Here is a 55,842-nt window from a genome sequence, read left to right as displayed (position 1 = left end):
CACGCCCGGCTCCACCGCGTTACCGTCCTCGCACTCTGACGCACACGCTCTCTGGAACCATCGCCGCAGAACGAGAGCAGGTCCGCGCACAGCGCGTGGCACCACGGAGGGGCGGCACCGGATCCGGCCGACCGGCGGATCCCGTACGCCCTCCGGAGGACACACCCATGAACATCGGCCTCGGCCTCCCCGTCGACGACCCCGCCCAGCTGCTCACCTGGGCCCGGCGCGCCGACGCGGGCCCCTTCAGCACCCTCGGCCTGCTCGACCGTCTCGTCTACAACAACCCCGAACCCCTCGTCACCCTCGCGGCCCTCGCCGGCGCCACGTCCCGCATCCGCGTCCAGACCGAGGTGCTCATCGCACCCCTGTACAACACCGCCCTGCTCGCCAAGCAGACCGCGACCCTCGACCGCCTCTCGGGCGGCCGCTTCACCCTCGGCATCGGCGTCGGTGGCCGCGAGGACGACTGCCTGGCGGCCGGTATCGACCTCCACCGCCGAGGCCGCCGCCTCGACGAACAGATGACCCTGCTGCGCCGCACCTGGTCCGGTGAGCCGTACGGCGAAGGCGTCGGCCCCATCGGCCCCGCCCCCACCACCCCCGGCGGCCCGGAGGTCCTGTTCGGCGGCTTCGCCCCCGCCGCCCTCGAACGGGTCGGCCGCTTCGGCGACGGCTTCCTCGGCGCCGCCCTGCCGCCCTCCTTCATGTCCAAGCTGTTCCGCGACGCCGAAACGGCCTGGCAGAAGCACGACCGCCCAGGCCGCCCACGCCTGGTCGCTCAGGCGAACGTCGCCCTCGGGCCCGAGAGCACCCTGGACCGGGCCCGCGGCAACCTCCGCGACTACTACGCCTTCAGCGACCACGTCGCGTACATGGAGAGCGGCATGCTCACCACCCCCCGGCAGATCCGCGAGGCGACCGACGCCTACGTCGGCATCGGCGCCGACGAGGTGATGCTCTACTGCTGGGCCTCGGACCCCGACCAGATCGACCGCCTCGCCGACCTGCTGTTCTGACGTAGTCCGCTGCCACGGCTTCGAGGTCCAGAACCCGGGACCGGACCTCGAAGCCGTCGCTCGGATGGTGGACGCCGCACCGGAGCCGTTCACCCCGGCCGGTAGGCTGGCCGACAGGCCGTGACTGGCGCGCTGGGATGGGACGGACCATCGGGGAGCGGCCTGTGAGTGACCAAGTGCCGTGCGCCTGGGCCGAACCGTGATCCGTGACCGCCACAAGCCACGCAGCCCGGAGGCCGCCATGTCAGAGCAGCAGCCCCTGTCCACCCAGTCCACGGCCTTCCGCGCCGCCCTCGACGTGATCCGCGCCGTCGAGCCGCGCGTCGCCGACGCCATCGGCCAGGAGGTCCAGGACCAGCGCGAGATGCTCAAGCTGATCGCCTCCGAGAACTACGCCTCCCCGGCCACCCTCCTCGCGATGGGCAACTGGTTCAGCGACAAGTACGCCGAGGGCACCATCGGCCGCCGCTTCTACGCCGGCTGCCGCAACGTCGACACCGTCGAGTCCCTGGCCGCCGAGCACGCGCGGGAACTCTTCGGCGCCCGTCACGCCTACGTCCAGCCGCACTCCGGCATCGACGCCAACCTCGTCGCCTTCTGGTCCGTCCTCGCCCAGCGCGTCGAGGTCCCCGCTCTGGAGAAGGCCGGCGTCCGCCAGGTCAACGACCTCTCCGACGCCGACTGGGCCGAGCTCCGCCAGGCCTTCGGCAACCAGCGCATGCTCGGCATGTCCCTGGACGCCGGCGGCCACCTCACCCACGGCTTCCGCCCGAACATCTCCGGCAAGATGTTCGATCAGCGCTCCTACGGCACCGACCCCGTCACCGGCCTCGTCGACTACGAGGCCCTGCGCGCCTCGGCCCGCGAGTTCAAGCCGCTGATCATCGTCGCCGGGTACTCCGCCTACCCGCGCCTGGTGAACTTCCGGATCATGCGCGAGATCGCCGACGAGGTCGGCGCCACGCTCATGGTCGACATGGCCCACTTCGCCGGTCTCGTCGCCGGCAAGGTCCTCACCGGCGACTTCGACCCGGTCCCGCACGCCCAGATCGTCACCACCACCACCCACAAGTCCCTGCGCGGCCCGCGCGGCGGCATGGTGCTGTGCGACGACTCCCTGAAGGACCAGGTCGACCGCGGCTGCCCGATGGTCCTCGGCGGCCCGCTCCCGCACGTCATGGCCGCCAAGGCCGTCGCCCTCGCAGAGGCCCGTCAGCCCTCCTTCCAGGACTACGCCCAGCGCATCGTCGACAACTCCCGTGCCCTGGCCGCGGGCCTGATGCGCCGCGGCGCCACCCTGGTCACCGGCGGCACCGACAACCACCTCAACCTGATCGACGTCGCCTCCTCCTACGGACTCACCGGCCGCCAGGCCGAGGCAGCCCTGCTGGAGTCCGGCATCGTCACCAACCGCAACGCCATCCCGGCCGACCCCAACGGCGCCTGGTACACCTCGGGCATCCGCATCGGCACCCCCGCCCTGACCACCCGTGGCCTCGGCACCGCCGAGATGGACGAGGTGGCCGGCCTCATCGACCGCGTCCTCACCACCACGGAGTCCGGCACCACCAAGTCGGGCGCGCCCTCCAAGGCCCAGCACATCCTCGACCCGAAGGTCGCGGACGAGATCTCCCACCGGGCCACCGACCTCGTGGCGGGCTTCCCGCTGTACCCCGAGGTCGACCTCGGCTGAACCCGGCTCCGGCGATGGCGGGCGGCACGTCACGCTCTTGAGTTGTCAAGGACCGATGGCTTCTAGAGATCGATGAGTTCCTGTCGCGGCCCCTCGCGCGGCGGTCCGGCTCCCGGCCGGGCCGCCGCGCGGCGTATCAGCCGCGTGCCGCCCGCCCCGGCCGCGAACCCCAGGGCCAGCCCCGGCAGCACCCACCAGGCGCCCTCCACCGGGTCCCCGGGCCCGTCGGCACCCTCGACCTCACCGCCGCCCAACAGCCCCGTCCGGTCCAGCCGGTCGAAGACCGCTCGTGGCGCCCGATGCCAGCGGATGTCGTCGTCCTGCTGCTCCGGCGCCGGATCCGTGCGGACCCAGGGTGTGCCGTCGCCGGCCAGGAACAGCTGGTCCTGCCGTTCCACGGCCACATCACCACCCGGCGCCGAGCTCGTCTGCGGCCAGCCACCGACACCCGTCAGCCCCCACACGACCGTGATCCGCACCGACGGATACCGGCCCTCCTCCCAGGCGTCCGACACCTGCTCCGTGCCGGTGGACATCGGCTGGAACAGCTGCCACAGACGAGTGAAATCAGGCTCGCCGGAACGCAGGGCCTTCGTCCGGCCCGAGCCGCCGGAGACGACCATCGCCAGGTCGGGTCTGTCGAGGCCCGCTTCCCGCATCGGCTGCGTCGCCGCGTCGGCCGTCGGCGCCCCGAACACGGTCACCGCCACCGCCACCGGGGCGAGCACCGCCAACGCCCTGCGCGGCCCGAACCGCAGCCCTGTGTCCCTCCTCGGCACTGCCATCCCCCTCGATCGACTCGGCCTGCTGTCACAAGCTCCCGGTCACCCCCCTTCGTCACACATCGCGCAGTTCCTGCCGGGGACCCGGCTCCCGGCGCGGACGGCCCCACGGCCTCCGCAGCGCGAACGACCGCACTGCCAGGGCCAGTACGGCTCCGGCAGCCAGCCCCGGAAGCGCCCACCACCACCCGGCACCGTCATCCGTCGTGGCGGAGATGCCGAGGGGAGTCGGTGTCCCCGCCGCCTCCGTTTCCACCGCCCCCGCAGGACTCCCCGACTCCTGCACGGGCGTCGGGAAGACGGCATCACCCCCGCCGTAGATCTTGCCCATCACGCCCAAGTCCTTGAGCAGGACGCGTATATGGGCCGGGTCCTTGGGCTGGTACCAGTGGCTGTTCACCGGCTCCAGCAGGGTGTCCGCGCGTATCCACACCTGGTCCGAACCGGCCAGTGGGTAGACCTGGTGCAGCCGCCACGGTGAGATGTCGTGCAGCATCCATGTGACGTTGATCTGCCGGGCGGTGGCCAGAGTCGCCTCGGGCGGCTTGGTCCGGGTGCTCGCACCCGGAGAGTCGAGCAGCTGCTGCAACTCTCCGAACTCCTGGTCGGAGAAGTAGAGCGATGCGGTCTCCCCGCTCTCCGGCGAGACCACGAGCACGCTCGTAGGTCCACCGGCCGACGCGAAGGGCGCATTCCACACCGTCAGAGCGAGCGCCGCCGCCAACGCGCCCAACTGTGCTGCCAGTTCACGGCATCGGTTCCTTCGGCCGGTCCTGATCCCCTTCATGTCAACCCCCAGCAGACGATCCCCGTGCGGCCAGTCCGCGAGCCGCGTGTCACTTCTGGTACACCGCCCGGCCCGACGGGGTTCCCACCCCACGCGCACTATTTCGAGGACTTCTCCGCGCCCGGATTCGTCTGCTTGCCGACAGACTTCGCGATTTCCAGCGCGCGGACCTTCGACGCCACGCCCTCCAGCCGCAGCGTCACATCCGGCAGGTCCAGGACATCTGACCCGTGCATCCACAGCAGCGTCGGCCCGGCGGTCCTCTCCTTGCGGGTGTGGCGGGAACCACCGGCGTCCACCAGCCAGAAGCTGAGCAGGTGGGGTCGCGGGAACCACAGAGCCGTGTCATGGGCACCGCCCGGGTCCGAGGAGTCCCCGCTCAGCGAGAGCCACTCCGGCTGCTCCCGCACGGTCTTGGCGAAGCCGATGTCCAACCGGGCCGGATACTCGTCCAGCCTGATGGTCTCCTCCTTCTCCCGCCAGCACAGGCTCACCAGGAACCGCCCCTGCGGCTCGGCCGTCACCGTCACCACGTCCGGAGTGCCGAGCGCCGCCGGCACCAGCGGCTCGAACCCCGCCCGCCGCTCGGCCTGCGTGAGCGACACCGAGCGTCCGCAGCCGGGCACCTCGGCCCCCGGCGAGGGCACCGCCGACGGGTCGTACCGCACCTCGACCCCGCCGAAGTCGAACCAGTCCAGGACCGCCGCCCGCACCGGAGGCGTGAGCGCGAGGACCGCCAGCAGCCCGCACAGCGTCACGGTCAGCGAACGCCACCGCACCCGCGTCCACCGCCGCACCGCCCGCAGCCGGTCGGCGCGCCCCGGCGCCCGGGTCACCGGGACCGGCAGCCGCTCGGCGAGTATCTGCTCCAGCACCCGCTCCACCATCGACTCGGACCCGCCCGCACCCGGCGCGTCCAGTGAACGCCCGAGCGCCCGCAGCTCCTCGGGCAGCCGGGACGCACGCGCAGGCGTGCCGTCGGCGCCCTCACCGCCGTAGGACTCACTCACGCTCATCACCCCCTTCCCGAGGCTCGAAATCCGGCAGCAGTTTCTCCAGCCTGCGCAGCGCGCGGTTCAGCCGGGACTTCACCGTCCCCCGCGGCCAGCCCAGGGCCTGAGCCGTCTCGGACTCGTCCATCTCCAGCAGATAGCGGTAGGTGACGACCAGCCGGTGCTCCTCGCTCAGCTTCTCCAGCGCCGACTCCAGCGCGGCACGGCGCTCTATCTCCACGGCCGCCACCGCAGGGTCCGCCGATTCGGGTATCAGCGGCTCGGCCTCCGCGAAGGCCGCCTCACGGCCGGCGAGCGTGCGCTGGCGCGCCGCCGTCCGCACTGTGTTCCTCGTCTCATTGGCCACGATCGACAAGAACCACGGCCTGAACGCCGAGCTCTCCTTGAAGCGGCCCAGCGCGCAGTACGCCTTGACGAACGCCTGCTGCACCACGTCCTCCGCGTCCGCACCCGCCCCGAGCGCGGCGGCCGCCCTCAGCGCGATGCCCGTATGGGCTCGCACCAGTTCCGCGTACGCCTCCGGATCTCCGGCGCGTACGCGTGCGATCACCGCGGCCTCATCGACGATGCGGCCCCCCTCCCGCGTCCTCACACGATTGGTACACCGCCCGGACCGAATCGGTTCCCACCCGTGGCGCATCTGTTTCCGGCTGGTTCCGGATCGGCCCCCGACACCTGAGAGAATGGTGAGCATGGCCTCTGACCGCCCACCTGTCGCCCACGACCGCCCTCAAGCGGGGCGCTCCGCGCCGCTGTCCGCATTCCGGGTGCTCTCCGGGATCCAGCCCACCGCAGGCTCGTTCCACCTCGGCAACTACCTCGGCGCCGTCCGCCAGTGGGTGGCTCTGCAGGAGTCCCACGACGCGTTCTACATGGTCGTCGACCTGCACGCGATCACGATTCCGCAGGACCCGAAGGAGCTCACGGCCAACACCCGCCTGGCCGCCGCCCAGCTCCTCGCCGCGGGCCTCGACCCGGAGCGCTGCACGCTCTTCGTCCAGAGCCATGTCCCCGAGCACGCCCAGCTCGCCTGGGTCATGAACTGCCTCACCGGTTTCGGCGAGGCCTCCCGCATGACCCAGTTCAAGGACAAGTCCTCCCGGCAGGGCGCCGACAGCGCGAGCGTCGGCCTGTTCACCTACCCGGTCCTCCAGGTCGCCGATATCCTGCTCTACCAGGCCAACGAGGTCCCGGTCGGCGAGGACCAGCGCCAGCACATCGAGCTGACCCGCGACCTCGCCGAGCGTTTCAACAGCCGCTTCGGCGCGACCTTCACGATCCCCAAGCCGTACATCCTCAAGGAGACGGCGAAGATCTACGACCTCCAGGACCCGACGGTCAAGATGAGCAAGTCGGCGTCCACGCCGAAGGGCCTCATCAACCTCCTGGACGAGCCCAGGGCCACCGCCAAGAAGGTCAAGAGCGCGGTCACGGACACCGACACCGTCATCCGCTACGACACCGAGAACAAGCCCGGCGTCAGCAACCTGCTCACCATCTACTCGACCCTCACCGGCGCGAGCATCCCGGAGCTGGAGCAGCAGTACGAGGGCAAGCTCTACGGTGCGCTCAAGACGGACCTCGCCGAGATCGTCGTCGACTTCGTGACGCCCTTCCGGGAGCGCACCCAGCAGTACCTGGACGACCCGGAGACGCTGGACTCGATCCTCGCCAAGGGCGCCGAGAAGGCCCGCGCGGTCGCCGCGGAAACCCTCGCCCACGCCTACGAGAGGGTCGGCTTCCTGCCCGCCAAGCACTGAGCAGGACACCGGCCGACCGCCCACCGGGCACGAGGCGCACCACCGCACACCAGCACCACCGGGCAGAGCGCTGCACATCACTACGCCTACGCCTGCCCACAGCACAGCCGTGGCCGTACAGTCGATAGCCGGACGGCTGGGAACGAACCCGACAGGACGACAGGGAAGAACAGGAGACGACGTGGGGACCGTAACGATCGGTGTCTCGATCGCGGTCCCGGAGCCTCACGGCAGCCTGCTCCAGGAGCGGCGCGCGGGCTTCGGCGACGCCGCGGCTCACGGAATCCCCACCCATGTCACCCTGCTGCCGCCCACCGTGGTCGAGGACACCGCGCTGCCCGCCATCGAGGCGCACCTCACCGAGGTCGCCACGGCGGGCCGGCCCTTCCCGATGAGGCTGTCCGGCACCGGCACCTTCCGGCCGCTGTCACCGGTCGTGTTCGTCCAGGTCGCCCAGGGCGCAGAGGCCTGCACCTGGCTGCAGAAGCAGGTGCGCGACGCCTCCGGCCCGGTGGCGCGGGAACTGCAGTTCCCGTACCACCCGCACGTCACGGTGGCGCACGGCATCGACGAGGCGGCCATGGACCGTGCCTTCGAGGAGCTCGCCTCCTTCGAGGCCGTGTGGCCGTGCACCGGATTCGCGCTCTACGAGCAGGGTCCCGACGGGGTGTGGCGCAAGCTGCGCGAGTTCCCCTTCGGCGGCCTGGTCGTTCCGTCCCAGGCGGGCCATGTCCAACGCGGTTCCCTGCCCACGGGCCAGCTGTAACCGCAGTTACAGCCGCTGTATCCGTCGTTACAGCGCCAGCCGCCGGAACAGTCCCCGCGGGACGTGCCGGACGGCCGACATCACCACCCGGAGCACCCCCGGCACCCAGACCGTCTCCGAACGCCGCCGCAGGCCCAGTTCGACGGCCGTCGCCACCGCCTCCGGAGTGGTCGCGAGGGGCCCTTCCGGCAGCCCGGCCGTCATCCTCGACCGCACGAAACCGGGGCGTACGACCATGACGTGCACGCCGGTGCCGTGGAGAGCGTCGCCGAGGCCCTGGGCGAAGGCGTCGAGGCCGGCCTTGCTGGAGCCGTAGATGAAGTTGGCGCGGCGGGCCCGCTCGCCGGCGACGGAGGACAGCACGACCAGCGAGCCGTGGCCCTGGGCCTGCAACGCGCGCGCGGAGACCAGGCCGGCCGAGACGGCGCCCGTGTAGTTGGTCTGCGCGACCCGCACCGCTGCGACCGGCTCCCGCTCGTCGTGGGCCTGGTCGCCGAGGATCCCGAAGGCCAGCAGCACCATGTCGATGTCGCCCTCCGCGAAGACCTTGCCGAGCACCGCCTCGTGGGACTCCGGGTCCAGCGCGTCGAAGGCGACGGTGCGGACCTCCGCCCCCAGGGCGCGCAGTTCCGTCGCGGCGGCCTCCAGGGCCGGGGAGGGGCGCCCCGCCAGCCACACCGCGCGGGTGCGGCGCACGACGAGGCGGCGGGCGGTGGCCAGCGCGATCTCGGACGTGCCGCCGAGGACGAGCAGGGACTGGGGGATACCGAAGGCGTCCTTCACGAAAGAGCTCCTTGAGACGGCCTGCCAGACGGCCTCGTACGGCCGGCTAGAGGGTGAGACGGCGGGACAGGTCCGAGGTGAACACCCCGCGTGGGTCGAGTTCCGCGCGCAGCGCCCGGAAGTCGTCGAGGCGCGGGTACATCGCGGCGAGCAGCTCCGGCCGCAGCCGGGAGTCCTTGGCGAGGTAGACCCGCCCGCCGGCCGCGGCCACCTCCTCGTCGAGTTCGTCGAGCAGGGTGCCGAGACCGGGCAGACCGGCGGGGATGTCCAGGGCCAGGGTCCAGCCGGGCACCGGGAAGGAGAGCCATCCCGGGTCGGCGTCCCCGAACTGCTTGAGGACGGCGAGGAAGGACGGGCAGCGGTGCGCGCACACGCGCCGCACGATCCGGTGCAGGGCCTCCTCCTGGCCGTGTCCGACGACGAACTGGTACTGCACGAAGCCGCCGCGGCCGTAGATCCGGTTCCAGTGGGGCACGCCGTCCAGGGGGTGGAAGAAGGAGGAGATCCGCTGGAGTCGGCGGGTACGCGCGCGGGGCGCCTTCCGGTACCAGAACTCGTTGAACAGCCTCACTGTCGTGCCGTTGAGGAGTCCCTCGGGCACGAAGTCGGGCGGTGCCGGGAACCGAGGGGTGCGGAAGGCCAACGGGTCTCTCCGCGCACGTGTGCCCGCGTCGGGCGTCCAGGGCCCCGGCGTCGCGCGCGTACCCGCGTCGGGCCGCCGCGGCCCCCGTGCCGCCCGTGTGCCCGACAGCCCCTGACTCTCCAGCGCCGCCAGCGGCGCGTGATCCCCTCGCGTCAGTACCGCCCGCCCTGTGGCCGCACCGCGGGCCAGCAGGTCGATCCAGGCGACCGAGTAGCGGTAGTCGTGATCGGTCGCGGTCAGACGGGCCATCAGGTCGTCGAGGTCACGCGCGCGTTCCGTGTCGACCGACATCAGGGAGGTCTCGACCGGCTGGAGTTGGACCGTCGCGGTGAGGATCATCCCGGTCAGGCCCATGCCGCCGGAGGTCGCGTCGAACAGGGGCGTGCCCCGGCGAACGGTGCGGATCCCACCGTCGGCGGTGAGGAGTTCGAAGGACAGCACATGGCGTGAGAAGGAACCGGCCACGTGGTGGTTCTTGCCGTGGATGTCCGCGCCGATCGCCCCGCCGACGGTGACATAGCGGGTGCCGGGCGTCACCGGCACGAACCAGCCGAGCGGCAGCAGCACCTCCATCAGCCGGTGCAGGGAGACGCCCGCGTCGCACAGCACGGTGCCGCCGTCGGCGTCGATCGCGTGGACGCGGTCCAGGCCGGTCATGTCGAACACCGCACCGCCGGCGTTCTGCGCCGCGTCCCCGTACGCCCGCCCCAGGCCCCGGGGGATGCCGCCGCGCGCCCCGCAGCCCCGGACGGCGGCCACGGCCTCCTCGTAGCTCCGCGGGCGGATCGGACGGGCCGCGGTGGGAGCGGTGCGGCCCCATCCCGTGACGGGAAAGGTGTCGGGGGACATGGCGGTGACCGTATCGCCGCTATGAGAGCGATCTGCTGTGAAACATTCCGACTCTCCCCGAAATGGGTGATTAATGGGATGTCGCTCAATATTGCCGGAGTTCCGGTCGTGGTGACGTGAACAGTGAGTCCCCATGGACGGCATGGACCACCACATTCTCTCGGCGCTGCGGGCGCACGGCGCCGACCCGCGCGTCGCCGGGGTAGCGCGGGCCCTGTCCCGGGCCGGCGAGCACGGGGCGCTGTGGCTCGCGGCGGGGCTCGCCGGGGCCGCCGTGGACGGCACGCGCCGGAGCGCCTGGTTGCGCGGTACGGCGCTCACCGCGGGCGCGCATCTCGTCAGCATGGGAGTGAAGAGGGTGGTACGGCGTCCGCGCCCGGCGCATGTGGAGCCCTTGGTGCGCACGGCGGGCCGGCACTCCTTCCCCAGTTCGCACGCGACCTCCGCTGCGGCCGCCGCCGTCGCCTACGGCACGCTGGGCGCGTATCCGGTCCCGCCGCTCGCCGCCGCGATGTGCGTCTCCCGCCTGGTCGTCGGCGTGCACCACCCCTCGGACGTCCTGGCGGGCGCGGCCCTGGGAGCACTCACCGCGCGCATCGGGTCGCGCTGGATGACCGGGGGCACCCTCGACAACCGGGAGCGCGCGTGACGGAAACAGCGCCCCTCGCCAACAGTGCGCGCCCTGCTGTCCTGGAACAACGCACGCCCCCGCGCCGCACCCCCTCACCCCGACCGCACACCCCCGGCGCCCTCCTCCGAGGGCTTGTGCGGACGGCCCGGCCCAAGCAGTGGGTCAAGAACGTCCTGGTGGCCGCCGCCCCCGCCGCCGCGGGCCGGCTCCTGGCCCCGCACGCCCTCACCCGGCTCGCCCTCGTCTTCGTCCTCTTCACCGTCTGCGCGGCCGCCGTCTACCTGATCAACGACGCGCGGGACGCCGATGCCGACCGCGCCCACCCCGTCAAGCGCCACCGCCCGGTCGCCGCCGGACAGGTCCCGGTCCCCGTCGCCTATGCCGTCGGCGGCATCCTGGGCGTCCTCGCGCCACTCCTCGCGGCCCGGCTGACCTCACCCGCGGTGGCGGCGCTCCTGACGGCGTACATCGGCATGCAACTGGCGTACTGCGTCAGCCTCAAGCACGTCCTCGTCGTCGACCTCGCCGTCGTCACGTCCGGCTTCCTGATGCGGGCGGCGGCGGGCGGGCTGGCGCTCGGCATCCCGCTCTCGCGCTGGTTCCTGATCACGACCGGGTTCGGCGCACTGTTCATGGTGTCGGCCAAGCGCTACTCCGAGGCCGTCCAGATGGCCGGGACAGCGGGCGCCACGCGCGCGTTGCTCACCGAGTACACGACCAGCTACCTGCGCTTCGTGTGGCAGCTCGCGGCCGGGGGCGCCGTGCTCGGCTACTGCCTGTGGGCCCTGGAGGGCGGCCACGGCCCGCACCCCGGCCTGCTGCCCTGGAGGCAGCTGTCCGTCGTCGCCTTCATCCTCGCGATCCTCAGATACGCCGTCTTCGCCGACCGCGGTACCGCTGGCGAGCCCGAGGACGTCGTCCTGCGCGACCGCGCCCTCGCCCTCATCGCGTTGACCTGGCTCGCCATGTACGGGCTGGCAGTGGCCAAGTGGTAGCGGGACACCGCGAACCCACCGGCAGGGCACACACCACCACCCGGATTTCCCGGGGTACCCGCACATCGGGCTTCCGCGCGGAGGGCAGGATCCGATCATGGACTGGCTGAAGAGACTCCCCGTCGTCGGGCCGCTCTGGGTGCGCCTGACGGCCACGCACGTGTGGCGGTCGTACGAACGGCTGGACCGGGTGAAGTGGACCCGGCTGGCCGCGGCGATGACGTTCACCAGTTTCGTCGCGCTGTTCCCGCTGCTCACCGTGGCCGCCGCAGCGGCCGCCGCCACGCTCAGCACGAAGCAGCAGAACGACCTCCAGGACAAGATCGCCGATCAGGTGCCCGGCATCTCCGAGCAGCTGAACATCGACGACCTGGTGCGGAACGCCGGGACCGTCGGTCTCATCGCCGCCGCCGCCCTGCTGTTCACCGGCATCGGCTGGGCCGGCTCGATGCGCGAGTGTCTGCGCGCGGTGTGGGAGCTGCCCGACGAGGACGAGAACGTGGTCCTGCGCAAGGGCAAGGACCTGGGCATCCTGATCGGGCTCGGCGGCGCCGTCCTGGCCACGCTCGCCATCTCCACCGTCGCCTCCGCGCTGGTTGACTGGATCGGCGGCGAACTCGGCCTCCAGGAGGGCGGCGCGGGCCGGATCCTGCTGCGCATCACCGCGTTCGCCATCGCCGTACTCGCCGACTTCCTGCTCCTGCTGTACGTCCTGACCCTGCTGCCCGGCGTCGAGCCGTCACGCCGCCGTCTGTTCGTCGCCGCGCTGACCGGCGCGATCGGCTTCGAGCTGCTGAAGCTGCTGCTGAGCGGCTACATGCAGGGCGTGGCGACGAAGAACATGTACGGCGCGTTCGGCGTCCCCGTGGCCCTGCTGCTGTGGATCAACTTCACGGCCAAGCTGGTGCTGTTCTGCGCCGCCTGGACGGCGACGGGGAGCAAGGAGCGGGAGGTCACGGACGGGACGAGCGACGACGCACCAGATCCGGCAGTGGCCAGCGGCGGTTGACCAGGAACGCGGCGCCCGCGAGCAGCACCAGCAGCCCGCCGGTGATCGCGAGGGCCGTCCCCATGCCGCGGGAGCCGCCGTCGGCCGTGGCGGAGGCGACCGGCCTGGCCGAAGCCCCGGAGTCCCCCGAGCCGCCGGAGCCGCCCCCTGCCTCGCCCGAGGCCTCCGGCTGGGCGCTGGACCGCGCGGCGCCCTTCGGCGGCACCAGCTCACCCACCGGCGCCACCTTGCCGGCCGCCTTGAAACCCCAGTCGAAGAGCTTCGCGGTCTCCTTGTAGACCTCGTTGTGCTCTTCCTTCGACGGGTTCATGACGGTGACGAGCAGCACCCTGCCGCCCCGCTCGGCGACGCCGGTGAAGGTGGCTCCGGCGTTGGTGGTGTTCCCGTTCTTCACACCTGCGATGCCCGGGTACTGCGCGATGTCGTAGTCGCCGCTCAGCAGCCGGTCGGTGTTCTGGATCTCGAAGGACTTGCGGACGGTCTTGCCCTTCTTGTCCTTCTTCGTCTCGCCAGGGAACTTCGCGGTGACCGTCGAGCAGTACTCGCGGAAGTCCTTCTTCTGCAGCCCGGAGCGGGCGAACAGGGTCAGGTCGTAGGCCGAGGAGACCTGGCCGGGGGCGTCGTAGCCGTCGGGGCTGACCACGTGCGTGTCGAGGGCCTGGAGCTCCTCGGCGTGCTCGTTCATCTCCGCGACGGTCTTGGCGACGCCCTTGTTCATCGCCGACAGGACATGGACGGCGTCGTTGCCGGAGCGAAGGAAGACGCCGAGCCACAGGTCGTGGACCGTGTACGTCTCGCCCTCCTTTATGCCGACCAGGCTGGAGCCGGCACCCATGCCCGCGAGGTCGGAGGGAACGACCTTGTGCTTCTCGGTCTTGGGGAACTTCGGCAGCACGGTGTCCGCGAAGAGCATCTTCATGGTGCTCGCCGGGGGCAGCCGCCAGTGCGCGTTGTGCGAGGCGAGCACATCGCCGGACTCGGCGTCCGTGACGATCCAGGACCGCGCGGTGATGTCCTTCGGCAGCACCGGGACCCCGCTCGCCAGATTCACCTGGGTACCGGCCTGGCCGAGCCGCGCGCCACCCACGCCCGACATCTTCGCCGGGGGAGTGGCCGAGGGGCTGGCGCTCGGTGTGGGACCGGGAGCAGCCAGGGCGACGGGCGCGGTCAGCGCGAGGGACGACAGGGCGGCGGCGGAGGTGACCAGCAGGGATCGCCCGGCGGTCTTCTTGGGAGCGGACACGCTCAGGAACGTACATGCCGCGGAGTGTGAAGTCCCACCGCCCTTCCCACCCCGGCCGCCGGACCGGACGGCGCTTGGCGATACTGGACCCATGAAGCTCAGCCGCCCCGTCTCCTGGTTCCTGCTCGTCTTCGGGGTGTGGAGCTGGATCATCTGGATCACTTTCGTCAAGAACCTCGTCGCGGACGCCAGCGGGCTCGCCTTTGATGACGCAGGCGACCCCACGGCGTACTTCTGGGTGCACCTGATGCTGGCTGTCGTCTCCTTCGTACTGGGGACGGTCGTCGGACTGATCGGGTTGCGTGGCATCCGCGCACTGCGCCGGAACTCACAGCCGACCCCGGAGAGTTAGCACTCCGTGGTCATCGTCTTCGCACTGCTCGCGCTCGCCGTCCTCGTGACGGCCAACTGGTACCTGTGGCGCCGCCTGTTCCGCGACACCACCGGCGGCCCCGGACGGGCCCGCCGGGTGGGCGCGGTGGTCATCGGCGGCGGCTGGGTGCTGGCGGTCGCCGCCCTGGCCGCGGAGCGCACCGGAGCCCCCTTCTGGCTCCAGCGTGTGCTCGCATGGCCGGGTTTCCTGTGGCTGGCGCTGTCGATCTACCTCCTCCTCGCGGTCGTGGCGGGAGAGGCCGTACGACCCCTGCTGCGCCGCTTCCTCGAACGCCGGGACAGGCGCCGCGCGCCGGCCGTGACCGCCGTGGCGCCTCCGGAGCGGGTACCGGCGGGAGCGCCGGCGCAGCCGCGGCAGGAAGCCGACGGGCACGCCGTGACCTCGCCGCAGGGGCCGACCGAGGCCGGACCGGCGCCCCAGGCGCCGCGCGAGCCCGCCGCCCCCTCCCGCCGCCTCTTCGTCTCCAGGGCCGTCGCGGGAGCCGCCGCCGCGGCCGCCGTCGGGACCGTCGGCTTCGGCACCTACGGCGTGCTGCGCGGCCCCGGGGTCAAGCGGGTCACCGTGCCGCTGGCCAAGCTCCCGCGCGCGGGACACGGCTACCGGATCGCGGTGGTCAGCGACATCCACCTGAGCCCGGTGCTCGGCCGGGGCTTCGCCCAGAAGGTCGTCGACACCATCAACTCCACCCAGCCCGACCTGATCGCGGTCGTCGGCGACCTGGTCGACGGCAGCGTGAAGGACCTGGGCCCGGCGGCGGCCCCCCTCGCCCGACTGAAGGCCCGGCACGGCTCGTACTTCGTGACCGGCAACCACGAGTACTTCTCCGGCGCCGAGCAGTGGGTCGAGGAGGTACGGCGGCTCGGTCTGCGCCCGCTGGAGAACGACCGTACGGAACTGGCCTGGTTCGACCTCGCCGGTGTCAACGACATCGCGGGCGAGAGCGAGGGCCAGGGCCCCGACTTCACCAAGGCCCTCGGCGACCGGGACACCACGCGTGCGTGCGTGCTCCTCGCCCACCAGCCCGTGCAGATCCACGACGCGGTCGACCACGGCGTCGACCTCCAGCTCTCCGGCCACACCCACGGCGGCCAGCTCTGGCCCGGCAACCTCCTAGCCGAGGCCGCCAACCCGACCGTCGCGGGCCTGGAACGCTACGGCGACACCCAGCTCTACGTGAGCCGCGGCGCCGGCGCCTGGGGCCCGCCCACGCGCGTGGGCGCCCCGTCGGACATCACGGTGATCGAACTGGCGTCGAAGCAGGCCTGAACGGCGGCCCGCGAGCCGTACGGCGGACTCTGTGGGAGTCCTGTGAAACAGGGCTGAAACTCCTTGCGGTAACGTCTTGCCCAACTCGACAAATCCCTCTTCCCCCAGGTGAAACACCTGTGCTTAGGTGACTCGCGCCACTAGGGGGTGGCATATGTGCTGGGACCCGCAGGGGTCCGGGGAGGGCTAACCGATGCGGTCGGTTCGCGTGCGGATTCTCGCGACGCTGCTTGTGCTGGGTGTCGTGGGAGTGGGCGGCTGGCAGCTGCTCCCGTCCGATCAGGGTTCGGGCAAGACGATCAAGGTGGGGACGACCGACGAGGTCACCTCGCTCGATCCGGCCGGCGCCTATGACGCCGGTTCGTGGGCGCTGTTCAACAACGTCTTCCAGTCGCTGCTGGCCTTCGTGCCGGGCAAGTCCACGCCCGTGCCCGACGCCGCCCAGAGCTGTGGCTTCGTGGGCAGCGATCTGCGCACCTACCGATGCGTGCTGCGCGAGGGGCTCACCTTCCCGAGCGGCCGTGAGATGACCGCCAAGGACGTCAAGTACTCCTTCGACCGGGTCAAGAAGATCAACTCCGATGTCGGTCCGGCCAGCCTGCTGGACACCCTCAAGTCGGTCGGCGCCAGCGGCCGTACGGTCACCTTCAAGCTGTCCTCGCCCGACGCGACGTTCCCGTTCAAGGTGGCCACGGGAGCCGGTGTCATCGTCGACAGCAACAAGTACCCGGCCAACTCCCTGCGCAAGGACGGCGGCGTCGACGGCACCGGCCCGTACGAGCTGACGACGTATACGAAGGCGAAGAAGGCGGTCCTCGCGCCCAACGGCAGCTACAAGGGCGCCAACGAGAGCGCCGGCCGCCCGGTCGAACTCGTCTACTACGGCGACTCGGCCAAGCTGAACGCGGCCTGGAAGGCCAAGCAGATCGACGTCGCCTACCGCCAGCTGCCGCCGGACGTGCTCGCCGGACTCAATGCGAGCGACCCCGGCCAGCGCGTCTCGGAGGCCGACAGTTCCGAGATCCGCAACCTCTACCTCAACACCCGCGCGGGCAGGCCGCTGCACGACACCAAGGTGCGCCAGGCCATGGCCTGGCTGATCAACCGGGAGCAGCTGGCCGCCTCGGTCTACGAGGGGACCGTCGACCCGCTCTACTCGCTGATCCCGACCGGCATCACCGGCCACACCACGTCGTTCTTCGACAGCTACCCGGAGCCGAGCGTCAAGAAGGCGCGCGCCCTGCTGGCCGAGGCCGGCGTGTCCACCCCGGTCAGCTTCACCTACGGCTACGGCCTGACCAGCGGTTCGGCCGCGGCGGAGGCCAAGCAGCTGAAGAAGCAGCTGGAGACGGGCGGCCTCTTCAAGGTGACGCTCAAGGGCTACGAGTGGACCGACTTCCAAAAGCGCTGGGCGACCGGGAAGCTGGACGCCTACGCGGTCGGCTGGGTGGCCGACTATCCCGACCCGGACACCTACGGTGCCCCGCTCGTCGGCACCGACGGCACCATGAACACCGGCTACAGCAGCAACGAGGTCGACGGTCTGATTCAGGACAGCCAGCGGTACGCCGATCGCGGCGACGCCGAGCAGGACTTCCGCCGCCTCCAGGCGGACATCGCCCGCGATGTCCCGGTCATCCCCCTGTGGCAGGCCAAGGACTACGTCGTGAGCAGCGAGGACGTCGTCGGCGGCCAGTACCTCTCGGACGGCACGGGAGTCTTCAGCCTGTGGCGCCTCGACTGGATCTGACGCCGACGCGATCGCGCCGTATCTGACGCGTTTTCATGGAACTGACATTCGCCCGAGTGACGCCGGGCAGCCACTCAACGCAGCACCATGTGACGGAGGTGTGCGTGGGGTGAGGAGCAAACGTGTTGAGACGCAACTCCTTCCGGCTGCCACGGCATCCGGCTTCCGTCGGTCTCGCCCGGCGCCGGGTCCGGGACCATCTGGCCGACTGGGGGCACGGACCGGACGATCCGGCCCTGGCCGACGCCGTGCTGCTGGTGTCGGAACTCGCCACCAACGTGGTGCGTCACGGGCCGCTCCTGGAGCGGGAGTTCGAGGTCGCGGTGACCGCACTCGCCGACGGCTCCTGCCTCATAGAGGTCTCCGACGAGGGCCGGCTCGAACCCCGGCTGCGGGTGGTCGGGGCGTGGGAGGAGACCGGCCGCGGCCTGCACCTGGTGGAGAACATCGCCACCGCGTGGGGGGTGTGGAGCCGAGGCCGGCACGGCAAGACCGTGTGGGCCCTGGTGATGACCGACTGAGCAGCCCTACGGGCGCGGTTACGGCCCCACGGCCGGCCGGGCCGGCAGGGTGACCGTCACCGCCAGTCCCTCACCCGGGGCCGTGCGGACCGCCACCTCGCCGCCGTGGGCCCGCACCACGCCCTGCACGATCGCCAGGCCCAGCCCGCTGCCCGCGCCGCCGCCGGCCCGGAAGAACCGGTCGAAGGCGCGTGCCGCGTCGTCCGCGGACAGCCCCGGCCCCTCGTCCGCGACACACAGCCGTACGACCCCGTCCTCGCGCTCCACCCCCAGCCGCACCGGCACGTCGGCGGGCGTGTGCGTGCGGACGTTGCCCACCAGGTTGCCCAGGACCTGTCTGAGGCCCGACTCGTCGGCCCGGACCAGCAAGGAGCCCTCGGCGGCGACCTCGACGGGCCGGTCGGGCTGCTGCACCCGCAGGTCATCCGCCGCGTCCCGCACCAGCCGGCTCAGGTCGACATTCCGCAGGCGCAGTTCGGGCTGCTGGTCGAGACGGGCGAGGATGAGCAGCTCGTCCACGAGCCGCCCCATGCGGTCGGTCTCCGCGAGCACCCGCCCCCAGGCCCGCCTGCGCTCCTCCTGGTCGCGCAGCATGCCCTTGTCGTACAGCTGGAGGTAGCCGCGTATCGCGGACAGCGGGGTGCGCAGTTCGTGCGAGGCGTCGGCGACGAAGCTGCGCAGCTGGGCCGCGCTGCGCTCGCGCGTGCGGTACGCCGACTCGACCTGGTGGAGCATGGAGTTGAGGGCGACCCGCAGCTGCTCGACCTCCAGGGTGGCCTCACGGCTGGAGGGGACACGCCGGGTCAGATCCCCCTCGGCGATCGCCGACGACGTCTCCACCATGTCCTCCAGCGGACGCATCCGGCGCCGGACGCTGAACATCGTCAGACAGGCCAGCAGCGCGAGCAGCAGGCTGCCGATCGCGAGGTCGAGCCGGACGGCCTTGGCGACGCCCTGGTGCAGGACGTCGGTGGGCGCCGCGATCAGTGCGTAGGTGCCGTCGCCGAGCCGGGTCGCCGTGGCGCGGTAGGCGGAGCCGTCCAGGGTGACGTCGTGCGGCTCGGAGTCGGCGGCCAGGGCGCGCGGGTCGCCGGCCGCCTGCGCGAGGTCCTGCTGGGACTCGGTCGGATCGAAGCCGAGGATCCCGATCGGCTCGCCCCGGATGTCGACGGCCGCGAACACGGTCTCCGCCGGGTGCTCACCACTCGATTCCTGCTGCGCCGGCATAAGCCGTTCGCGCACGAACCCCAGCATGCTCAGTGAGTCGATCTGCCGCAGGGTGAGCTGCGAACCGCCCAGGGAGTCCCGGGTCTTGATGAGCTGGGTGTCGATCTGGTCGAGCAGGTAGTACCGCATGCCCATCACACTCACGGCGGTCGCCGCGACGATGCCGACGGCGAGCAGCGCCACATTGGCCAGCGTCAGCTTGCCGCGCAGCGAGTGGACGCCGTGCCGGAGACGAGGCGGGCGGAGCTTCATGCGAGCCCGTATCCGACACCCCGCCGGGTCGTGATCACCGGCGGTCCCAGGGCGTCCAGCTTGCGCCGCAGATAGCTGATGTAGGTCTCGACGACGGTCGACTCGGGCGGGGTGTGCTCGTACTGCCAGACATGGCGCAGGAGTTGCTCCTTGGGCACGATCCGGCCGCCGTTGCGCACAAGGAAGCGCAGCAGGGCGTACTCGGTGGGGGTGAGCTGGACCGTGCGCCCGTCGCGGTGCACCGAGTACGTCGCCTCGTCCAGCTCCAGGTCGCCGTAGCGCAGCGGCGGGCGCTGCGGCAGGACGTCGGCCGGGCGGGTGCGGCGCAGCACCGCGGTGATCCGGGCGACGACCTCGTCGATGTTGAACGGCTTGGTGATGTAGTCGTCGCCGAAGCCGAGGGCGCCGACGATCTCGGCGGGGGAGTCCCGCGCGGTGAGGAAGACCAGGGCCAGATCGGATCTCCGGGCGCGCAGTTCGCGGCCGAGGGCGCGGCCGTCGCCGTCGGGAAGCATGACGTCGAGCAGGGCCACGTCCGGCCGGGTCCGCCCGGCGAGCGCGAGCGCCTCGCGGACGGTGCCCGCGACCATCACCTCGAACCGGTGGTAGCGCAGGGCGATGGCGAGCACGTCGGCGATGCTCTCCTCGTCCTCCACGACCAGCACGGTGCCCGGATTCGTGGTCTCTCCCCCGGCCAGGTCCTCAGCGATTCCCCCAGTCATGTCCCCAGTATCGACCGGACCACTGACAGCGGGGCCGGTCGCCGCTTTGGAGTTCCTTGAGAGTCATGGGCGTCCCATGTCCACGCGCGTGTGCCGCCGCCGATCCTGTTGCCAGGACCTGGGGGACCAACCGACCGACCTATTGAGGAGAGTTGAGCGTGGCGGCATTGGCACGCTGGTGCTACCGGCACCGGCTGGTGGTCCTGTTGCTGTGGGTGGGGGCGCTGTTCGGGCTCGGCGCGGCGGGTTCGTCCGCGGGCACGAACTACGCGGACGTCTTCTCGCTCCCCGACACGGACTCCAAGACGGCGTACGACCAGATGGAGAAGGCCTTCCCCGAGCGCGCGGGCGACACCGACACGGTGGTGTGGAAGGTCGAGCAGGGCTCGGTACGGGACGCGTCCGTACGCTCCCGGATCGAGCCCGCACTGAAGGAGATCGGCGCCATGAAGGGCGTCGGCGAGGTCACCGACCCGTACGGGGCACGGGGCGCGGCACAGATCAGCAAGGACGGGCGGATCGCGTACGCCCAGGTCACCTTCGCCGAACAGGCGAACGCCGTACCGAAGGACCTGGTGCAGGACGTCGTCGACGCGGCGGAGCACGCGCGCGGTGACGGCCTCCAGGTCGAACTGGGCGGGCAGGCCATCACGCGCGTGCAGGAGCCGCCCACCGGCACCGCCGAGATCGTCGGCATCCTCGCGGCGGCCGTCGTGCTGTTCCTGGCCTTCGGCTCGCTCTTCGCGATGCTGCTGCCGATCCTGGTCGCCCTGTTCGGCGTGGGCACCGGAATGTTCTCCACGACCCTGCTCAGCCATGTCACCAACGTGCCCGAACTCGCCTCCCTGCTCTCCACGCTGATCGGCCTGGGCGTCGGCATCGACTACGCCCTGTTCATCGTCACCCGGCACCGGCGGGGCATCGAGCGCGGCCTGGACCCCGAGGAGGCGGCGGTCGCCGCCCTGGACACCTCCGGGCGGGCCGTGCTGTTCGCGGGCGGCACGGTGTGCATCGCGCTCGCCGGCATGCTGGTGACCAACCTGCGCTTCCTGGACGGCGTCGTCATCGGCACCTCGCTGACCGTCGTCCTGAGCGTGCTCGCCGCCGTGACCCTGCTGCCCGCCCTGCTGGGCCTCCTGGGCCACCGGGTGCTCAGCCGCCGCCAGCGGCGCAAACTCGCCGCGAGCGGCGCCGAGACGGACCGTCCCAGCGGCCTCGCCGCCCGCTGGTCCGCGACCGTCGAACGCCGCCCGCGCGCGGTGGCGGTCCTCGCGGTCGCCGTGATGGCGCTGCTCGCCCTGCCGCTGCTGTCCCTGCGTCTGGGGACCGTCGACCAGGGCAACGACGAGGCCTCGTCGACCACCAGGAAGGCGTACGACCTGCTCGCCGAGGGCTTCGGCCCCGGCTTCAACGGACCCCTCCAGGTCGTCGTGACCGGCGACGCGGGCGAGTCGTTGGTCACGAGCATCCGGCAGACCCGGGGCGTGGCCCAGGTGGCCGCCGCGCCCCCTGCCAACGGCGTCACCGTCATCCAGGTCGTCCCGGCCACCTCTCCGCAGGCCAAGGAGACCGACGACCTCATCGACACCCTGCGCGACGAGGTGATCCCGGACGCGGGCGTCCAGGCCCACGTGGGCGGCGTCACGGCGGTCTCCAAGGACTTCGCGTCGGTGACGGCCGACCGGCTGCCGCTGTTCATCGCCACGATCATCGGCCTGGGCTTCCTGCTGCTCCTGATCGCGTTCCGCTCGGTGGTGGTCCCGCTGACGGCCGCCCTGATGAACCTGATCGCGGCGGCGGCCTCCTTCGGCGTCCTGGTCGCGATCTTCCAGTGGGGCTGGGGCCTGGACCTGCTCGGCCTCGGCAAGGAGGGTCCCATCGCGGCCTTCCTGCCGATCATCATGCTGTCGCTCCTGTTCGGCCTCTCCATGGACTACCAGGTGTTCCTGGTCAGCCGGATGCACGAGGAGTGGGTCCACACGAGGGACAACGCGCGCGCGGTGCGCGTCGGCCTGGCCGAGACCAGCCGCGTCATCAACAGTGCCGCCCTGATCATGGTCTGCGTCTTCCTGGCGTTCGTGCTCAGCGGCGACTACGGCGCCGCCATGGCCGGCGTGGGACTCGCCGCCGCGGTCGCCCTGGACGCCTTCATCCTGCGTACCGCCCTGGTGCCGGCCGCGATGCACCTGCTCGGTGACGCCAACTGGTGGCTGCCGCAGTGGCTGGACAGGCGGCTGCCGCACCTCGCGGTCGAGCCCAAGGAGGAGACGGCCGCGCCGACAGGGGCTTCCACGCAGACCGAGGCTCCCGCGCCGACCGGGGCTCCCGCGCCGACCGGGGCTCCCGCGCCGACCGGGGCTCCCGCGCCGACCGGGGCTCCCGCGCGGGGCGGCCCGGCATCGGCCGTCCACGGCTTCGTCCGTACGACGGAGGGGGAGCCGGTGGAGGGCGCGGCGCTGACGCTGCTGTCGGCCGGGGGCCGGCAACTGGACCGCGTGGTGTCGCTGGCCGACGGCTCGTACATCGTCTCGGTCCCGGCGCCGGGGACGTATCTGCTGGCGGCCACGGCCGCTTCGTACGCCTCCCGTGCCCGGCACGTCGTGGTGGGGCAGGGCCCCCTGGTGCACGACGTGGAGCTGGCCGACGGCGAGGTGGACGCCGTCAACTGACGTGGCTACGGCTTCCCGCCGGGGTCCGGCATCACCTTCGTCATCCCCGGCAGGAAGTCCGTGAACAGCTCGTGCACCTCCCGTACGAGCGGCCGCAGCACCCGGAACCGGGCCAGCGACACGCCCCGCGCGGTGAGCTTGGCGCCGCGCTCCGCGAGCCGGTAGCTGCGCTCGCGGCCCTCCGTGCGGTCGAAGATCCAGTACAGGACGAGCCCCATCTGGGAGAGCCACAGCAACTCGGGCAGGATGTCCCGCAGTTCCTCGGGAACCTTCGTCTTCGTCGCGCCCCGCAGTACCTCGCGGTGCACGGCGATCGCCTCCACGCGCGCGTGCTCCGACTCGGGCGAGAAGGGGCTGAGCGGGCTGTCCGGGTCGGCGGCGTTCTTGAAGAACTGCACCGCGAACTCGTGGTACGGCCGCGCGATGTCCAGCCAGACCTTCAGCACGCCGGCGAGCCGCGCCTCCAGGTCGCTCTCGCGGGCCAGGACGTCCCGGACCGCCACCCGGTGCTCGGCGGCGATCCGGTCGTAGAAGCCCTGGATCAGGTGCTCCTTGCCGGCGAAGTAGTAGTACGCGTTGCCGACGGAGACCCCGGCCTCCTGGGCGATGGCCCGCATGGTGGTCTTGTCGTACCCCCGCTCCTGGAACAGCCGCATGGCGGTCTCCAGGATCAGCGCGCGAGTCTGCTCGGACTTGCTCGTCTGCTCGGACTTGCTCGGGGTACTGCCCTCGTCGGGGCCGTCGTTGTTGGCAGGCACGGGAAGAGAGCCTAACCAGTGGCGCGACCGCCGCTGTCGCACCCCGGTGGGGTGTGGACCCAGCCACGGCCGGGATCGTAGGCCCAGCCGTCGGCGCGGCGGTACGCGGGGCCGCCCCACTGGCCGCCCTGCCACTGCGCGCCCCGCCATTTCGCGGCGGCGAGCACCGCGCCCTTCGCGAGGCGTGCCCCGGCCGGAGTGCTGAGCCGGTGGGCGAGCGGCCGGTGCTCGCGCAGCGCCCACAGGGTCACGATCCAGGCGGCGGTGTCGCGGTAGACCTGCCCCGCGTCGCCGACGACGGTGATCTCCTCCAGGGTGGCGCGGTGGTCGAGCTCGGGAAACCTGCGCCGGGCCTCCTCCGACCCCGCCGGCACCAACTCCAGCGGCACCAGCTGCGGCTGCCGTACGAGCCAGTCGCGCAGGAAGGCGCACAGCGCGCACCCGGCGTCGTACAGGACGGTGAGCCGGCGGACCGGGACGCGGTCCGCAGTGATACCCGCGGCGCCCGTGGCATCTGCCGGCCCTGCGGGGCCCGTCATGCCCGGACCCAGTCCTGCGGTGCGACCGGCGGTACCTGCTCGCGCTCCATGGCGCCCCGTCGGCGGATCCGGTTGAGCACGTACACATTGGCCAGGTGCATCACGCCGAGCACCAGCAGCACCACGCCGATCTTGGTCGACAGGGCCTCGAAGACGCCGCGCGTGTTGTCGATCGTGCCGTCGCCGCTGAGGTACAGCGCGACGAACCCGAGGTTCACGAGGTAGAAACCGACCACCAGGAGGTGGTTGACGGCCTCGGCGAGCTTCTCGTTGCCGCGCAGTACGTCGGCGAGGAAGATCCGTCCGTTCCTGCTGAGCGTGCGGGCCACCCAGATGGTCAGGGCGATGCTGACGACGAGGTAGATGACGTAGGCGACGACCGTGCGGTCCATGCGCCTCCCCCTTCTTGAACGCGTTCAAAACGCTGACGGGAGAGACTCTAGACCTGCTTTTGAACGTGTTCAACTCGCGTGCGGAGAGGCGTGCGTCACGTCTGCCGCGCCCGCGCCCCTCCGTCCGTGCCCCTCGCCCCTCGCCCCTCGCCTCAGGATCGCCGGGCGAGCTCCGGCCGCTTGGTGTAGTCGGTGAACCCGAGGACGTTGCCCCAGGGGTCGGCGACCTCGACCGTCCAGCCGGTGGCCACGGAGAAGGGCTCGTCGAGCAGTTCGATGCCGGCCGCGCGCAGCTCGCGGGCGGCCGTCCTGGCGTCCGGAACCTCCAGCCACACGCGCGTGGCGGGCCACGGCGGTGGCCGGTGTCCCAGTGCCTCCTCCTGGCGGAGCAGAATCCCGGGCGTCTCGCCGCCGACCTTCAGTACGGCGATCCCCGCCTCGTCGAGCCGGAAGCCCACCGTGAAGCCCGCGTGTTCGTAGAAGGAGACGGCCTCGCCGAGGTTCCCGACGGGCAGCAGCACATTGTCGAAACCGAGCAGTTCGTACGACTGGTCATCTGACATGTCGTCAGATTAAGCCGGGGCTGACGGAACGGGCTTCTGCGACGCGGTGTCCGTCGGGCATGATGACCGGGCTCATTGTCGTCTTTTCGCGGGTTCTCCCGCTTCGGTCCCCAGGAGCAGTCCCCTTGAGCGAGCAGCCACCGCAGCCAGGCCCTGACGGGTACGGCTATCCGCACCAGCCGTCGGACCCGCCCGGCCCACCCGGGTCGCCCGGTCCTTCCGGACCGTCGGGCCCCTACGGGAAGCAGCAGGGTCACCAGCAGCAGGGGCAGCAGCCGGGATACCCCCCGCCCGGATACCCGCCTCCCGGCGCCTACCCGCCCCCGGGCTACTACCCGCCTCCGGGCACGTACACCGGAGACCCCAACGCCCCCTACGGCTACGACCCGTACGGGCGGCCGTACTCCGACAAGTCGAAGGTCATCGCGGGCATCCTGCAGATCACCCTCGGCGGCTTCGGCGTCGGACGCTTCTACCTGGGCGACGTCGGCATCGGGCTCGCGCAGCTCTTCACCTGCGGTGGGCTCGGCGTCTGGTCGCTGATCGACGGCATCCTCCTGCTCACCGGGAACGATCACACCGATGAACACGGCCGGATCCTCCGGAGCTAGGGCGGAGGGCCCCGCGGTCTCCGAGGCCACCGCGCCCGGGCCCACGCCCTCCGAATCCCTCCCGTACGGCACGGCACCCCCCGTGCCCGTACGGCGCTCCCCGCTGCGCCACCCCGCGGCAGCACCCTCGGCGGTGCTCGCCGCGGGAGCCGCCGGTGCCGCCTACCTCTACCGCACCGACCCGCACGAACCCGGCCACGTGCTGCCGCAGTGCCCGTTCCGGATGCTCACCGGCCTGCTGTGTCCGGCCTGCGGCGGCACCCGCATGGTGTACGACCTGATGCACGGTCACTTCACCGAGGCCTGGCTGGACAACCGGGTCCTGTTGCTCGCTTCCCCCTACGCCCTGGTCCTGCTGGGCCGCTGGGCGTGGGAGGGCCTGCACGGCCGCCGCTGGCGCCCCACGCTGAGCCCCCGGGCGCAACTGGCCGTCCTAGCGGTCGCCGTGACCTGGACGGTGGTCCGCAACGTCGTCTGACGGACCGGTGGCACGGGCGGTCACCGCTCCTCGAACCCGTCCCTGACGACCTCCCGGGCCAGCGTCTTCCGTACGGCCGTCAACTCGCCGGCGATGAGCTCGGCCCGGTCGGCGTCCAGCGTCACCGAGGCGGGCACCGGCGTACGCCCCAGCAGGAGCCGGCGGCGCAGATGGGTCGGCGGATGACTCGCGTCGACGCTGTGGCCCCGCAGCGCGCCGACCCGGCGCTGCCGCTCGTACTCGGACGCCGGGATCGAGTCCATATGGGCGGCGAGCGCCTCCCAGAGATCGTCGGTGTCCTGCCCGGACGTCCGGGCCCGGCCGCGCATCCGGCGGCCGTTGATCTCGCGCTGCAGGGTGGTGACGATCGAGTCGGTCACCAGGAGGCGGTCCATCAGACCGGCCGCCCCCTCCGTGGACCCGGTGCGGGCCGAGGCCGCGTCGGCCAGGTACTCGCCGCGCTGCGAGGACCGCGCGGTCAGCAGGTCGAGCAGCGCCACCACGCCGGTGACCAGCAGGCGGAGCGGGACGCAGGCCAGGTTGGTGAGGGCCTGGATCACGTTCGGGTTCGGGGTCGGCTGAAGGTAGTACAGCCAGGTGCCCAGCGACTTGAACGCGGTGCCCACGACCATGCCGTACCGGGTGTCGCCGTTCGTGAAGTGACCGAGCTCGTGACCCACGAGCGCGATCCGCTGCTGGGGGCTCAGCACCTCCCACAGCGGCAGACCCAGCGTCAGCATCCTTCTCCGAAGCCCGAGTTGGGTGACACTCGCGTTGGCCTTGGCATCGACGACGACGGCGTCCACGCCCCGGGTGCCCAGGGCGGCGGCGATCTCGTCGATGAGCGCGTACAGTTCGGGCGCTTCGTCACGCGGCAGGACACGGTCGTCGTCGGACAGCCGGTTCAGCCGCGGCCGCAGCGACCAGGCAAGCGCCAGGAAGAACAGCCCGAACACCATGCCGATCCCGCCCCAGCCGTCGACCAGGCCCCACACGCCGACCGCGGCCAGGACGAGGGTCAGCCCGTGCACGGTGAGCGCGATCGCGTAGGCGAGCAGGCCGGACAGGGTACGCAGGCGCCCGCTCCCGCTGCCCTCCCCGCCCTCGCCCTGCAGTTCGGCGAACAGCAGCTCGCCGTAACGCTGCGCGAGCCTGCGACGCGCCCTGTCCAGCCCGCGCTTCTGCTCGCCGGGCCCCCGCGGATCGACGTTCCAGTCGCAGGCCTCACACCACGTGGTGAACCGCCGGTCCGTACGGATCTCCACCCCGCACTGCGGGCACGACGACACGATCTCCTCTTCAGCGGTACGCACCGCTGCCCCCTACCCCCGGGGCCTCTCCCCAGAGGCCGCTCAGCTCATGACCGCCGAAGTCGATCACGCCCGGTACGCCGGGCGCAATCCTCCTTTCAGCCCGCGCGTGCGCAACCGCCCACGCGCCGCGTACCGAGCGCGATGTCGTCCATGCGGATGTCGTACGACGAGGGCGTCGGGTCCGCCTGGTAGAGCTGCCAGCCCAGCTTCAGCCTGTCGAAGGCAGGGAAGACGAAGTCGTCCGCGGTGCCCCCGTGCTCCTTCGTGGACACGGTCAGGCCGGACTGCTCCACGCCGTCCAGGTACACGGTGACCCGGTTGTCGGTGGCATCGAGATGAAACTCGACGCACTGCCACGTCCCGGCGGCCGCCGGCGAGGAGGTCTTCCAGGACGTCCAGTCCCCGGTGGGCCCCAGATCGGACCCGACCCCCCAGAAGTTGCCGCCGTCGGTCGGCGCGTACTGCCCGCCCAACGGCCGCACCAGCGTCGGCGAGTCCGCCCCCGACGCCTCGGCGACGGTCCAGTGGGCCCAGTCGGGAGCGGTCGGAAACCCACCGACCCGCAACCTGACCCGCCCCCAGAAGCTGTTACCGGGCGCCTTGAGGCCATCGAATACGAGAAAGGCCCGACCGTTGCCCTCGGTACGGATCCGAAGCTCACGGCCGCGACCGGTGGAACCGGGAACGACGGTGAGTGTCCCGTCGGAGACATCTGTGGTCCAGTCCGGCCCCTGGGTGACCGCACCGAGGGGAAGCCGGTCGAAGTTCTCCCGGGCCAGGGTTCCGTGCTGAGTGGGGCTTGCGGAGGCAGTGGGGGGTATCGCGAGCATGACCGCCGCGACGGCGCACAGCGCGGCGGCGGATTTCCTCAGGAGTGCCATGGGTTCAGTCTGCGACTGGCGCCACACAAGTCACAACAGCCACAAAGGACTTGACCAGTGTCGACCACCCACGTGGCTTGATCACACCACGCACCCTCCCTCCTCCCCGCTTGACACGGCGCTTCATACTGAACAGCGCTCAGGGGCGGATGGGGAGGGCGAGCTACGTGCGACGGGTGCTGTCGGTGCACTTCGCGCCGTGCGCGCTGTTCGTCACGGGGGTGCTCGCGCTGGTGCGGGCGGGAAGTTTCTCGGGGCGGAGCGACTGGGGCGCGGTGTGGCCGGAACGGCCGATGGCAGTGCTCGGCCTGATCCTGACCATCGCCGTCTGCGCGGCGGTGCTCGGCTTGTTGCTGCAGCCGTTTCAGGTCCGCGCGGTGCGTGTCCTGGAAGGCTATTGGGACCGTTGGCCGTTCACGGCGTTGCTCGCTGCCGTCCTGGTCGAGGTCCAGCGAAGGCGGTGGAACAGGCTGAGGGAGAGAGCCGCAAGCAATGCACGGGGGGCTACGGCGCGACGCAGATCTGCCGAAGCCCAGCGCAGACTCGCGGCGTGTCCCCCCTCGGAGGTTCTGCTCCCCACAGCACTCGGAAACGCGTTGAGAGCGGGAGAACTGTCCGCAGGGGAGCGATACGGTCTCGCTACGTTGGCTTCCTGGCCGCGGCTCTACCTCCAAGTTTCCGAGCGTGGTGCGGCGTTGTTGAGCACCACTCGCGACGCGCTCGACGCAGCGGTCAACCTCTGTTGGTCGTTTCTTGCATTGACCGGGATCGGCTCTGCAGTTCTGTATGACGAGCCCTCGTGCTGGTGGTGGTGCGGCGTCGGGCTCGGTCTTGCCGCAATCGCGTACAAGGGTGCTGTCACAGCTGCGCAGTCGTACGCGGGCCTGATGCATGTTGCCTACGATCTGCACCGCTTCGACCTGTTGAGGGCCCTGCATTACAGCCTTCCGGCTGATCGTGATGCGGAGGAGGACACATTTTTTCAGGTCTCGGAGCTGTTCATGGGAGCTCGTGGCGCGGATCTGCCCTACGACCACGAGCAGACGCGACATAGAGGCTTTGGCACAGGTAGCCGATCCAGCGAGGCGCCGGACGGTTAGAGGAGGAGAACGCGTCCTTGCGGGCAGATCCTCAGCTCCCTATTCCTGTGGCTTTGAAGGAGTCCAATAGGGGCTTATCGCGTCGAGCCATTTGGTGACGTCCTCGGGATTCCGGCACTGGGCCAGCAGCCATGAGGGAAGGAGCCGGTAGGGGCACTGGTATCGCTGTCCGTTCTGCCAGGTCGACTGGTGTTGCATGCTGCCCGAGTTCAGTCGCTCCTTGAGAAGCGCGTCGTTGCCCCCGACGGCCTCCTGATAGGCGTCGGCGAGACGGACAACGTGCCTGAGGGAGTTGACCGGAGCGCCTGTGGCGTGGAACGGGAGCTCCACGCCACAGCCAGGGCATAGTTCACTTATTGGGCGTGCTCCGGGAAGTACGGCATCATGCAGCATGGTTTCTCCAGGTCATCACCGTTCAGGGAATTTCGTCGGCCCCTGCCGGAGGCTTCATCCTGAGTATCCAGATGGCGTCCGCGAGGGAGCCGACCAATACGATTCCCGCCGCGATCCAGCGACATAAGGTCTGTCTGCCGCAGTCGGGCGGAGCCAAGGAAGCAGTGACTCCCAGGCCGAGCAGCAGGGTTCCAAGGTTGTAGAAGGTCACGGCCTTGGCGTTGCGAGTGCGCCACATACGCTGTGCGAGTTTGTGCTGAGCTCGTATGTAGGGCTCCGGTGCGGATCCGTCCCCGATTCCTTTGAACCATTCTTCGAGATCGGCGAAGGTGTAGAAGTAGTACCGCGCGTTGTAGCTGAGCTGCATGCTGTAGATCAACGTCATTGCGGTGATCACCAGCAGGATGAGCGTGGGTCCTGGCCAAAGGAATTCTTCATCTGCGCCGGCGACCACGCCCGCGAGTGAGAGCGCGGCAGCAGTGAGCAACGGCGCGGCCACAAAATGGGCTTCCTTCAGGGCTGTTCCATGGCCCAGAGCCGGAGGAACGTCAGCCCCTGACGCCGGTTCAGGCGTACCTGCGGCCACAGTCCTCCCCCCTGACCTTCGACCCACACGGGCCAAGCCCTGATCGGAGTGTGACGGCGGAATACCTCCTTCAGTAGCAGCAAAAACACGCCAAAACGCACGAGGGCCCCGTTCCCGAAGTGACGGAAACAGGGCCCTGAGGTGCGGTGGGGAAGGTCAGAACCGCCGAGTGATCAGTGCCCGCTTCACTTCCTGGATCGCCTTCGTGACCTCGATGCCGCGCGGGCAGGCGTCCGTGCAGTTGAACGTGGTGCGGCAGCGCCACACGCCGTCGCGGTCGTTCAGGATCTCCAGGCGCTGCTCGCCCGCCTCGTCACGCGAGTCGAAGATGAAGCGGTGGGCGTTGACGATCGCGGCCGGGCCGAAGTACTGGCCGTCGTTCCAGAACACCGGGCACGAGGACGTGCAGGCGGCGCAGAGGATGCACTTCGTCGTGTCGTCGAACCGCTCGCGGTCCTCCGCGGTCTGGAAGCGCTCGCGCGTCGGCTCGTTCGTGTCCTTCGTGATGAGGAAGGGCATGACGTCCCGGTACGCCTGGAAGAACGGCTCCATGTCGACGACCAGGTCCTTCAGGACCGTCAGGCCCTTGATGGGCTCGACCGTGATCGGCTTCTCGGGGTTGATGTCCTTGATCAGCGTCTTGCAGGCAAGGCGGTTCTTGCCGTTGATCCGCATGGCGTCCGAGCCGCAGATGCCGTGGGCGCAGGAGCGGCGGAACGTCAGCGAGCCGTCGATGTCCCACTTGACCTTGTGGAGGGCGTCGAGGACACGCTCCTTCGGGTCGATCTCGAACTGGAAGTCCTCCCAGACCGCTTCCGCCGAGACCTCGGAGTTGAAGCGGCGCACGCGGAGGGTGACCGTGATGTAGGGGGAGTCGGCGAAGCCGGGCTCGGGCTCGCCGGCCGCGTCCGCCTTGTCCAGAACAGGAGTTGCCATCAGTACTTACGCTCCATCGGCTGGTAGCGGGTCTGGACGACCGGCTTGTAGTCGAGACGGATGGACTCGGCGCCGTCGTCGCCCACCTCGCGGTACGCCATGGTGTGGCGCATGAAGTTGACGTCGTCGCGGTTCGGGTAGTCCTCGCGGTAGTGACCGCCGCGGGACTCCTTGCGGGCCAGCGCGGAGACCGCCATGACCTCGGCGAGGTCGAGGAGGTTGCCGAGCTCGATCGCCTCCAGCAGGTCCGTGTTGAAGCGACGGCCCTTGTCCTGGATCGACACGTTCTTGTAGCGCTCGCGCAGCTCCGCGATCTTCTCGACCGCCGTCTTGATCGTCTGCTCGGTGCGGAACACCATGACGTTCGCGTCCATGGTCTCCTGGAGCTCGCGGCGCAGGACCGCCACCCGCTCCGTGCCCGTGGACGAGCGCAGCGCCTCCACCTGGCCGACGACCAGTTCCGCGGGGTTCTCCGGCAGCTCGACGTACTCCGCCTTCTGGCTGTACTCGGCGGCCGCGATGCCGGCCCGGCGGCCGAACACGTTGATGTCGAGCAGCGAGTTCGTGCCGAGACGGTTCGCGCCGTGGACCGACACACACGCGACCTCGCCGGCCGCGTACAGGCCGGGCACCACGGTGGTGTTGTCGCGGAGCACCTCACCCTCGACGTTCGTCGGGATGCCGCCCATGGCGTAGTGCGCGGTGGGCTGGATCGGGATCGGGTCCGTGTACGGCTCGATACCGAGGTAGGTCCGCGCGAACTCCGTGATGTCGGGCAGCTTGGCGTCGAGCTGCTCCGGCGGGAGGTGCGTGAGGTCGAGGTAGACGTGGTCGCCCTCGGGACCGCAGCCGCGGCCCTCGCGGATCTCCGTGTAGATGGAGCGCGAGACGACGTCACGGGACGCGAGGTCCTTCATGACCGGCGCGTACTTCTCCATGAAGCGCTCGCCGTCCTTGTTGCGGAGGATGCCACCCTCACCGCGGGCGCCCTCCGTCAGCAGGATGCCCATGCGCCAGATGCCGGTCGGGTGGAACTGGAAGAACTCCATGTCCTCCAGCGGCAGCCCGCGACGGTAGACCGCAGCCTGGCCGTCACCGGTCAGGGTGTGCGCGTTCGACGTCACCTTGAAGAACTTGCCGCAGCCGCCGGACGCGTAGATCACGGCCTTCGCCTGGAAGACGTGGATCTCGCCGGTCGCCAGTTCGTAGGCGACGACGCCCGCGGACCGCTTCACCCCGTCGATCTCGACGATCAGCTGGTCGAGGACGTAGAACTCGTTGAAGAACTCCACGCCCTCCTTGACGCAGTTCTGGTACAGCGTCTGGAGGATCATGTGGCCGGTGCGGTCGGCCGCGTAGCAGGAGCGCCGGACGGGCGCCTCACCGTGGTTGCGGCTGTGCCCGCCGAAGCGGCGCTGGTCGATCGTGCCGTCCGGGGTGCGGTTGAACGGCAGGCCCATCTTCTCCAGGTCGAGGACCGAGTCGATGGCCTCCTTCGCCAGGATCTCGGCGGCGTCCTGGTCGACCAGGTAGTCACCGCCCTTGACCGTGTCGAAGGTGTGCCACTCCCAGTTGTCCTCCTCCACGTTGGCCAGCGCGGCGGCCATGCCGCCCTGCGCGGCACCCGTGTGGGAGCGGGTGGGGTAGAGCTTCGTGAGCACGGCGGTACGGCTGCGCTTCGTCGACTCGATCGCGGCGCGCATGCCGGCGCCGCCCGCGCCGACGATGACGGTGTCGTACTTGTGGATCTTCATCAGGAATTCCTCAGCCCCGTGCCTAGCGGATGTTCGGGTCGAAGGTGAAGATCACCAGCGTGCCCAGCAGAATGGTGAACACCGTGGCCGTGTAGAGCAGGCCCTTGAGCCACAGCCGGGTGTTCGCGCGCTCCGCGTAGTCGTTGATGATCGTGCGCAGGCCGTTGGCGCCGTGGAGCATCGCGAGCCACAGCATCAGCAGGTCCCAGACCTGCCAGAACGGGGACGCCCAGCGGCCCGCGACGAACGCGAAGCCGATCTTCGACACGCCGCCGTCGAGCACGAGCTGGATCAGCAGGTGCCCGATGACCAGCACGACCAGCACGATGCCGGACAGCCGCATGAAGAGCCAGCCGTACATCTCGAAGTTGCCGCGTGTGGACTTCGGGCTCTTCTTGGTGCGCTTGCGCGGGGCCTCGATGAGGGGCGCCGGGTTGGTGACGCCGTAGCCGGAGTCACCCTCGACGGGGCCGATGCCGGAAGCGGTGGATTCAGTGGTCGCCATCGGTATCAGCTCCCGAACAGTTCACGAGCGGCGTGGCCGAGGACGGGGTAGATCGCCCCGATCATGAGTACGACCCACAGGCCCACGACGGACCAGAGCATCTGCTTCTGGTAGCGCGGGCCCTTCGACCAGAAGTCGACGGCGATGACGCGCAGGCCGTTGAGGGCGTGGAAGAGGATGGCGGCGACGAGGCCGTACTCCAGGCACGCGACGAGGGGGGTCTTGTACGTGGACACGACCTTGTCGTAGTCCTCGGGGGAGACACGGACGAGAGCGGTGTCCAGCACGTGAACGAACAGGAAGAAGAAGATGAGGACGCCGGTGACTCGGTGAGCCACCCAGGACCACATTCCTTCCCGGCCGCGGTACAGCGTTCCAGCCGGCACGGAAGTCCCTCCGGGAGCGGGGTATTTGGGGCCGCGCCGGCTTGTGCTTTGTCGGACGGGCCCGGCTGGGTACGGTCCACCAGCCCTCAGCATCGTAGCGACGTGTTGTCGGGATGCTTACGCCGGGCCTATCTGTGTGATCAAAGTGGCACGCGGATGGGGGAACTCGACGCGCTAATGGGGCGGTGTGGACCGTTATGTACCGGGTGTGGCGCCGCTGGGGCTTGTCGTGCAGTTCCCCGCGCCCCTGTGGAAACGGGACAACCGTTCCCTTGCGAGGCGGCGGAGCTCCTCCGCGGCCACCACCCGTTCCTCCTCCGGATCGTTCGTCAAACGTGACCGGATGCCTTCCAGTGCGTGGTCCAGGGCCTCCGAAGGCGCCAGTCCGTCCAGACAGATGACGAACGCGTGTCCGAAGCGGGCCTCGTAGGCCGCGTGGGCCGCGTCCATGGCCATGTGGGCCGCCGAGTGGGCGCCGTCCGGCAGCACCGGCAGGGTCTCGCCCGCCAGGGCCTCGGAGAGATCCATGGGGGTGAGGTCGTACGCCGCCTCGTCCGACGCGGCCAGCAGCGCGTCCAGGGTCGGATACGGGCGATGTGCCGTGATCCGCTCGGCCCAGCGGAGGCTGCGCAGACAGCCCAGGAGAAGGGACCGGGCCTCGTCGGCGGGCGCGATGTTGAAGGCGCCCAGGACGGAGGGCAGGGGCGGTATGGCCACTCGGCCAGGAGAGTGTGTGGGCGTCACGTGTGTTTCGGCAGTGGAAGCTGTGAGAGGTGTGATGTCACGTTATCGAGTGTGGACCAGACCTGTCCGACGGATGCCCGAATTTCACCCGCACGGGAGAGTTTCGGAACGCGTGGTGGACATGATCACCTTGCGCCAGGCCCTAGGTTGACGATGTGAGTCAGCACAGGAAGCGATCGGAGAAGCAGGCACGCGGGTTGATCGCGGGGGCGGTCGCCGTCACCGTCGCGGCCGGGGTGGGTCTCGGGCTGTGGGCGGGGAACGACGGCCGCCCGGCCGGGTCGGCCCAGTCGCAGGCCCAGTCACCCGCGGGCAGATCGGAAGGCTCGGCGGCCTCCTCCGGGACACCGGGCCCGACTCCCGGCCCCACCCGCTCCTACCCCCTGTCCACCCCACCGCGCACCATCCCGGCCGTCCGCGCCCACACCCCGGCGCGCGGCCCCGGCTGGCGTCCCGCCGCCGGCCTGCGCGTGGTGGTGAACGACGCCGACCTCGCCGACGAGGGCCGCCTCCTCGCCGGTGAGCTGGGGCTGACGTACGCCGGGCAGAAGGACGACGTGCGCGCCGGTGACGTACGGCTGACGCTGAACGACGACGAGGGCGCGGACCCCGAGTCGTACGGCATGACCGTGCGCGGCGGGCGGGTCGTCATCAGCGGGGCCGACGACGCGGGCGTGTTCTACGGCACCCGCACCCTCAAGCAGGAGGTGCACGGCGGCGGTACGGCGCCGGAGGGCGTCGTGCGCGACGAGCCGGCCGAGCCGGTGCGCGGGTTCTTCCTGGACATCGCGCGCAAGCCCTTCACGGCCGGCTGGATCGAGGACCGGGTCCGGGAGCTGGGCGACCTCAAGTTCAACCGGCTCCAGCTGCACTTCTCCGACGACCAGGGCTTCCGGATCGCGTCCGACTCGCACCCGGAGATCGTGTCCAGGACCCACCTGACCAAGGCGCAGGTGCGCCGGATCGTCGCCCTCGCGGCCCAGCGGCACATCGCCGTCGTACCGGAGATCGACTCCCCCGGGCATCTGGGCGCGGTCATCGCCGCCCACCCCGAACTGCAGTTGCGCAGTGCGGCGGGGAGTGCGCCGCAGGGTGCCGTCGACATCTCCAAGCCCGCCTCCGCCAAGATCGTCGACGATCTGCTGAAGGAGTACGCCCCGCTGTTCCCCGGCGCCGACTGGCACCTCGGCGGCGACGAGTACCGCGCGCTGACGGTGTCCAGCCCGGCGACGACCTACCCGCAGCTCGCCACCGCCGCCAGGAAGGCCTACGGTCCCGGCGCCACCGTCGCGGACCTGACGACGGGATGGCTCAACGACCGCGCCGAGACCGTCCGCGCCCACGGCAAGACCCCGCAGGCGTGGAACGACGGCTTCTTCCGCGACACGTCCGTCCGGGCCGCCGCCGACATCCGGGTCGCCTACTGGACGGGCAAGGAGATCGGCGCGCGGCAGCCCGTGGCGTATCTGAGCGCGGGGCGCAAGGTCGTCAACTACAACGACGAGTTCCTGTACTACGTGCTCGGTGAGCCGCAGACGTTCGTCTATCCGACGGGGCGGCGCATCTACGAGCAGTGGACGCCGAGAGTCCTGCGCGGCACGACGGCCGTCTCCTCGAAGTACGACGGCCAGATCCTCGGCGGGGCCTTCGCGGTGTGGTGCGACTACCCGAACGCGCAGACGCAGGACCAGGTCGCTGCCGGGATCCGGATGCCGCTGCGGGCGACGGTCCAGAAGCTGTGGGACCCGCGGAAGCCGGCCCTGACCTGGACGCAGTTCAAGGCGCTCGGAGACCGGCTGGGCTGAGGACCTCGGGATTCCCGGTGGACGGACGGGACCGGCGAACCGTATGTTCCGCATGCCGCGCGTGAGGCTCTGGGGAGAACCTGTGCGGTCGGTCGGCCGCGGATCATCCGCCGCTCGCCGCTCGTCCGCACACCGGGGGACCCGCCATGCTCTGCACGCGCTGCCATCACTTCGAAGCGGACCCCGACGGCGTCCTGTGCACGGGCTGTGCCACCCCGGCCGGGTTCCAGGCCCCGCCGGCCGGTACGCCCAAAGTCTGGCTGCGCTCCCCGGTCGGGCTCGGCCGGGCCGTCGTGGCGATGCTCGGGCTGGTCGCGGCCGTCGACGTGTTCGCCCTCGGCGCGGACTTCTTCCGGTACGACGTCACGGGCGACCTCGTCGGCGGCGACCACGGAGCCGACGTCTGGGACCGGGCCGACCTGGCGGACACCCTGTCCTGGGCGGCAGGCTCCGTGCAGGTCGCCGTACTGGTGGCCTGTGCCGTCGTCTACGTCATCTGGTTCTGGCGGGTGCGGGTCAACGCCGAGGTGTTCGCCCCGCAGGGACACAGCAAGGCGCGCGGCTGGGTGATCGCGGGCTGGTTCGTGCCGTTCGTGAGCATCTGGTACCCGCGCCGGGTCATGCTCGACGTCTGGGACGCGAGCAGCCCCGGGAACAGGCCCGAGGGGCACGCGCTGGTCAACGCCTGGTGGACGCTGTGGCTCCTGTCGAATTTCGCCGGGCGGTTCGTGGCCAGTAAGGCGGCGGACGCGCACACCGTCCGGGAGATCCACGACGCGATGGTCCACATGTTCTTCGCGGACGGCGTCGACCTCGTCGCCGCCGTGTTCGCCGCCGCCGTCGTGCTGCGGTTGACCCGGATGCAGAACGAGAAGGCCGAGCGGGGTCCCGGGGTGCCCGCCACCGTGTGACGGATTTCGTCCGTCCTGCTGCGAACTGCCGTACGAATGTGGTGTATTCGGCCCGAGCCGTACCGAGCCGTACCGAGTCGCCAGGGGGAACCGGGGATGGGTTACTGGGGTTACTTCGTCGTGGGCCGTGACGAACGGCCCCTCGCGGAGCTGGACGCGCTGGCCGGCGCGGAGGGCATGGTCCTGCGCGAGTCGGCGCCCGGCGGATGGCAGGTCTGGGAGTACGCGAACGCCGAGGGCGACGTCGGGAACATGAACACCCTCGCCCTGGAGACCGGTTCGCCCGCGCTCTTCGGATACGTCATGGACAGCGCCTCGGTCGTCCTGGAGGCGGCGGGGCCGCAGAGCGGGGCCTGGACGACCTGTCTGGCCCGTGCCGCCATGGCCGCGTACATCGAGGGCGGCGAGACGGGGATGACCCTGGAGGACTACTTCCTCGACCCCGGGGACGCGGCCGCGCGAGCCGTCGCCTGGGCGGCGGAGGCGGGGCACGAGGTGGCCGAGGAGCCACTGCTCGACGTACTGGGCGCCGAACCCGAACCGTTGGCCGAAAACCTCTTCTTCCGTATGCTCGACCGACTCGGTGTGGTGCCCCTGTGACACTCCCGGGCCGTCGCACGCAGTAAGGGGAAGTGCGTGTTCCGTAGGGGGAACACCGCTCGGCGAGGGAGGCGCGGATGAGTCTGGTGGAGCTGATCGGCCAGGCCGACGAACGCGGCCTGGCCGTCGGGGGGTTGGCTTGTTTGGACCGCTGCGTACCGCTGCTGGACGGCGACGACGAGATCCTCCGCCCCCTGTGGGCCGCGCTCGCGGACGACGCCGCGGCCGGGGAGTGGGGCGAACGGCTGGAGCAGGTGCGGGGAAAACTGGGCGGGGACACGGAGTTCGGAGCGGGGGAGGACTCCGACGGCTCCGGTGAGAGCGAGGCCGTGTCGCTGGCCCGTCGGATGCTCGCCGCCGCGCCCGCCGAACGGTCCGCCGCCGAGCTGCGGGTGTGGGCCGACGTCTGCTCGGTCGCCGCGTTGCGGATCCACCGCCTGCTCGACCCCCTGAAGGACGGCGCCGACTCGGTCGAGGCCCGTCGCGAGGGCCGTACGGTGAACATGTCCCCCCTCGTCGCGGCCGAACTGCGCCGCCAGACCACCGTCCTGGAACTCCTCGCAGGCAACGGCCCGGCAGGCCTGCGCCCCGCTCTGGCGGTGTCGACGGAGGGCCGTCGGGTCCTGCGCGCGGTGGTGTCCCGCAGGAGCAGACGGCGCCGGTGAGGCGCGCGTCGACGAGAGGGTTCTGTGGCCGTCCGGAGAGGGATGCGGTGAAGGTGCGGCAATTCTGTACCGGTCCCGGTGAAAGCCCCTGATCCGCGTTACGCATCACCCCGCCGGGACGCTTTCCCTCATGTGACGACTGATGCGACGACTCATGTGACCACTCATGCGACGACCCGCCAGGGGCCCCTGACCACGCCCGGCTCCGCGCCCAGGCCGTCCGCCGCGACCAAGCCCGTGCGGTGGGCGGCGGACGCCGTGTCGACCTTGCGCGAGGGTGCCCGGGTGCGGCTCGACTACTCGGCGCAGAGCCTGTGGCGGCTCGACCGGCTGATCGAGGAGATACGGCGGGAGGGGGCGCCGTACGCCGCCGTGGAGACCGTGCTGCGCGGGTTCGGCGCCTACGCGGGCGAGGTCGTCGTCGGCCAGACCGGTGCCGAGTGGTGGGCGACCGGCGGCGAGCACTGGGTCCGGACACCCGACGGCCGCCTGTGGGACCCGGTGGACGAGGCCCGCCGCTGCTTCGCCGGGGACGGTTCGCTGCGGCTGCTGTGCCGGGACGCGACGGGTGCCGAGGGGCGGTGACCGAGGGGGCGAAGACACGCGGGCGTCCGCTCCCCCCAGGGTGCGGGGGAGCGGACGCCCGAGCCGTCAGGCCCTACTTGATGTAGACCAGGCCGTCCGTCGTGATCGTCGGGCGGCCGCTGGTGCCGACGACCACGATCTTGACGGTGTGCTTGGCGCTGCCGGACCAGGACTTGGTCCAGATCGCCTGGCGGTACGTCGTGGTCGCGGACTTCAGGTCCACGGTCGCGACCTTCGTGCCGTCCACATAGACGTACGCCTGCCCCGAGGTGGACGCCCGCGAGACCACCCAGGAGGCGGACCGGCCGGTGAACGTCCAGGTCAGGCTCGCGTTCTTGGTGCCGCTGGAGTACGACTTGCCGCCGAGGTAGCTGGTCGACGAACGGGCCGTCCAGGTACCGGACTTCGCGGCCGAGGTCTCCTGGAGGATCATCGGCGTGAACGACGGGGACGACGTACGCGTGTTGCCCGCGACGTCGGACGCCTTCATCGACCAGGTGCTCGCGGAACCGGACTTGACGGTACGGCTGGAGCTGGTGGTGGTCGGGCCGAAGGTGGCCGTCGTCGGGGACAGCAGGTCCACCTGCTTCAGGGCCTGGGAGTCCGCGGCCTTCCAGGCGAGCGTGACCGGGACGGCGGTGGTGGTGACCGTGCCGGTGCGCAGGGTGATCTTCGGGGCGGTGGAGAAGGTCGGCGCCGTGGTGTCGGTGACGACGGTCAGCGCGGTGGTCGCCGCCGAGGTCTTGCCGGACTGGTGCACGGCCCGTACGGCGACCTTGTGGCTGCCCGCGGTCAGGGTGGCGGCGGCCGAGGTGGCCGTACCGGCGACGGAGGCGGTGACCTTGCCGTCGACCAGCAGCTCGAACTTCGATATCAGCGAAGCGGGCGTGGTCGTCGACCACTTCGCGGTGATCGCGCCCTTGGTGTAGTACGTCGAACCGGACAGGGTCGCGCCGGTCAGCGAGGTGAGCTTCAGGCCCTGCACCGGGCCGGACGCCCAGGCGCGGATGGTCGGCAGCTGGGCGTAGAGGGAGGTGCCGGGGCACTCGGTGGCGTACCCGTCGCGGTGGCCGGAGATCCGGTCGAAGGTGTAGAGGGAGCCGGAGGTGAAGCTGGTGCCGGCGAGGTTCTTCTGGGTCGCGCCCGCCGTCAGCTGGACCGTCGAGTCCGGGTCGACGCCGTACTGGCCGAGCTTCCAGGCGGCGATCCGGGCGACCGAGGTGAGGGCGGCGTTCGAGGCGCCCGCGTCGGTGTACTCGCCGAGGACCGCGATGCCGGTGGACTCACGGTTCCAGCCGTAGGTGTGCGCGCCGAGGACCGGCAGGTCCACGCCGCCCTTGCGGCCCTCGAAGATCGTGCCGCACTTGTCGACGAGGAAGTTGTATCCGATGTCGTTCCAGCCGTTGCCGCTGGGGGCCGGGGCGGTGTGGTACGCGTAGATGGCCCGCACGATCGACGCCGATTCGGCGCAGGTGTAGTCGTTCGACCCGGCCGTGTGATGGACGAAGACGGCCTTGACGTCGGCGTTGTACTCCGACGGGTCGGGGCTGAGCTTTTCGTCGGCGCCCCAGTCGGCGCGCGAGACGATCGGCGGCTCGGGGACCGTGGACGCCGGGGCGGTCGGCGTGGTGGGCGTGGCCGTGGGGCTCGGGGTCACGTCCTCCGTGTAGGCCGCGGGCTCGGTCGCGGCGTCGGCCGCTTCGGCGGCGGTCACGCCCGGGTCGACCAGGTTGACCTTGAGGCCCGAGGGCAGTCCGGCGCTGGTGGTGCCGTCCTCGTGGACGACCTGTACCTCGACACCGTCCGAGGGGCCAACCCACAGCGGCTCGGACGCGCCGCGTGCCCCGGCCCGCTCGTCGGCGTCCTCCACCGGGTCCGCGTCCGTCTCCAGGTCCCGCCAGGACGTCCACGCGCCGGTGTCGAGGCTCCTGGTGCGTACCTGCGCCTTGCCGTCGAGCCGCTTGGTCGCCCCCGTCCAGGAGATACCGAGCAGCGAGAACTGCTCGGTCTCGGTACGCGGCAGCTCGCGCTCGCCGGTCTCGGGAGCCTTCAGTGCGAGGTCGTAGACCTTCACCGGCCGCTTCTCGATCGGGTCCGCCGAGTTGTCGGCCTGGCTCGCCGAGGCGTAGGTCGCCACCCCGCCCCCGCCGAGGACCACCGCGCCGAGCGTCAGCCACGCCCTCCGCTTCATGCTGAGCGGTCTGTACGCACGGCTATTACGACGACTCACTGCCCCACCCCTGTTTTTGGTCACAGAAACACCACCTGTCACACAGGTGGCACTCATACAGCGTCAAAGACCCACCCGGTGTCACAGTTGACGGTCCGTGAGATGCCCGGGACGCCCGGCACGCTGTGACACTTCTGCGCAGTCAGGCGCTGTTGACCGTGGGGGACATGGGCAAGGGTGACCGCGCCGGCCGGCACGGAATCGCCATGAACCGGTACGGACGGGAAAGTTCTTGGGTCAGGGAGGGCAACCCCGCCGCGTGCAGGCGTACGACGGGGAACTGGGCGCGGCCGTCGCGCGGGCCCAGGACGGCGACGAGGCCGCCTTCGCGGTCGCCTACCGGCTGGTGCAGCCAGGACTGCTCGGGTATCTGCGCGGGCTGGTCGGCGACGACGCCGAGGACGTGGCCTCCGACGCCTGGCTGGAGATCGCCCGGGACCTGGGCCGGTTCAGGGGGGACGGGGCCGGCTTTCGCGGCTGGAGCGCGACCATCGCCCGGCACCGGGCCCTGGACCATCTGCGTCGGCAGAAGGTACGGCCCCGCCCGACGGCTCTGGAACAGGACATGCTGGACCTGCCCGGCCCGCACAGCACCCCCGACCAGGCGCTGGAGTCCCTCTCCACCGAGTACGCCCTGGACCTGGTCCGGGGCCTCCCGCGCGACCAGGCCGAGGCGGTCCTGCTGCGGGTCGTCGTCGGTCTCGACGGCCCCGCCGCCGCCCGCGTCCTCGGCAAACGCCCCGGCGCGGTGCGAACCGCCGCCTACCGGGGCCTGAAGCGGCTGGCGCACCAGCTCGGCGCCGAGAGTGTGACGGATGAGGGCCCCAGGACGCTGGGGGAGTCGACATGACAGGTGAGGACACCACGCCGGACAGGGACGGACACGCCATGGGTGACGAGCGGAACGGCGGGTTCCCCGACCGCCGCCGAGCCCGCCCGGAGGCGACCGCGCGGGGCCGGGAGCGGTCGTACGGCGACCACACCGCCCCCGAGTCCGAGCCGGCCCACGACGACAGCCCCCTCGGAGCGCTGCTCGCCGCGGCCATCCGCGGTGACAAGGCCGACGACGAGGCCGAACTGCGGGCCGTGGCCGCCTTCCGGGCCGCCCGGGACGCGGGTGCGCACCGGGCGCGGACCCGGCGACGGGACGACTGGCGGCCCCGCGGACAGCGGCGGACCGTACGGTCGCTGCGGACGACCCTCTCCGTGCTGCTCGCGAGTCTCACCCTCGGCGGTGTCGCCTACGCGGCGATCGGCTCGGCGGGCACCAGCACCGGCACCGGGCGGGGCGAGGTGCACGTACGCCCACGCGTCACCGCGAGCACTCCGGCCGAGACGCACCACAGTTCCCGGCCCGCCACATCCGCCGCCCCCGCCGATCGCCCACCCACCGCGCAGGACACCGCGGCCCACTGCCGTGCCTACGAGAAGCTCGGGGGCCGCGGGAAGGCGCTGGACTCCACGGCGTACCGGCGGCTCGTCACGGCGGCCGGCGGGGAGACGGACGTGAGCGCGTACTGCGCCGCGCTGACGGCCGGTACGGGGACGGCCGACGCGAGCGGCGCGGACGGCGTGAAACCGGGGAAGCAGAAGGCGAAGGCGAACGCCGGGAACAAGGCGGCCAAGAACACGTCCGGGAAGCGTTGACCGGCGAACCGTGAGCCGACATCTGCGACGGGTCCGGGCTCAGCGGAGTATCGACCCAGGTCAAACCCGGTGGACCGCGGAGACGGCCGGGGCCGCCACCCCCCACAGGAGAGGCCCCGGCCGTCGCGCGGCACGGGCCGCGCGGCGGCCCGTACTTCTGTCAGCGTCAAGAGTGCGGTTTCTGTCACACCGTGCCGGGCCCCGCTCCAGGATCACGAGGTAGTTGCATTTTGTACGGACATGGACGAGCAATGGTTTGAGGTCGTAACGTGCCTTTCGCGCCGGGCGCGGAAGGTGACTGATCACACTCACTGTCGAACGATCACCACAACCCCTCGACGGCTCGAAGCGGCGACCATCGATCGCGACCACGTATTGAGGATTCACGGGTGCTGGGGGACGACGCGGAGCTGACCGCCGCGGTGCTTGGGGCACAGGACGGGGACGAGACCGCGTTCCGGACTGTGTACCGCACCGTGCACCCGCGGCTGCTCGGATACGTCCGCACACTGGTCGGCGACCCGGACGCGGAGGACGTGGCCTCCGAGGCCTGGCTCCAGATAGCCCGTGACCTGGACCGCTTCGAGGGCGACGCGGACCGTTTCCGCGGCTGGACGGCCCGGATAGCGCGCAACCGGGCCCTGGACCACATCCGGATGCGGGGCCGCCGCCCGGCGATCGGCGGCGACGAGACCGAGTTGACCGCGAAGCCCGCCGAGTCGGACACCGCGGGCGAGGCCATCGAGGCGCTCGCCACCGGCACCACTCTCTCGCTCATCGCCCGGCTGCCCCAGGACCAGGCCGAAGCCGTGGTGCTGCGCGTCGTCGTGGGCCTGGACGCCAAGACCGCGGCGGAGACCCTGGGCAAGCGTCCCGGCGCGGTACGGACGGCGGCGCACCGGGGTCTGAAGCGCCTCGCCGAGCTCCTCGGTGAGGATCCGGAATCGGCCGGCGCGCTCGATGCCCTGCCGCCCCAGCGAGAACCGCAGGACCGTGCGGTGACGTCCGCGAGTGTGACGCATACGCGTCCGCGGACGCAGAAGGACATGTGATGGCCGACGATCGCTGTGTCCATCCGGAGGACGCCGAGTCCGCCGGCGGTTCCGTCGCGGGCCGGGATCCCGGCCGGTGGCTGGACCCGGAGACGGCCGAGCGGTTGCTGCGCGGCGAGTCCCCGGAGACCGTCGACGCGGCCTCCCGCGACCAGGCCGAACGGCTCGCGAAGACCCTGGCGGCGCTGACCGCGGAACCGACGTCGGCCGCGGCCGGACTGCCCGGACTGCCCGGCGAGGAGGCCGCGCTGGCCGCGTTCCGCAAGGTGCGCGCGGAGCGTACGGACGACTGGGTGAGCCGGCCCGAGCGGGGCCGGCACCGGGTCGGGGACGGCGGCCCCGCCGATGCCGGTCTCGTGCGGATCGGCGCCCCCGTCCCGGGGGCCGCGCGTCCTCGCCGGCGCCGTCCCGTGCACTTCGGACTCGCCGCCGTACTGGCCGCCGGTGTGGTGGGCGGGGCCGCGGTCGTGGCCGCAACCGGAATGCCGGCACCGTCCGGCGACGACGAGCCGGATCCCGGTACCTCGGTGTCGGCGACGGTCACCCCGGACCGCCCGTTCCTCTCTCCCTCGCCCTTCGCCCCGGCGCTCACCCCGTCCCCCGACGCCTCCCCTTCGGCAGGGGCCGGCTCGCGGGACACGGCACGCGGCGACACCGGGGCGGGTTCCGAGAGCCTGGGTGTCCGTCCCGGCGGTGACTGGAAGGGAGCCGCCTCGGCCTGCCGTGACATCCGCGACGGCAAGCACCTCTCCCCTTCCCGCAAGCGCTCCTTGGAGGACGCGGCCGGGGGTTCGCCGCGCGTGTGGACGTACTGCAAGGGCGTCCTGTCCGAACGCGGCACCAAGGCAGGCCCCGACGGCCGCAAGGGCACCGGCAGGGGCGGGTACGAAGACCACAACGAGAACGCGGGCAACGACGGCAACGAGGGCAACGAGGGCAACGAGGGCAATGACAAGAGCGGCCGGGGTGACGGGGACGGCCGCGGGGACGGCCAAAGCGGCGGCGGTCAGGTCACGGCCCCCCACAGCCTCCGGAACCCGAACGGAGGCTCCAGCGGTGGCACCAGCGGTGGCACCGCTTCCGGCGCCCCGATCGCCTCGCCCCGGGCAACGATGTCACCGAGCCCGGACCCGAGCCCGACATACAGCGCGCTCTGACCTTTACAAACCCCGCTGACCTGCACGTGCCGTGTCCGTCGCGGGTTCGGCGCGGTCGGTGTGACGTTTTCGGCCGCTGTGGCGCAGTAGTGAGTGAGCCGACTGGTCATCGGCCGTCGCACAGAGCCGGGGTTCCCCCCGTACCTACGGCTCGTGCACCCGGCGCGGGCGGGACACGTTCCCCCGGTCCCGTCCGCGCCCCTTAACCCCCCTCGCGGCACTCACCAGTGGACGACGACCTTGTCGCCGTTCCGCACCTGGCTGAACAGGTCCGCGATCGCCGCCTCGTCCCGGACGTTGACGCAGCCGTGCGAGGCGCCCGCGTACCCGTGGGCCGCGAAGTCGGCGGAGTAGTGCACTGCCTGGCCGCCGCTGAAGAACATCGCGTACGGCATCGGGGAGTCGTAGAGCGTCGACACATGGTGGCGCGACTTCCAGTAGACGCTGAACACACCTTCCCGGGTCGGCGTGCCCACCGAGCCGAAGCGGACCGACACGGTCCGCACCGTCCGCCCGTCGATCATCCAGCGCAGTGTCCGGCTCGTCTTGCTGATGCACAGCACCCGCCCGGTCAGACAGCGCGGGTCCGGCGCGTCGGCCGGCTGCCCGCCCATCAGATACAGCTCCCACTTGCCCGGCTCGTGCGTCATCCGCAGCAGACGCTGCCAGGTGACCGTGTCGGTCTTCCCCGTCCTCGGCAGCCCGCGCTTGCCCTGGAACCCCTCGACCGCCCGCTCGGTGAGGTCGTCGTACGCCCCCGTCGGCCCGTCGTGGAGCCAGGCGACCTGACGCAGCCGGGCCTGGAGCTCCCGCACGTTCCGCCCGGAGTCGCCGCGCGACCACAGCACGGCGGGCGCGGCAGAACCGCTCGGCGGTGTCGCGCTGGACGTCGGGCTCGGCTTCGCGTCGTCGTCCGCGGGCGGCGTACTGCGCTCGGGGACCTCGATCCGCACCGGCAGATGCCGCTTGCCGTCCCCGTCGGCGGACCGCACGGTGCACCCGCCGGCCACCGCCAGGACCAGCAGCGCGGCGGCCCCTCTCCCCATGGCTGTCCTCATAGCCGTACTCATGACCGTACTACGCATCGGGACCCCCTGCCGTCTCACCCGCATCCCCTGAGATGTCTCCCCGCGCCCGCCCGGTCTCGAACGACCCGGCGGCGTTCTGCGCGGGACCGCAATACGGTGGTGGGCATGACGCGTGAGTCGGAGTCCGGACTGCCCATCGAACCCGTCTACGGTCCCGAGGCCCTCCGGGGCTGGAGCCCCGAGGAGAAGCTCGGCGAGCCGGGAGCGTACCCCTTCACGCGGGGCGTGTACCCGTCGATGTACACCGGACGCCCCTGGACCATGCGCCAGTACGCCGGTTTCGGCACGGCCGTGGAGTCCAACGCCCGCTACCGGCAGCTGATCGCCCACGGCACGACCGGCCTGTCCGTCGCCTTCGACCTGCCCACCCAGATGGGCCACGACTCCGACGCCCCCCTCGCGCACGGCGAGGTGGGCAAGGTGGGCGTGGCGATCGACTCGATCGACGACATGCGGGTGCTGTTCGACGGGATCCCGCTGGACCAGGTCTCCACGTCGATGACGATCAACGCCCCGGCGGCCCTGCTGCTGCTCCTGTACCAACTGGTCGCCGAGGAGCAGGGGGTGTCGGCGGACAGGCTCACCGGCACGATCCAGAACGACGTGCTGAAGGAGTACATCGCGCGAGGCACGTACATCTTCCCGCCGAAGCCCTCCCTGCGGCTCACCGCCGACATCTTCAAGTACTGCAGGACCGAGATCCCGAAGTGGAACACCATCTCGATCTCCGGCTACCACATGGCGGAGGCGGGTGCCACGCCCGCGCAGGAGATCGCGTTCACGCTGGCGGACGGCATCGAGTACGTCCGCACGGCGGTCGCGGCCGGCATGGACGTCGACGACTTCGCGCCCCGTCTCTCCTTCTTCTTCGTCGCCCGTACGATGCTTCTGGAGGAGGTCGCCAAGTTCCGTGCGGCCAGGCGGATCTGGGCGAGGGTGATGCGGGACGACTTCGGCGCGCGCAACCCCAAGTCCCTGATGCTGCGCTTCCACACGCAGACCGCGGGCGTCCAGCTGACGGCCCAGCAGCCGGAGGTCAACCTGGTCCGGGTCGCCGTCCAGGGTCTCGCCGCGGTCCTCGGCGGCACCCAGTCCCTGCACACCAACTCCTTCGACGAGGCGATCGCCCTGCCGACGGACAAGTCGGCCCGCCTGGCCCTGCGCACCCAGCAGGTGCTCGCCCACGAGACCGACGTGACGGCGACGGTGGACCCGTTCGCGGGCTCGTACGTCGTCGAGAGCATGACGGACGACGTCGAGGGCGCCGCCCTTGAGCTGATGCGGAAGATCGAGGACCTGGGGGGCGCGGTCGCCGCCATCGAGCACGGTTTCCAGAAGGACGAGATCGAGCGCTCCGCCTACCGCGTCGCTCTGGAGACCGACTCCGGCGAGCGGGTGGTCGTGGGCGTCAACCGTTTCCGGCTCGACGAGGAGGAGCCGTACGAACCGTTGCGGGTCGACCCGGCGATCGGGGCCCAGCAGGCCGAACGCCTCACGAAGCTCCGCGCGGAGCGTGACCGGGCGGCGGTGAACTCGGCCCTCGCCGCCCTGAAGAAGGCCGCGGAGGGCGAGGACAACGTCCTGTACCCGATGAAGGACGCGCTGAAGGCCCGGGCGACGGTGGGCGAGGTGTGCAACGCCCTGCGCGAGGTGTGGGGGACGTACGTCCCGGCGGACGCGTTCTGACCTCGACAGCACGCATCACGCACGTCGCACCACGACACCACGCACCTCGACACCTCGTCCGCTGGGACGCGTCTAGGAGACGAAGCGGCCCACGTAGCCCGACAAGGCCTCGGCGTCCCCGCCCGCCCACCCCACATAGCCGTCCGGACGCACCAGGAACAGTCCCTTCCCGTACGACGGTTGCTCGTCACCGGTGACCACCCGCACCGGCTCCGGCAGCTCCGGTGCCTCGGCTCCGACCGCCACCAGCGTCCAGTGCGGGCCCCGGAAGGCGTCGAAGAGGCGGACGCCGGCCAGCTTGCCGTCGGGGGCGCGGTCGCCCGCGCGGAGTCCGTCCGGAGCCGTACGGGTCTCCTCCGTCAGGGACGACTCCCGGTAGCCCAGGCCCAGTTGGCGGGTCGCCTCACCCCGGCGGACCTCTCCCCGGTGCACGCCCGTCGAGATGCCGAGCATCTGCGCGGCGATGGGACGGCGCTCCTCCTCGTAGGTGTCCAGGAGGGCGGCCGGGGCGCCGCCCCGCAGCACCGCGCCCAGCTTCCAGCCCAGGTTGTAGGCGTCCTGGACGCTGGTGTTCAGGCCCTGGCCGCCCGCCGGGGAGTGGACGTGGGCCGCGTCACCGGCGAGGAAGACCCGGCCGGAACGGAAGCGGTCCGCGAGGGCCGCGCGGGGCCGGAAGTCGGAGGCCCAGCGGATCTCGGTCACCGACTCGGGGGTGAGGTGGGAGCGGGCCGCGACGACGGCGCGGATGCCGTCGAGGGACAGGTCCACCGGGGTGCCCTCCGGGAACTGGGCCACGACCTGGAAGTCCTCCGTGCCGGCGAGCGGGCAGATCGCGAGGTAGCCGTCGCCCTCGCCGCGCGGCGGGAAGACGTGCCAGTTGTCCCGGTCCAGGCCGGTGACGCGGGCGTCGGCGACGAGGACCGGGTTCGGGTCGACGGTCTCCCCGGTCATGCCGATGCCGAGACCGCGGCGGACGGCGGAGCGCCCGCCGTCGGCGGCGACCACGTACCGGGCGCGGACGTCCGCGCCCGACGCGAAGCGCACGGTCACCCCGTCGGCGTCCCGGCCGGCCTGCTCGATCCCCACGGCCTCCCGGCCGAAGGACACCCGCCCGCCCAGCTCCTCAAGCCGCGCGTACAGCACCTCCTGGGTGCGCCACTGCGGCACCATCCACGGGGTGGAGTACGGCGAGTCGTCCGTCACCCCGGCCGCGTCGAACATCCGGTGTTCGCCCACCCGCTCACCGTCCTGCCAGATCATCCCGACCGGGTACTCGCCGCCGACCGCGAGGATCGCGTCGAGCACGCCCAGGTCGTCGAAGACCTCCATCGTGCGCGGCTGGAGCCCCTTGCCGCGTGAGCCCGGGAACAGCCGGTCCGCCTTCTCCACGACCAGCGCGTCCACACCTCGCCGGGCGAGGTCGATGCCGAGGGCGAGGCCGGTGGGGCCCGCGCCGACGATCAGTACGTCCGTGTCCATGCCCTGTCTCCTTAACGCTGTTAAGTGCCGTCTGCTCCGAGAGTGCCCTTAACGCTGTTAAGCTGTCAAGCGTGAGTACGGAGAAACGCCCGCCCCTCGACCGCGCCCGGGTCGCCGCCACCGCCCTGAAGCTCCTGAACGAGGTGGGCCTCGACGGCCTCACCCTGCGGGCCATCGCGAAGGAACTCGACGTCAAGGCCCCTGCCCTGTACTGGCACTTCAAGGACAAACAGGCACTGCTCGACGAGATGGCGACGGAGATGTTCCGGCGCATGATCGCCGGGGCCGAACTCGACCCCTCCGACACCTGGCGCGAACGCCTGCTCAAGTCCAACCGCGGACTGCGCAGCGCCCTGCTCGGCTACCGCGACGGCGCCAAGGTCTACAGCGGCTCACGCTTCACGGGCCTGGTCCACGTCGAGCAGATGGAGGAGACCCTGAGCCTCTTCACGGCCGCCGGTCTCACCCTCGCCCAGGCAGTCCGGGCCACGTCGACGTCGTTCTTCTACACCCTGGGCTTCGTCACCGAGGAACAGGGTGTGGAGCCCCTGCCGGGCGAGCGCCGTGAGGGGTTCGACGTGGCGGAACGCGCGCAGATGATGGCCGACTTCCCGTTGTCGGCGGCGGCGGGTGCGGAGATCTTCCAGGACTTCGACCGGCACTACGAGGAAGGCCTGGCATTGGTGCTGGCGGGAATCGAGCAGCGGTACGGCGTGTGATCGCGGGAAGTCCGGGAGGGTACGGCTCAAATCGAGTCGCGGACCGGGTACGGAAATCCCTGACGGAATTCAGCCAGGCGTCATGAGCCCGGCCGGATTCGAGTCGGCAAGGTCTCCGCTATTCCGAGCGAAGAGAGCCGTCGACCCGGCCGGGAAAGCGCAGGAAGAGACGCCGGTCAACGCTGCAGTGCGCCGCGCAGTCGTGGGGTCAGCGGCTTCTCGACGAGTCGGTTCATGAGCCAGGCCAGCGCCAGCATCGAGGCGATCGTCAGGGCGAAGGTCACCGACGACGGGAGCCCCAGACCGCGGTGCAGGGCGCGGACGACCACCCAGCCCAGGTGTTCGTGCACCAGGTAGAAGGGGTACGTAAGCGCCCCGGCCACCGTCAGCCAGCGCCAGTTCGCCCAGCCCAGCCAGCCCAGCGCGATCGCCGCGACCGCGACGAAGCCGAAGGCGACCACCAGCACGATGCCCAGCGAGGTGCGGTGCGCGAAGGCGTTGGGGTCGGACACGTTCCACAGCGATGCGACCGCGTAGTGCTGCCCGATCAGGAAGCTGACCGCCACGATGCCCCACGCGTACACGTCCCGGCGGTCGCGGTGCACGAGGTAGAGGCCGACACCGCCGATGAAGAAGGAGGCGTACTCGGGCATGAACACCATGTCGAGCAGCGGCTGGTGCGCGGTCTGGGTGATCGCCGCCGCCAGCGTCCAGCCCGCGCAGAACATGACGACCCGGCGCCTGGAGGCCCCGGGCAGGACCACGCACAGCGCGAACAGGGCGTAGAAGCGGACCTCCGCCCACAGCGTCCAGCAGACACCGAGCACCCGGTCGACGCCCAGCGGCATCTGAAGCATCGTCATGTTCACCATGACGTCGCTCGGCGACAGCGCCTCGTAGGCGACCGCGGGCAGCGCGAACACCGCCGTGACCAGCAGGACGGCCGCCCAGTAGGCGGGAAACAGCCGGGAGACACGGGAGGCGAAGAACGACTGCAGGGACCGGCCCCAGCCGCTCATGCAGATCACGAATCCGCTGATCACGAAGAAGACCTGGACGCCGAGGCAGCCGTAGGAGAAATAGGTGTGCAGCGTCGGGAACTGGTGTTGCGCCGAACTTCCCCAGGCTCGGGTGATGTCGCCGCCGCGGCCGCCGTAGTGATAAGCGGCCACCATCAGCGCGGCCACCAGACGCAGTCCGTCCAGGGCCCGCAGCCGGGTCTCCCGGGTGCGCGGCGCGGGCAGTGGCCCTTCCGGCCGCCGGGGCAGGCCGGGTGCCGGCCGGACGGTCATGCTGGTCACGGATATCCCCTTCGCAAGCTCTGAGGAGCCTAAGTCACTGCTGTGGACGCGCCTCAGCACGTTAGTCCGAATCACGTCGATGTCTTACGCGTCGGACCAACGATTGGCCTTCTGGCCCCGGTGAGTTCACCTGAATGTCGTTTTGGCTTCCTAAGTTCGCTCAGAATCCCCCCACGTCGCAGTAAACCCATGAACTTGTCTTCGCTTTGGCAAGAAAACAACAGGAGTGCCATGACGACGGTCCAGAAGAGGCGTGCACGCGCGCGCGGCGGGGAGCTGGACGAATGCCTGCGCGCCTGCGCGGCACACAGCGGCAAGGTCGTCGGCAGCGTCGACCGCCGTCGCGTCGAACTCGGCGAACAGCTGCGCAAGCTGCTCGTCGTGTGGGGGACGACCGCCACGGCCGCCCCGGCGGCGCCCGCCCCGTCCGGTGCCACCGCCCTGCTGAAGCGGGCCGTCAAGGGGACGTCGAGCCCCTCCGCGAGCATTCCGGCCGAGCTGCTGGACGTCCTGCTGGCCGTCGCCAACAAGGCACTTGAGTGCGGCTACGACGACGAGCTGAACCTCGCCCTGATCATCAGCGACACCGTCCTCGCCCAGCGCAGGAACTCCCGCGCCGGCTGGCGGTTGCGCGCCCGTCTCCTGGAGGCGCTCGGCGAGGACGCCGAAGCCCTGGAGGCGTACGAGAAGTACCTGAGCCTCACCGACGACGACGGCTTCGGCGTCCGCGCCCGCATCGCGGGCCTGCGCATCGCGGGGGAGAAGGAGCGCGAGCTGCTGGACCTGCTCACGCGCCAGGTCCCCGGCGCCCGCGGGTTCGCGGCCCGCCCCGCCACCGACGTGTGGGCCGAGGGCCTGGCCGCGCACGCCGTCGGCGACTGGACCGAGGCCGAGCCCCGCCTGGTGGGAGCGCTCCTGTCGCTGGCCGGCGAAAGCGCCCCCGTGCAGGAGCGCCAGGAACTGCTCAGCCAGTACCTCGACCTGCGCTCCGCCGAGGACACCGACGCCGCCGCACTCACCCAGGCCGTCGCGCTCTACGCCGAACAGCGCCGCAACCGCATGCGCGGCCCGGTCGACGACCCCACCGTCGGCGGCGTGCAGTGGATCACCCTGGGTGAGTTCCGCAACCAGATCGCCGGCAAGTCGATCTGCCTGATCGCCAACTCCGGGCGCGTCGGCGCGAGTTCGATGGGCGCGGAGATCGACGCGTACGACCTCGTCGTCCGCTTCAACTCGTACCGGATCGACCCGAAGCACACCGGCAGCAGGACGGACATCCACGCCACGATCCACAAGCACGGCTTCAACTGGGACCAACAGGTCACCACCCGGCTCGTCTTCGGCGGCGTCTCCGGCGACTGGAAGTACTCGCTGCGCAACCGCCTGGTGCCCGGCGCCCAGACCTACCTGGGCGACGAGTCGCTGCGCTGGCCCGTGCGCAACATCGGCAAGGTCGGAACCGACGTCTGGTCGGGCATCCCGACCTCCGGCTTCAACATGCTGTGGCTGCTCGACTTCCTCGACGTGAGCCCGACGCTCGACCTGATCGGCTTCGACTTCTACGAGAGCGGCGCCTACCGCCTCCAGGAGGCGATGAAGCTCGCCATCACGTCCGTGCACGAATACACCAGCGAGAAGGCGTGGGTCATGGAGCGGGCCCAGAACGTGACCGACATGAGGATATCCCTGCGATGACCAGCAACTCCCTGATCGGGACCGCCGCCCCCCTGGCCCCGGTGACCGACGCGCACGCGCTCACCGGCAAGCGGAAGACAGCCTTCGCCAGCTTCGTCGACGAGAACTACCTGCCCGGCTTCCTCGCCCTGCTGCGCAGCCTCGCCCTGTCCAACCCGGGCGTGTGCGAGGACTTCGTCGTCCTCTACGACGACCTGCGCCCCGGCTCGATCGCCCGCATCCGCGCACTGCACCCGCGGATCGTCCTCAAGCGGGTCGACGCCGACCACTACGACTCGTACAAGAAGGGCGACCAGGACAACTACCTGGTCCGCAAGGCGTACTTCATCCTGGACGTCTTCAAGCTGCGCGAGTACGACACCGTCATCACGCTCGACACCGACATGATCGTCCTCGGCGACCTCGGTGAACTCCTGCGGCTGCGCGAGGGGTTGGCGGCCGTCCCGCAGTTCTTCTACGGGCAGCACAAGCTCAACTCCGGTCTGCTGGTCATCCAGCGCGAGTACCTGAGCGACGCGTTCTGCGCACGGCTCGACAAGTGCGGCCGCTCCGGCGACTACGAGCTCGACAAGCACGACCAGGGCATCCTCAACGCCGTCCTGGCCGGGGACTTCGTACGCCTCGACGCCCGCTACAACTTCGTCAAGCGGCGGCTGTCCGGCGACCTGCCCGTCCCCGACGACACCGCGATCCTGCACTTCACCGGCCGCCACAAGCCGTGGCAGGGCGGCGAGAGCGGCTACAGCCGGGCCGAGGAGCGCTGGCGCGAGTTCGAGCTGTCCGACGCCGAGTTCCAGGCCGCGTACATGGAGTCCTCCGGCGGACTCCACCACGACCTGGTCGTGCACTACGGCACCCCGCACGTGGCGCGTACCGGGGACGTCGAGGTGGCCCGCAAGGTGGCCGCGGCGCACATCGCGTCCGGCGACTACCAGGACGCCGTCGACATCCTGAGCAGCGTCCGCATCCCGCTCGACGAGGCCTGGCCGCACGAGGTCCTCGGCCACGCCCTGATGAGCGTCTCCCGCTACGACGAGGCGAAGACCCAGCTCCTGCTGGCCGCCGCCGCCCCCAACCGGGCCGCCACCGCCTACGCCCGCCTCGCCCAGATGGCCTGGGTGCGCGGCGACAACGCCGAGGCCCTGCGGCATGCCACGGCCGGCATGGCCGTCGACCCGACCCACCGCTCCAGCCGACTGTGGGCGCAGCGCGCCGCCGCCGTACCGGCGCAGGAACTGGGCGCCCCCGAGGACCAGTTGGCGCACGTCGCCTTCTACATGGACCGGCAGGGCAACGCGGGCGACAAGCTCCTCCCGGAGAGCGTCCGCTCCGCCTTCGGCCCGGACACCACCTCCCGCCGCTGGCACCCGGTGCACGCCCACCGCCTCTTCGACGAGGCCGCACTCCAGCGGGTCAACCGCCGCCGGGGCATGGTCATCGGCGGCGGCGGCCTGTTCATCCCGGACACCATGCCCAACGGCAACAGCGCCTGGCAGTGGAACGTCCCCGACGAGCTCCTGAAGCGCATCGACGTCCCGATCGCGGTCTTCGCGGTGGGCTTCAACGCCTTCGACGGCCAGTCCTACCGGGCGAACCGCTTCCGCGACTCGCTCAGGCTCCTCGTCGAGCAGTCCTCCTTCTTCGGCCTGCGCAACCACGGCTCGATCGAGAAGGTCCGGGCCATGGTCCCGGCCCATCTGCACGACAAGATCCGCTTCCAGCCCTGCCCGACGACGGTCACCCGCCAACTGGTCCCCGGCTGGCAGGACCCGGCCAAACGCGACGACACGATCCTGATCAACGCCGCCTACGACCGCGCGGGTCTGCGCTTCGGCCACGACTACGACTACTTCCTGGCGCAGATGGCCAAGGCCGTCCGGGACCTGGGCGAGCTGGCCGAGGTCCAGTGCGTGGCGCACTCACTGGACGACGAGAAGATCGTCTTCGACCTGCGGCGCGAGCACGGCATCTCGATGCCCGTCATCCCGATGTACGACTTCGCGAACAAGGAGATCCTCGACCTCTACGCCCGCACCAAGCTGGTCATCGGCATGCGCGGCCACGCGGGCATGATCCCCTTCGGCTGCGGCACCCCGATCATCAGCCTGATCTCGCACCCGAAGATGGCGTACTTCCTGCGGGACATCGAGCGGCCCGAGTGGGGCGTCTCGGTCCACGACCGCCACCTCGCCGCCCGTCTGGTGGAGCGCTCGAAGGAGCTGCTCGCCGACCACGACAGGACGGTCGCCGACGTCCACGGCCGCCAGCAGGAGCTGTGGAAGGTCACCGAGGCCAACGCAGCCGACCTGCGGGTCCTCCTGGGCGGCTGAGCACATCATGACGACGACACTGGCCGACGACACCTCCGTACGGTCCACCGCGCCCGGCGGCCGCCGCTCACCCCTCAGGTGGGCGGCGGGGGGGGGGGGGGGGGGGGGGGGGAGGGGGGGGGGAGGGGGGGGAGGGGGGGGGAGGAGGGGGGGGGGGGGAGAGGCATAGGCGGCGGGCG

53 protein-coding genes and 1 riboswitch are annotated in these 55,842 nt (G+C 70.9%); of the genes, 28 read left to right on the top strand and 25 right to left on the bottom strand.

Translation table 11 applies throughout. From position 1 onward, the window contains the following. Positions 1 to 167: 167 nt before the first annotated feature. Together ACZ48Z_RS03395 and ACZ48Z_RS03390 are read left to right on the top strand one after the other, a co-directional pair. The gene (locus ACZ48Z_RS03395) at positions 168 to 1,019 is read left to right on the top strand and encodes an LLM class flavin-dependent oxidoreductase (protein ID WP_468734096.1); all 852 of its coding nucleotides are present in this window, start codon (positions 168 to 170) and stop codon (positions 1,017 to 1,019) included. A gap of 110 nt (positions 1,020 to 1,129) precedes the next feature. Next, a riboswitch (ZMP/ZTP riboswitch) is annotated at positions 1,130 to 1,219 on the top strand. A 41-nt stretch (positions 1,220 to 1,260) separates the two neighbouring features. Beyond that, the gene (locus ACZ48Z_RS03390) at positions 1,261 to 2,712 is read left to right on the top strand and encodes a glycine hydroxymethyltransferase (RefSeq protein WP_468734095.1); all 1,452 of its coding nucleotides are present in this window, start codon (positions 1,261 to 1,263) and stop codon (positions 2,710 to 2,712) included. Positions 2,713 to 2,774: 62 nt separating this feature from the next. Here the strand turns inward: ACZ48Z_RS03390 and ACZ48Z_RS03385 are convergent, their stop codons facing one another. The 4 genes from ACZ48Z_RS03385 to ACZ48Z_RS03370 all read right to left on the bottom strand — a co-directional run bounded on the left by ACZ48Z_RS03385 (position 2,775) and on the right by ACZ48Z_RS03370 (position 5,844). Beyond that, positions 2,775 to 3,410 (bottom strand): hypothetical protein, encoded by a 636-nt coding sequence (locus ACZ48Z_RS03385; RefSeq protein WP_468734461.1) that lies wholly within the window; start codon positions 3,408 to 3,410, stop codon positions 2,775 to 2,777. A 139-nt stretch (positions 3,411 to 3,549) separates the two neighbouring features. Then, on the bottom strand, positions 3,550 to 4,152 hold the full coding sequence (locus tag ACZ48Z_RS03380) for a hypothetical protein (RefSeq protein WP_468734094.1): 603 nt from the start codon (positions 4,150 to 4,152) through the stop codon (positions 3,550 to 3,552). A 227-nt stretch (positions 4,153 to 4,379) separates the two neighbouring features. Next, on the bottom strand, positions 4,380 to 5,291 hold the full coding sequence (locus tag ACZ48Z_RS03375) for a hypothetical protein (RefSeq protein ID WP_468734093.1): 912 nt from the start codon (positions 5,289 to 5,291) through the stop codon (positions 4,380 to 4,382). Continuing rightward, the gene (locus tag ACZ48Z_RS03370; RefSeq protein ID WP_468734092.1) at positions 5,284 to 5,844 is read right to left on the bottom strand and encodes an RNA polymerase sigma factor; all 561 of its coding nucleotides are present in this window, start codon (positions 5,842 to 5,844) and stop codon (positions 5,284 to 5,286) included. Before ACZ48Z_RS03370 ends, ACZ48Z_RS03375 begins: the two co-directional genes overlap by 8 nt. A 217-nt stretch (positions 5,845 to 6,061) precedes the next feature. Between ACZ48Z_RS03370 and trpS the strand changes: the two genes are divergently transcribed. Together trpS and ACZ48Z_RS03360 are read left to right on the top strand one after the other, a co-directional pair. Next, positions 6,062 to 7,054, top strand: coding sequence for a tryptophan--tRNA ligase (trpS, locus tag ACZ48Z_RS03365; protein WP_468734460.1), 993 nt, complete (start codon positions 6,062 to 6,064; stop codon positions 7,052 to 7,054). Between the two features lie 181 nt (positions 7,055 to 7,235). Next, a complete protein-coding gene (locus tag ACZ48Z_RS03360) occupies positions 7,236 to 7,820 on the top strand; it encodes a 2'-5' RNA ligase family protein (protein WP_468734091.1) in 585 nt (194 codons plus the stop codon). A gap of 27 nt (positions 7,821 to 7,847) precedes the next feature. On the opposite strand, the gene ACZ48Z_RS03355 is transcribed toward ACZ48Z_RS03360, so the two are convergent. Further along, positions 7,848 to 8,603 carry a decaprenylphospho-beta-D-erythro-pentofuranosid-2-ulose 2-reductase gene (locus ACZ48Z_RS03355; RefSeq protein ID WP_468734090.1) on the bottom strand — a complete coding sequence of 252 codons (756 nt, stop codon included), beginning with the start codon at positions 8,601 to 8,603 and terminating at the stop codon, positions 7,848 to 7,850. 46 nt (positions 8,604 to 8,649) lie between these two features. Beyond that, a complete protein-coding gene (locus ACZ48Z_RS03350; protein WP_468734089.1) occupies positions 8,650 to 10,095 on the bottom strand; it encodes an FAD-binding protein in 1,446 nt (481 codons plus the stop codon). 133 nt (positions 10,096 to 10,228) lie between these two features. Between ACZ48Z_RS03350 and ACZ48Z_RS03345 the strand changes: the two genes are divergently transcribed. The 3 genes from ACZ48Z_RS03345 to ACZ48Z_RS03335 all read left to right on the top strand — a co-directional run bounded on the left by ACZ48Z_RS03345 (position 10,229) and on the right by ACZ48Z_RS03335 (position 12,730). Continuing rightward, positions 10,229 to 10,744, top strand: a complete 516-nt coding sequence (locus ACZ48Z_RS03345) for a phosphatase PAP2 family protein (protein WP_468734088.1) — start codon at positions 10,229 to 10,231, stop codon at positions 10,742 to 10,744. Then, the gene (locus ACZ48Z_RS03340; protein ID WP_468734087.1) at positions 10,741 to 11,721 is read left to right on the top strand and encodes a decaprenyl-phosphate phosphoribosyltransferase; all 981 of its coding nucleotides are present in this window, start codon (positions 10,741 to 10,743) and stop codon (positions 11,719 to 11,721) included. Before ACZ48Z_RS03345 ends, ACZ48Z_RS03340 begins: the two co-directional genes overlap by 4 nt. A 97-nt stretch (positions 11,722 to 11,818) precedes the next feature. Continuing rightward, the gene (locus tag ACZ48Z_RS03335) at positions 11,819 to 12,730 is read left to right on the top strand and encodes a YihY/virulence factor BrkB family protein (protein ID WP_468734086.1); all 912 of its coding nucleotides are present in this window, start codon (positions 11,819 to 11,821) and stop codon (positions 12,728 to 12,730) included. Here ACZ48Z_RS03335 and ACZ48Z_RS03330 read toward each other — a convergent pair. Further along, positions 12,675 to 13,973, bottom strand: coding sequence for a D-alanyl-D-alanine carboxypeptidase family protein (locus ACZ48Z_RS03330; RefSeq protein WP_468734085.1), 1,299 nt, complete (start codon positions 13,971 to 13,973; stop codon positions 12,675 to 12,677). The two genes, ACZ48Z_RS03335 and ACZ48Z_RS03330, sit on opposite strands and share 56 nt — an antisense overlap. A 91-nt stretch (positions 13,974 to 14,064) precedes the next feature. Here ACZ48Z_RS03330 and ACZ48Z_RS03325 point away from each other — a divergent pair, with 91 nt between their 5' ends. The 4 genes from ACZ48Z_RS03325 to ACZ48Z_RS03310 all read left to right on the top strand — a co-directional run bounded on the left by ACZ48Z_RS03325 (position 14,065) and on the right by ACZ48Z_RS03310 (position 17,904). Continuing rightward, positions 14,065 to 14,325: an SCO4848 family membrane protein gene (locus tag ACZ48Z_RS03325; RefSeq protein WP_468734084.1), complete on the top strand. Its 261-nt coding sequence runs from the start codon at positions 14,065 to 14,067 to the stop codon at positions 14,323 to 14,325. Positions 14,326 to 14,331: 6 nt separating this feature from the next. Continuing rightward, a complete protein-coding gene (locus tag ACZ48Z_RS03320) occupies positions 14,332 to 15,633 on the top strand; it encodes a metallophosphoesterase (RefSeq protein WP_468734083.1) in 1,302 nt (433 codons plus the stop codon). Between the two features lie 193 nt (positions 15,634 to 15,826). After that, positions 15,827 to 17,383 carry an ABC transporter substrate-binding protein gene (locus ACZ48Z_RS03315; RefSeq protein WP_468734082.1) on the top strand — a complete coding sequence of 519 codons (1,557 nt, stop codon included), beginning with the start codon at positions 15,827 to 15,829 and terminating at the stop codon, positions 17,381 to 17,383. 122 nt (positions 17,384 to 17,505) lie between these two features. Then, positions 17,506 to 17,904, top strand: a complete 399-nt coding sequence (locus tag ACZ48Z_RS03310; protein ID WP_468734081.1) for an ATP-binding protein — start codon at positions 17,506 to 17,508, stop codon at positions 17,902 to 17,904. Positions 17,905 to 17,922: 18 nt separating this feature from the next. Here the strand turns inward: ACZ48Z_RS03310 and ACZ48Z_RS03305 are convergent, their stop codons facing one another. Beyond that, entirely contained in the window at positions 17,923 to 19,383 is a 1,461-nt protein-coding gene (locus ACZ48Z_RS03305; protein ID WP_468734080.1) for a sensor histidine kinase, read from the bottom strand. After that, entirely contained in the window at positions 19,380 to 20,105 is a 726-nt protein-coding gene (locus ACZ48Z_RS03300) for a response regulator transcription factor (protein WP_468734079.1), read from the bottom strand. Before ACZ48Z_RS03300 ends, ACZ48Z_RS03305 begins: the two co-directional genes overlap by 4 nt. A gap of 167 nt (positions 20,106 to 20,272) precedes the next feature. On the opposite strand from ACZ48Z_RS03300, the gene ACZ48Z_RS03295 reads away from it, so the two are divergent. Beyond that, positions 20,273 to 22,774, top strand: a complete 2,502-nt coding sequence (locus ACZ48Z_RS03295; RefSeq protein WP_468734459.1) for an MMPL family transporter — start codon at positions 20,273 to 20,275, stop codon at positions 22,772 to 22,774. A 5-nt stretch (positions 22,775 to 22,779) separates the two neighbouring features. On the opposite strand, the gene ACZ48Z_RS03290 is transcribed toward ACZ48Z_RS03295, so the two are convergent. From ACZ48Z_RS03290 to ACZ48Z_RS03275, 4 genes are all read right to left on the bottom strand, one after another. Beyond that, positions 22,780 to 23,532: a TetR family transcriptional regulator gene (locus ACZ48Z_RS03290; RefSeq protein WP_468734078.1), complete on the bottom strand. Its 753-nt coding sequence runs from the start codon at positions 23,530 to 23,532 to the stop codon at positions 22,780 to 22,782. Between the two features lie 11 nt (positions 23,533 to 23,543). Continuing rightward, positions 23,544 to 24,071 carry a thiol-disulfide oxidoreductase DCC family protein gene (locus tag ACZ48Z_RS03285; protein WP_468734077.1) on the bottom strand — a complete coding sequence of 176 codons (528 nt, stop codon included), beginning with the start codon at positions 24,069 to 24,071 and terminating at the stop codon, positions 23,544 to 23,546. After that, complete coding sequence (locus ACZ48Z_RS03280) at positions 24,068 to 24,463, bottom strand: hypothetical protein (RefSeq protein WP_468734076.1); 396 nt, start codon at positions 24,461 to 24,463, stop codon at positions 24,068 to 24,070. Before ACZ48Z_RS03280 ends, ACZ48Z_RS03285 begins: the two co-directional genes overlap by 4 nt. A gap of 152 nt (positions 24,464 to 24,615) precedes the next feature. Beyond that, positions 24,616 to 25,026: a VOC family protein gene (locus tag ACZ48Z_RS03275; protein ID WP_468734075.1), complete on the bottom strand. Its 411-nt coding sequence runs from the start codon at positions 25,024 to 25,026 to the stop codon at positions 24,616 to 24,618. A gap of 125 nt (positions 25,027 to 25,151) precedes the next feature. Between ACZ48Z_RS03275 and ACZ48Z_RS03270 the strand changes: the two genes are divergently transcribed. Together ACZ48Z_RS03270 and ACZ48Z_RS03265 are read left to right on the top strand one after the other, a co-directional pair. Then, entirely contained in the window at positions 25,152 to 25,637 is a 486-nt protein-coding gene (locus tag ACZ48Z_RS03270) for a TM2 domain-containing protein (RefSeq protein WP_468734074.1), read from the top strand. Then, positions 25,609 to 26,115, top strand: a complete 507-nt coding sequence (locus ACZ48Z_RS03265) for a DUF2752 domain-containing protein (RefSeq protein WP_468734073.1) — start codon at positions 25,609 to 25,611, stop codon at positions 26,113 to 26,115. Before ACZ48Z_RS03270 ends, ACZ48Z_RS03265 begins: the two co-directional genes overlap by 29 nt. 20 nt (positions 26,116 to 26,135) lie before the next feature. Here ACZ48Z_RS03265 and ACZ48Z_RS03260 read toward each other — a convergent pair whose 3' ends face one another. Beyond that, positions 26,136 to 27,428 carry a M48 family metallopeptidase gene (locus ACZ48Z_RS03260; protein ID WP_468734072.1) on the bottom strand — a complete coding sequence of 431 codons (1,293 nt, stop codon included), beginning with the start codon at positions 27,426 to 27,428 and terminating at the stop codon, positions 26,136 to 26,138. Between the two features lie 95 nt (positions 27,429 to 27,523). Beyond that, on the bottom strand, positions 27,524 to 28,309 hold the full coding sequence (locus ACZ48Z_RS03255) for a hypothetical protein (protein ID WP_468734071.1): 786 nt from the start codon (positions 28,307 to 28,309) through the stop codon (positions 27,524 to 27,526). Positions 28,310 to 28,476: 167 nt separating this feature from the next. On the opposite strand from ACZ48Z_RS03255, the gene ACZ48Z_RS03250 reads away from it, so the two are divergent. Further along, complete coding sequence (locus ACZ48Z_RS03250) at positions 28,477 to 29,409, top strand: hypothetical protein (protein ID WP_468734070.1); 933 nt, start codon at positions 28,477 to 28,479, stop codon at positions 29,407 to 29,409. A 415-nt stretch (positions 29,410 to 29,824) separates the two neighbouring features. Here the strand turns inward: ACZ48Z_RS03250 and ACZ48Z_RS03245 are convergent, their stop codons facing one another. From ACZ48Z_RS03245 to ACZ48Z_RS03220, 6 genes are all read right to left on the bottom strand, one after another. Further along, the gene (locus tag ACZ48Z_RS03245; protein ID WP_468734069.1) at positions 29,825 to 30,301 is read right to left on the bottom strand and encodes a hypothetical protein; all 477 of its coding nucleotides are present in this window, start codon (positions 30,299 to 30,301) and stop codon (positions 29,825 to 29,827) included. 243 nt (positions 30,302 to 30,544) lie between these two features. Next, entirely contained in the window at positions 30,545 to 31,324 is a 780-nt protein-coding gene (locus ACZ48Z_RS03240; RefSeq protein ID WP_468734068.1) for a succinate dehydrogenase iron-sulfur subunit, read from the bottom strand. Further along, positions 31,324 to 33,078: a succinate dehydrogenase flavoprotein subunit gene (gene sdhA, locus ACZ48Z_RS03235; protein ID WP_389096070.1), complete on the bottom strand. Its 1,755-nt coding sequence runs from the start codon at positions 33,076 to 33,078 to the stop codon at positions 31,324 to 31,326. The genes ACZ48Z_RS03240 and sdhA overlap by 1 nt, the downstream gene beginning before the upstream one ends. A 22-nt stretch (positions 33,079 to 33,100) precedes the next feature. Then, positions 33,101 to 33,583 (bottom strand): succinate dehydrogenase hydrophobic membrane anchor subunit, encoded by a 483-nt coding sequence (locus ACZ48Z_RS03230; RefSeq protein ID WP_468734067.1) that lies wholly within the window; start codon positions 33,581 to 33,583, stop codon positions 33,101 to 33,103. 5 nt (positions 33,584 to 33,588) lie between these two features. Beyond that, complete coding sequence (gene sdhC, locus ACZ48Z_RS03225; RefSeq protein ID WP_079076942.1) at positions 33,589 to 33,969, bottom strand: succinate dehydrogenase, cytochrome b556 subunit; 381 nt, start codon at positions 33,967 to 33,969, stop codon at positions 33,589 to 33,591. Positions 33,970 to 34,164: 195 nt separating this feature from the next. Beyond that, a complete protein-coding gene (locus tag ACZ48Z_RS03220) occupies positions 34,165 to 34,713 on the bottom strand; it encodes a 2-oxo-4-hydroxy-4-carboxy-5-ureidoimidazoline decarboxylase (protein WP_468734066.1) in 549 nt (182 codons plus the stop codon). Positions 34,714 to 34,868: 155 nt separating this feature from the next. On the opposite strand from ACZ48Z_RS03220, the gene ACZ48Z_RS03215 reads away from it, so the two are divergent. The 5 genes from ACZ48Z_RS03215 to ACZ48Z_RS03195 all read left to right on the top strand — a co-directional run bounded on the left by ACZ48Z_RS03215 (position 34,869) and on the right by ACZ48Z_RS03195 (position 39,279). After that, entirely contained in the window at positions 34,869 to 36,518 is a 1,650-nt protein-coding gene (locus ACZ48Z_RS03215) for a beta-N-acetylhexosaminidase (RefSeq protein ID WP_468734065.1), read from the top strand. A gap of 146 nt (positions 36,519 to 36,664) precedes the next feature. Continuing rightward, on the top strand, positions 36,665 to 37,429 hold the full coding sequence (locus ACZ48Z_RS03210) for a DUF4328 domain-containing protein (protein ID WP_468734064.1): 765 nt from the start codon (positions 36,665 to 36,667) through the stop codon (positions 37,427 to 37,429). A 96-nt stretch (positions 37,430 to 37,525) separates the two neighbouring features. Continuing rightward, entirely contained in the window at positions 37,526 to 38,029 is a 504-nt protein-coding gene (locus tag ACZ48Z_RS03205) for a hypothetical protein (RefSeq protein ID WP_468734063.1), read from the top strand. A gap of 77 nt (positions 38,030 to 38,106) precedes the next feature. Beyond that, positions 38,107 to 38,694, top strand: a complete 588-nt coding sequence (locus ACZ48Z_RS03200; protein ID WP_468734062.1) for a hypothetical protein — start codon at positions 38,107 to 38,109, stop codon at positions 38,692 to 38,694. 156 nt (positions 38,695 to 38,850) lie between these two features. Next, positions 38,851 to 39,279, top strand: a complete 429-nt coding sequence (locus ACZ48Z_RS03195; RefSeq protein ID WP_468734061.1) for a hypothetical protein — start codon at positions 38,851 to 38,853, stop codon at positions 39,277 to 39,279. A 73-nt stretch (positions 39,280 to 39,352) separates the two neighbouring features. On the opposite strand, the gene ACZ48Z_RS03190 is transcribed toward ACZ48Z_RS03195, so the two are convergent. Further along, positions 39,353 to 41,470 (bottom strand): peptidoglycan recognition protein family protein, encoded by a 2,118-nt coding sequence (locus ACZ48Z_RS03190; protein WP_468734060.1) that lies wholly within the window; start codon positions 41,468 to 41,470, stop codon positions 39,353 to 39,355. Positions 41,471 to 41,741: 271 nt separating this feature from the next. On the opposite strand from ACZ48Z_RS03190, the gene ACZ48Z_RS03185 reads away from it, so the two are divergent. The 4 genes from ACZ48Z_RS03185 (at position 41,742) to ACZ48Z_RS03170 (ending at position 45,365) form a co-directional block, all read left to right on the top strand. Beyond that, entirely contained in the window at positions 41,742 to 42,359 is a 618-nt protein-coding gene (locus tag ACZ48Z_RS03185; protein ID WP_468734059.1) for an RNA polymerase sigma factor, read from the top strand. Continuing rightward, positions 42,356 to 43,156, top strand: coding sequence for a hypothetical protein (locus ACZ48Z_RS03180; protein ID WP_468734058.1), 801 nt, complete (start codon positions 42,356 to 42,358; stop codon positions 43,154 to 43,156). The genes ACZ48Z_RS03185 and ACZ48Z_RS03180 overlap by 4 nt, the downstream gene beginning before the upstream one ends. 389 nt (positions 43,157 to 43,545) lie before the next feature. Beyond that, complete coding sequence (locus tag ACZ48Z_RS03175) at positions 43,546 to 44,208, top strand: RNA polymerase sigma factor (protein ID WP_468734057.1); 663 nt, start codon at positions 43,546 to 43,548, stop codon at positions 44,206 to 44,208. Then, complete coding sequence (locus tag ACZ48Z_RS03170) at positions 44,208 to 45,365, top strand: hypothetical protein (RefSeq protein ID WP_468734056.1); 1,158 nt, start codon at positions 44,208 to 44,210, stop codon at positions 45,363 to 45,365. The genes ACZ48Z_RS03175 and ACZ48Z_RS03170 overlap by 1 nt, the downstream gene beginning before the upstream one ends. A 221-nt stretch (positions 45,366 to 45,586) precedes the next feature. On the opposite strand, the gene ACZ48Z_RS03165 is transcribed toward ACZ48Z_RS03170, so the two are convergent. Further along, positions 45,587 to 46,411 carry a L,D-transpeptidase family protein gene (locus tag ACZ48Z_RS03165; RefSeq protein ID WP_468734055.1) on the bottom strand — a complete coding sequence of 275 codons (825 nt, stop codon included), beginning with the start codon at positions 46,409 to 46,411 and terminating at the stop codon, positions 45,587 to 45,589. A gap of 147 nt (positions 46,412 to 46,558) precedes the next feature. On the opposite strand from ACZ48Z_RS03165, the gene ACZ48Z_RS03160 reads away from it, so the two are divergent. After that, entirely contained in the window at positions 46,559 to 48,139 is a 1,581-nt protein-coding gene (locus ACZ48Z_RS03160; RefSeq protein ID WP_468734054.1) for an acyl-CoA mutase large subunit family protein, read from the top strand. Positions 48,140 to 48,211: 72 nt separating this feature from the next. On the opposite strand, the gene ACZ48Z_RS03155 is transcribed toward ACZ48Z_RS03160, so the two are convergent. Beyond that, the gene (locus ACZ48Z_RS03155) at positions 48,212 to 49,618 is read right to left on the bottom strand and encodes an FAD-dependent oxidoreductase (protein ID WP_468734053.1); all 1,407 of its coding nucleotides are present in this window, start codon (positions 49,616 to 49,618) and stop codon (positions 48,212 to 48,214) included. A 71-nt stretch (positions 49,619 to 49,689) separates the two neighbouring features. Between ACZ48Z_RS03155 and ACZ48Z_RS03150 the strand changes: the two genes are divergently transcribed. Continuing rightward, positions 49,690 to 50,337, top strand: a complete 648-nt coding sequence (locus tag ACZ48Z_RS03150) for a TetR/AcrR family transcriptional regulator (protein ID WP_468734052.1) — start codon at positions 49,690 to 49,692, stop codon at positions 50,335 to 50,337. A gap of 176 nt (positions 50,338 to 50,513) precedes the next feature. Here ACZ48Z_RS03150 and ACZ48Z_RS03145 read toward each other — a convergent pair whose 3' ends face one another. After that, positions 50,514 to 51,629, bottom strand: a complete 1,116-nt coding sequence (locus ACZ48Z_RS03145; protein WP_468734458.1) for an acyltransferase family protein — start codon at positions 51,627 to 51,629, stop codon at positions 50,514 to 50,516. Between the two features lie 240 nt (positions 51,630 to 51,869). On the opposite strand from ACZ48Z_RS03145, the gene ACZ48Z_RS03140 reads away from it, so the two are divergent. Together ACZ48Z_RS03140 and ACZ48Z_RS03135 are read left to right on the top strand one after the other, a co-directional pair. Then, positions 51,870 to 53,333, top strand: coding sequence for a tetratricopeptide repeat protein (locus tag ACZ48Z_RS03140; RefSeq protein WP_468734051.1), 1,464 nt, complete (start codon positions 51,870 to 51,872; stop codon positions 53,331 to 53,333). Beyond that, positions 53,330 to 55,663 (top strand): glycosyltransferase, encoded by a 2,334-nt coding sequence (locus ACZ48Z_RS03135; protein ID WP_468734050.1) that lies wholly within the window; start codon positions 53,330 to 53,332, stop codon positions 55,661 to 55,663. The genes ACZ48Z_RS03140 and ACZ48Z_RS03135 overlap by 4 nt, the downstream gene beginning before the upstream one ends. Positions 55,664 to 55,842: the final 179 nt, after the last annotated feature.

Source organism: Streptomyces sp. NPDC031225, assembly GCF_055570355.1.
The sequence above is the reverse complement of the archived record's forward strand: the minus strand, read 5'-3'. Positions and strand labels throughout refer to the sequence as shown.

What these genes read in the sequence shown, in the direction of transcription:
- ACZ48Z_RS03395 (WP_468734096.1), top strand. Translation starts at nt 168, where the DNA reads ATGAACATCGGCCTCGGCCTCCCCGTCGACGACCCCGCCCAGCTGCTC.
- ACZ48Z_RS03390 (WP_468734095.1), top strand. Translation starts at nt 1,261, where the DNA reads ATGTCAGAGCAGCAGCCCCTGTCCACCCAGTCCACGGCCTTCCGCGCC.
- ACZ48Z_RS03350 (WP_468734089.1), bottom strand. Translation starts at nt 10,095, where the DNA reads ATGTCCCCCGACACCTTTCCCGTCACGGGATGGGGCCGCACCGCTCCC.
- ACZ48Z_RS03345 (WP_468734088.1), top strand. Translation starts at nt 10,229, where the DNA reads ATGGACGGCATGGACCACCACATTCTCTCGGCGCTGCGGGCGCACGGC.
- ACZ48Z_RS03335 (WP_468734086.1), top strand. Translation starts at nt 11,819, where the DNA reads ATGGACTGGCTGAAGAGACTCCCCGTCGTCGGGCCGCTCTGGGTGCGC.
- ACZ48Z_RS03325 (WP_468734084.1), top strand. Translation starts at nt 14,065, where the DNA reads ATGAAGCTCAGCCGCCCCGTCTCCTGGTTCCTGCTCGTCTTCGGGGTG.
- ACZ48Z_RS03315 (WP_468734082.1), top strand. Translation starts at nt 15,827, where the DNA reads ATGCGGTCGGTTCGCGTGCGGATTCTCGCGACGCTGCTTGTGCTGGGT.
- ACZ48Z_RS03305 (WP_468734080.1), bottom strand. Translation starts at nt 19,383, where the DNA reads ATGAAGCTCCGCCCGCCTCGTCTCCGGCACGGCGTCCACTCGCTGCGC.
- ACZ48Z_RS03300 (WP_468734079.1), bottom strand. Translation starts at nt 20,105, where the DNA reads ATGACTGGGGGAATCGCTGAGGACCTGGCCGGGGGAGAGACCACGAAT.
- ACZ48Z_RS03285 (WP_468734077.1), bottom strand. Translation starts at nt 24,071, where the DNA reads ATGACGGGCCCCGCAGGGCCGGCAGATGCCACGGGCGCCGCGGGTATC.
- ACZ48Z_RS03280 (WP_468734076.1), bottom strand. Translation starts at nt 24,463, where the DNA reads ATGGACCGCACGGTCGTCGCCTACGTCATCTACCTCGTCGTCAGCATC.
- ACZ48Z_RS03275 (WP_468734075.1), bottom strand. Translation starts at nt 25,026, where the DNA reads ATGTCAGATGACCAGTCGTACGAACTGCTCGGTTTCGACAATGTGCTG.
- ACZ48Z_RS03265 (WP_468734073.1), top strand. Translation starts at nt 25,609, where the DNA reads ATGAACACGGCCGGATCCTCCGGAGCTAGGGCGGAGGGCCCCGCGGTC.
- ACZ48Z_RS03255 (WP_468734071.1), bottom strand. Translation starts at nt 28,309, where the DNA reads ATGGCACTCCTGAGGAAATCCGCCGCCGCGCTGTGCGCCGTCGCGGCG.
- ACZ48Z_RS03240 (WP_468734068.1), bottom strand. Translation starts at nt 31,324, where the DNA reads ATGGCAACTCCTGTTCTGGACAAGGCGGACGCGGCCGGCGAGCCCGAG.
- sdhA (WP_389096070.1), bottom strand. Translation starts at nt 33,078, where the DNA reads ATGAAGATCCACAAGTACGACACCGTCATCGTCGGCGCGGGCGGCGCC.
- ACZ48Z_RS03230 (WP_468734067.1), bottom strand. Translation starts at nt 33,583, where the DNA reads ATGGCGACCACTGAATCCACCGCTTCCGGCATCGGCCCCGTCGAGGGT.
- ACZ48Z_RS03210 (WP_468734064.1), top strand. Translation starts at nt 36,665, where the DNA reads ATGCTCTGCACGCGCTGCCATCACTTCGAAGCGGACCCCGACGGCGTC.
- ACZ48Z_RS03205 (WP_468734063.1), top strand. Translation starts at nt 37,526, where the DNA reads ATGGGTTACTGGGGTTACTTCGTCGTGGGCCGTGACGAACGGCCCCTC.
- ACZ48Z_RS03200 (WP_468734062.1), top strand. Translation starts at nt 38,107, where the DNA reads ATGAGTCTGGTGGAGCTGATCGGCCAGGCCGACGAACGCGGCCTGGCC.
- ACZ48Z_RS03190 (WP_468734060.1), bottom strand. Translation starts at nt 41,470, where the DNA reads ATGAAGCGGAGGGCGTGGCTGACGCTCGGCGCGGTGGTCCTCGGCGGG.
- ACZ48Z_RS03180 (WP_468734058.1), top strand. Translation starts at nt 42,356, where the DNA reads ATGACAGGTGAGGACACCACGCCGGACAGGGACGGACACGCCATGGGT.
- ACZ48Z_RS03170 (WP_468734056.1), top strand. Translation starts at nt 44,208, where the DNA reads ATGGCCGACGATCGCTGTGTCCATCCGGAGGACGCCGAGTCCGCCGGC.
- ACZ48Z_RS03165 (WP_468734055.1), bottom strand. Translation starts at nt 46,411, where the DNA reads ATGGGGAGAGGGGCCGCCGCGCTGCTGGTCCTGGCGGTGGCCGGCGGG.
- ACZ48Z_RS03160 (WP_468734054.1), top strand. Translation starts at nt 46,559, where the DNA reads ATGACGCGTGAGTCGGAGTCCGGACTGCCCATCGAACCCGTCTACGGT.
- ACZ48Z_RS03155 (WP_468734053.1), bottom strand. Translation starts at nt 49,618, where the DNA reads ATGGACACGGACGTACTGATCGTCGGCGCGGGCCCCACCGGCCTCGCC.
- ACZ48Z_RS03145 (WP_468734458.1), bottom strand. Translation starts at nt 51,629, where the DNA reads ATGACCGTCCGGCCGGCACCCGGCCTGCCCCGGCGGCCGGAAGGGCCA.
- ACZ48Z_RS03140 (WP_468734051.1), top strand. Translation starts at nt 51,870, where the DNA reads ATGACGACGGTCCAGAAGAGGCGTGCACGCGCGCGCGGCGGGGAGCTG.
- ACZ48Z_RS03135 (WP_468734050.1), top strand. Translation starts at nt 53,330, where the DNA reads ATGACCAGCAACTCCCTGATCGGGACCGCCGCCCCCCTGGCCCCGGTG.